This window comes from Acetobacterium malicum subsp. dehalogenans DSM 11527 (genome assembly GCF_000472665.1).
In the GTDB taxonomy this organism is placed as follows: domain Bacteria; phylum Bacillota; class Clostridia; order Eubacteriales; family Eubacteriaceae; genus Acetobacterium; species Acetobacterium malicum.
Genome location: NZ_AXAC01000004.1, coordinates 57672 through 115342, shown reverse-complemented (window position 1 = coordinate 115342; position 57671 = coordinate 57672). Strand labels below are relative to the sequence as shown.

Here is a 57671-nt window from a genome sequence, read left to right as displayed (position 1 = left end):
TCAGACTCCTCCAGTTCGGGCGGAACATCTTCCGGTTCTGACTCAAGTTCGGGGTCAACTGATTCTGGAACTGGCTCTGACTCCAGTTCTGGAAGTGATTCCGGCGCAACTGATTCTGGTTCCAGCGGAGATAGCAGTTCTGGCGATGGCACTTCCTCGGAAACTGTTAATTGATACTTAATCAATGACTTAACGACTACCACAAAAAAGGCGTTATCCCAATTCACGGGATAACGCCTTTTATTTATTTGTTTCTTTATTCTTTCGACACCATTTCTTAATGCGCACCGCTCAGATTAAATCCGTTACCTGCTTTTTCAGCAATTCTTTTTTTGCTGTGGCTTGTTCCTGGGTTTTTCCGGTTACCGAGAAATAAATCTTCAGCTTGGGTTCTGTCCCCGAAGGTCGCAAGGCAAACCAGGAATAATCATCAAAAACAAATTTTAAGACATTTGATCGGGGCAGATCAATTTCTGATTTTGCTCCTGAAACCATATCCGTGCTGATACCTGATTCATAATCATTGAAGCAAATCAGTTTGGCATCGGCAAAACCCGGGAAGTTGACCGTTCTGAACTTTTCCATGATGGCGGTAATTTTGGTTTTTCCCTCAATGCCTTCAAGAGTCAAGGCTACCACATCTTCAATAAAATAGCCATATTTTTCATACAGGCTTAACAGCGCTTCATAAAGACTCAACCCTTGTTTTTTATAATAATCGGTCATCTCACAAACCAGGGCTGACGCCACCACAGCATCCTTATCCCGGGCGTAATTACCCGCTAGATAACCATAACTTTCTTCGTAGCCAAAAGCAAAAGTATAATCGCCGGTGTTCTCAAAATCAGTCATGCATTCGCCAATGTATTTAAAACCAGTCAGCACATCTAACACTGCCGCACCATGGGATTTTGCCACAATTCCGCCCAGTTCACTAGTGACGATTGTTTTGATAACCACCTTATTATCCGGCAGATCGGTTCGGGTCTTCAGGTAATAGTCAACCAGCAGGGCGCCGGTTTGATTGCCGGTAAAGACTTCAAACTCACCCTTTTGATTGCGGCCAACCACCCCAACCCGATCGCAATCGGGATCGGTGCCAATAATAATATCTGCTCCGCATTCATCGGCCAGGGCCATGGCTAGAGTAAAGACTGACCGATCTTCCGGGTTGGGATAGGGCGCTGTGGTAAAATCACCGTCCGGCAATTCCTGTTCCGGGACCACGGTCACCTGCTGGTAACCCAATTCGGCCAGGACCCGGCGAACCGGTTGATTGCCCGACCCATGAAGCGGCGTATAAACCACTTTCAAATCACTGTCGGGATTAGGAATGCAAATCGATGTTACGGCGTCAGTAAAGGCATTATCCATTTTTTCACCGACCATCTTAATGATTTTTTGATTAAGGCCTTCTGTCAATGTCATAATCGGGATATCAAAAACATCCTCGATTTTGGCAATTTCGGCAATCAAAGCATCGGCTGAGGCCGTCACCATCTGGCCGCCATCTGGCCCATAGACCTTGTAGCCGTTGTATTCTTTGGGGTTATGGGATGCCGTAATGACAATCCCGCCGGCGGCTTTCAGCTCCCGTACTGCAAAAGACAGTTCCGGGGTTGGCCGTAGCTCTTCAAACAGATAAGCTGTAACCCCCATTTTGCCCAACACCCCAGCTGCCGTTTCAGCAAATTTTCTGGAGTTATGGCGGGAATCATAGGCAATCACGACGCCCTTCTCCCAGTTCTGAATGTCCTGCCGCAACAGGTATTTTCCCAAGCCATAAGTTACCTTGGCCACGGTATAAATATTCATCCGGTTGTTGCCGGCACCCATTTTCCCCCGCATTCCCCCGGTGCCAAATTCCAGATCGGTGTAAAAGCGATCTTCAATTTCTTTTTCATCACTGATAGCTTCCAGCTCCCGCCGCAGTTCAACATCCAAGTCCGGCTGATTTAACCAATTTTGATAAGCCTTTTTATAATCCATTGTGTTCCTTTCTCCAATCCTTTCGGGGTAATCGCGGGGACGTCAGTCCCTTGCTCAAGCCAGTCGGATTTAACTATTTATCATTCAATAAGGTTTCTAAATATCGTTTAAAATCGGCACCCAGTTTCCCATCTCTCAAGCCATATTCCACGGTCGCCTGAAGAAAGCCCAGCTTGTCGCCAACATCATAACGTTTGCCGATAAAATCATAGGCAAACATCTTCTCCATGGTAGCCAGGGTTTTTAGTCCGTCCGTGAGTTGAATTTCACCGCCGGCACCTTTGCCAGTCCGCTCAAGTACCTCAAATATTCCCGGGGTGATGATATAGCGTCCTAAAATAGCCATGGTTGAAGGAGCGGTGCCGACGGCCGGCTTTTCGACCAGATCATTGACCTGATACACCCGTTCGCCAACAGCATCCCCGGAAACGATACCATACTTATTGACCTGATCTGGGGCGACCTGCTGAACTCCGATTACCGAAGCCCCGTAAGCATTATAGACGTCCACCATTTGTTTCAGGGCCGGATTTTCATCATTATAAACAATATCATCCCCGAGCACCACCGCAAAGGGTTCGTCACCGACAAATTCTTTGGCACAAAGCACGGCATGCCCCAGACCCTTGGCTTCTTTCTGCCGCACCGAAAAGATTTTTGCCATGTTTGTGATGGCTTCCACTTGCTCCAGCGCCTCAGTTTTGCCGCCGGCTTTTAACAGGGCTTCCAGTTCTGGGACCTTGTCAAAGTGATTGATGATACTTTCTTTATTACGGCCATTGATAATCAATATTTCTTCGATACCCGAAGCGACAATTTCTTCAATAATATATTGGATCGTCGGTTTATCAACGATGGGAAGCATTTCTTTCGGTGTCGACTTGGTGATTGGTAAAAATCGGGTGCCCAGTCCTGCCGCTGGAATAACCGCTTTGCGAACTTTTTTCATTTTATTTTATCTCCTTTTCTGGAATCCCCAGGCCTGAATAAATAAAGCCTTTTGGTGGTTCATCGCCAAACAGATTTCTAAAATCAAAGAAAAAGCGATCCTTCATGGCTGCCCGAACGCGCTCCTGATCCATTCCCTTGAATTCCCGCCAACTGGTAATCAGCACCAGGGCATCGGCATTCTGAGCCGCCTCATAGACGTCATTACAGTAGCTAATCTCATCTTTTTCGTTGTGCAAGCGCCATTTGGCTTCCAGATTTCCTTCCGGACAGTAAATCTGGATCTTGGCCCCATCGCCAACCAGACCTTTGACAATATTGATCGAAGGCGCTTCCCGCATATCCGTGGTTTCCGGTTTGTAGGACAGACCTAAAACGGCAATAGTTTTTCCTTCCAGATTACCCATAATCCGTTTAATTTTTTCGACCATTTTGTTTTTCTGTTTCTCATTGGCCTGAATAGCCCCTTTGAGCACCATAAAATCCTCGCCATAGGCTTTAGCAATCTCCACCAGGGCCTTGGAATCCTTAGGCAGGTCACTGCCGCCATAACCCGGACCGGCTTCCAGATAGCCAGGGCCAATCCGTTCATCCCGGCCCATGCCATTGGAAACATCGAGAATGTTGGCATTGGCATTTTCACAAAGTAAAGCCATCTCATTAATAAAGGAAAGCTTCGTTGCCAGAAAAGCATTTACCCCATATTTAATCATTTCGGCACTCTGGGGATCGGTGATCACATAGTTTTCTTCCCGGACATGAAGGCTATCATAGACACTTTTTAAGCGCTCCACCGCCGTCGGCGAATCCGATCCAATCACGACCATATCCGGCACCAGACAGTCCTTGATCATTGAACCTTTGCGGGCAAAATCCGGATTACTGATAACATCAAAGGGGATATCCACCTCCCGCTCATCGAGCGTCTTTTGGATCGTTTGTCTTATAATCTGACAGGTGCCCGGCGGCACCGTTGATTTAATCACCACCGTTACATAGGCTTCCATATGATTGCCGATGCTTTGGGCGATCGGTTTCATAAACCGAAGATCCGGAAAATCATGATCATTAGTCGGTACCTCACAGGTTATAAAAATAATTTCGCTTTTCTTAATGGCACTTTGAATATTTGAACTAAAGTACAACCGACCAGTTGATACCGAAGTCGAAACCAACGCCTTTAATCCTGGCTCGTAAATAGGCAGATCACCCTCTGTGAGCATGTTGATTGTTTCTTCGTCAGTGTCGACACAGATGACATTCACATCCGAATCTGACAAAATGGAACCATAGGTAATCCCTAAAATACCCAGTCCGATAATACAAATATTCATTCCTTATCCTCCCGTTTGTAATGGTTTTTTGCGTCAACTAACCATCACATCGCTGTTTACTCTCAATTTTATCATTCATCGATTGACACACAATGCCCCTAACTTTCAACCTAAATTATAGCACAGAAAAAGGGTCTTTAAAACACTTGCCCCAAAAAAGCGTAATAAAAAAGAAAGCCAGCTTCTCAAGGAAACCCTGGCTTTCTTTTATTTGATTATAAATCTTTGAATTATAAACCTTCTTTTGAATTGATACGAGCAATTGCTCTTTCCAAAGCTGCCTGAGCTCGAGCTGCGTCGTACTTGTCGTCTTTAAGACGTTGTAAGGCTCGCTCTTTCGCTTCCTGAGCCCGTTTAAGATCAATTTCTTCCGGCCATTCAGCTGCATCGGTTAAAATAATGGTCTCTCTGGGATTAATGGTGGCAACGCCTCCTAAAAGGGTGCCGCATTTACTTTTTTTATCGCCAAAAATTATATTAAAGGTACCAATGGCTACTGTGGTGGTCAGCGGTGTATGCTCAGCAAGTACCGCAAACTCTCCTTCTGTTCCCCGGATAACAATGCGCTCAATATCTTCATCAAAAAAGATGCCGGTTGGAGCAATGATTTTTAATCTGAAAGTTTCAGCCATTAAAACTCACCTCAACTAACCTTTTATTTTTTTTGCTTTAGCAACTGCGTCTTCGATCGTTCCGACCATCAGGAAGGCACTCTCTGGTAAATCATCATGTTTTCCTTCAAGGATTTCTTTGAAGCCCTTGATGGTTTCGCCAATAGTTACATAAACCCCAGCCGTTCCGGTAAATTGTTCCGCAACGTTGAATGGTTGGGAAAGAAAACGTTCGATTTTACGGGCTCGGGATACCGTAATTTTATCGGCATCAGACAATTCGTCCATCCCTAAAATTGCGATAATATCCTGTAATTCTTTGTAACGCTGTAAAATCTCCTGTACTTCACGGGCTGTTTCGTAGTGTTCTTGTCCAACAATTTTAGGATCAAGAATACGAGAGGTTGAATCCAGTGGATCTACCGCAGGATAGATACCTTTTTCTGTGATGGCACGGTTAAGTACTGTAGTGGCATCCAGATGGGCAAAGGTAGTCGCCGGAGCAGGGTCAGTTAAGTCATCGGCAGGTACGTAAACAGCCTGAACCGATGTAATTGAACCCTTGCTGGTGGATGTGATACGTTCCTGCAGGGCACCCATTTCGGTTGCCAGGGTTGGCTGGTAACCAACCGCACTCGGCATCCGACCCAGCAGCGCTGAAACTTCTGAACCAGCCTGGGTGAATCGGAAAATATTATCAATGAAAAGAAGTACGTCCTGGCCTTCCTGATCACGGAAATATTCAGCCATGGTCAGTCCAGTCAGCGCAATCCGCATTCTGGCTCCTGGGGGTTCATTCATCTGACCGAAGCAGAGGGATGTTTTATCAATAACCCCAGACTCCATCATTTCGTAGTAAAGGTCATTTCCTTCACGAGTACGTTCACCAACGCCGGCAAAAACGGATAAACCACCATGCTGGGTTGCGATATTGTTAATTAATTCCTGGATTAGTACGGTTTTACCAACACCGGCACCACCGAACAGACCAATTTTACCACCTCGAACGTAAGGACAGATCAAGTCAACAACCTTGATTCCAGTTTCAAACATTTCTGGTTGGGTTTGTTGTTCTTCAAAAGATGGTGGATGACGATGGATCGGGTGCATAACTACCCCGGTTGTATCAAAGGGTTTTCCATCGATGGGTTCACCCAAAACGTTAAACATTCTGCCAAGGGTTGCTTTCCCTACCGGCACTTGAATCGATGCTCCTGTATCCACAGCTTCCTGATTTCTTACCAGACCGTCTGTGGAGTCCATAGCAATACATCTGACAATGTCATCCCCTAGTTGTTGAGCTACCTCAATTACCAGGGTGTGTCCATTGAGTTCAATATTTACAGCATTGTTCAATTTTGGCAGTTGGTCTTTTTGAAACTTAACATCGACTACTGGTCCAATAACCTGAACAACCTTCCCTATATTTTGGGCCATTCCCTATAACCTCCTTGTGCAAATTAATTTGCACTCATTATTTATCATTATTCTGTCCTGGCCGGCTAAGCCGCCAGTTGCTGCATGTTTATTTTAGTGCTTCAGCACCGCTGACAATTTCCGAAATCTCTTGGGTAATTGCCGCTTGACGGACTCGGTTGAACTTAAGTGTTAACGCATCGATCATTTCATTGGCATTCGTCGTTGCCGATTCCATGGCGGTACGACGTGCCCCTTGTTCACTGGCGGCACTTTCAATCATCGAGCCATATACGGTGCTGCTGACAAAGTTTGGAATCAGGTACGTTAACAGTTCTTCTGGTTCTGGCTCATAGAGCATGACCGTCAGATCTTTACTTTTTCCTTCATTTTCCACTACTTCAGCTTTTTTAACCGGTTTGAGATCTTCCACACTCAGTGGTAGCAGCTTCATTAAGCTGGCATGTTGAGAAATGGTGGAAATAAATTTGGTATAGGCAATATAAACTTCATCATATTCCCCATTTTTAAATCCTTCCATTACCACCGCAGTCACTTCTCTGGCATTAAAAAAGTTTGGTCGTTCTGAAATACCGAGATATTCACCCTGGATAGTGTAGTCGCGATTTCTGAAATGATCCCGACCACGAGACCCAACGGCGTAAATAACAGCATCTTCTTTATTCGCTACGTGATCCTCAACCAGTTTAGCAACATTCACATTGTAGCCCCCAGCCAATCCTTTATCACCAGTTATGACGATATAGGCAACTTTTTTGACTTCACGCTGGTTCATGAAAACATTTCGAGTGCTTCCACTTTTTTCAACAATGCGTCCCATACTTTCAATCATGGCCTCAAAATAAGGGCGACGACCTTCGGCCAGCTCGCGACTTTTTCGCAGCTTAGCCGAAGCCACCAGTTCCATGGCATGGGTGATTTGCTTTGTACTGTTTACACTTTTTATCCGACGTTTAATATCTTGTACATTTTCTGCCACTCAGAATCACCTCCGCTGACAATCTATACAGATTTACTGAAAACTTTTTTATAAGCCTCAATACATTCAGCAAAAGCTGCGACAACCTCATCTGAAAGGCCGTCCTTCCCTTTAACCTTGATCATGATTTCAGGGTAATTCTTTTGAGCATACTTCATTAGGCCTTTTTCAAATTCACGGATGTTTTTTACTTCAATGTCAAGCAGGAAGCCGTTTGTTGCCGCAAAAAGAATCAGAACCTGTTCTTCAACCTTCATTGGGTCATACTGATCCTGTTTCAGGATTTCAACGATCCGTTCCCCTTTAGCCAACTGCGCTTTGGTCGCATCATCAAGATCTGATCCAAACTGAGCAAAAGATGCCAACTCACGATACTGAGCGTACTCAATACGAAGTGGTCCGGCTACTTTTTTCATCGATTTGATCTGGGCGGAGCCCCCAACTCGAGATACAGAGATCCCGGGGTTAACCGCTGGACGAATACCGGAACGGAAAAGTTCGGCTTCAAGGAAGATCTGACCATCTGTGATCGAAATTACATTGGTTGGGATATACGCCGAAACGTCACCAGCCTGAGTTTCAATGATTGGCAGAGCCGTGATCGATCCACCCGCTTTAAGCTTGGCAGCACGTTCCAGTAACCGTGAATGCAGGTAGAAAACATCCCCTGGGTAAGCTTCACGTCCTGGCGGACGACGAAGAATCAGGGACATGGCTCGGTAAGCCACCGCATGTTTTGATAAATCATCATAAATGATTAATACATCTTTTTGTTGTTCATTCATGAAATATTCAGCCATTGTAACCCCAGCATATGGTGCCAGGTATTGGAGTGGTGCCAATTGGGCCGCCCCAGCTGAAAGGATAATGGTATAGTCCATGGCATTGTTTTCTTCCAACTGTCCAACGATCTGGGCAACGGTTGATTCTTTCTGGCCAATGGCGACGTAGATACAGATAACATCTTCACCTTTTTGGTTGATGATGGTATCAATTGCTAATGCAGTTTTCCCGGTTTGTCTGTCACCAATGATTAACTCACGTTGACCACGTCCAATCGGGATCATCGAATCGATGGCTTTATAACCAGTTTGAATTGGTTGATTAACCGATTCACGTTCGATAACACCAGGCGCTTTAACTTCAACTGGGCGACGGTGATCCGTAACAATTGGGCCTTTTCCATCAATTGGGAAACCCAAAGCATTTACAACACGGCCAATCATGGCTTCGCCAACTGGCACTTCAACAATACGACCGGTACAACGAACGATATCACCTTCAACGATGTTATCATCATAACCTAAAAGAACACAACCGACGTTATCTTCTTCAAGGTTCAATACCATCCCGTAAACCTCGTTAGGGAAAGCTAAAAGCTCGCCTGCCATAGCATTTTCAAGACCATGAACACGGGCAACCCCGTCTCCAACTTGAATGACCGTACCGACATCGACGACTTCAAGCTTATCTTCATAACGCTCTATTTCATTTTTAATAATTTGACTTATTTCCTCTGGTCGGAGATTCAACTTTACTCACCTCTTTTTAATGTAGTCTTAAACTGTTCATTTGTGTTTTCATTTGATTTAACTGATTTTTGATGCTCCCATCAATAACCTGATCCCCTACATAAACCACGGCACCGCCAAGAATTGACTCATCGATGACGTTTTCAAGAATTACCTTTTTATCAAAACGCTTGGCCAGGTTTGCTTCCAAAGCAACCCGCAGGGCTTCGTCCAGGGGCACCACGGTTAATACCCGGGCTTCCACAGTGTTTTTGTAGGGCAACACCAATTGTTTGAATGTATCATGAATTTCGACAAGAAATTCAAAACGATTTTTATCCAAAAGAATGTTTAAAAAATTTCTCAAGTACTGATTATATGAGTCTCCAAAAACCCGGCCAAGAACACCCTTCTTTTCAGAAGTGTTCATTGAAGGGGTTAACATCAGATTCATTAATCCGGCTTCAGACTTGAAAAGATCAATGACCGAAGAAAACTCATCGTACATTCCATCAACAAGATTGTTATCAACGGCTGTGTCGAATAAGGCCTGGGCATATCTTTTCGCTACTAAACTCATTTAGCATCCCCTACCTTATCGATAAAGTCTAAAATCATGGCTTCATGTTGTTTTTGATCCATGGATTTGTGAATAATTTTTTCAGCCGCAAAGAGTGACAGATCAACGATGTTAGATTTAACTTCGTTCATCGCTTTGCGTTTTTCGACTTCAATTTCAGCCATGGCTTTTTCCATAATCAGTTTTGCATCCGCATGAGCTTTTTCAACAATATCATGTTTTTGAGCCTGTGCTTCTACATTTGCATCTCGAATGATCTCACGTTCTTTGGAACGGATGTCAGCCAACATTGTTTCGTATTCCTGTTTCAGTTTAGCTGCTGCGGCATTTTTTTCAGTAGCACCTACTATTTCAGCCGAAACATCTTCTTGTCGTTTTGCAATAATATCTTTAACTTTGTCATAAAAGAAATGTCTTAATAACAAAAAGAAAATAATAAAGTTAACGATTGTTGCCAGTAAGAGTTTTAAGTCAATTCCAACTAAGCCTGCATATTCAAATATCAATGTTATAGCCCCCTTTCTAATTCATAAGCATAAACGTATTTCATTACAAAATCACCTATTAACCGAGAAAAGGATTAGCAAAGAGTAAAATCAGTGCAACAATCAAACCGTAGATACCAGTGGTTTCAGCAACCGCTGCACCTAAAAGCATGGTTCTGACGATGTCACTTTGTGCTTCTGGCTGACGTCCAACCGCTTCCGCACCTTTACCAGCTGCAAAACCCTGACCAATACCAGGTCCTACCCCAGCGATCATAGCAATACCGGCACCAATAGCTGAGCATGCTTTAATAAAATCTAAACCTTCCATTTGTGTATCTTCCTCCTAATTTCAACCGAAATTTATAATTAATTTTTAATTAACCAAGAAATGGGTTTGCAAATAATAAGATCAATGCAACAATCAACCCATAAATACCAGTGGTTTCAGCAACCGCTGCACCAAGAAGCATGGTTCTGACGATGTCACTTTGTGCTTCCGGTTGACGACCTACGGCTTCTGCCCCTTTACCGGCGGCAAAACCCTGACCAATACCAGGTCCTACCCCAGCGATCATCGCAATACCAGCACCAATGGCTGAACACGCTTTAATAAAATCTAAACCTTCCATAATTAAACGTTCCTCCTAAAAATTTCCTTCCCACTAAAAGGGATTCGTAGTGATTAAAATCAATACGACGATTAACCCATAAAGGGATTCGCAAAGAGTAGAATCAATGCGACGATGAGCCCATAAATACCAGTGGTTTCAGCAACTGCTGCACCCAGTAGCATTGTTCGAATAATATCACTTTGGGAATCGGGCCGAATTCCCACTGCTTCTGCGCCTTTACCGGCGGCAAATCCCTGACCGATACCAGGTCCTACCCCAGCGATCATGGCAGTCCCTGCACCAATGGCTGAAAATGCTTTAATCACATCAATGCCATCAAACTGACCGAGAAACTGCAATAAAAAATCTACAATATTCGCATCACCAATCATACCGTTTCCTCCCTTTCTCCCTCATTAATCCATAGCCCCAGAAATAAACACCATGGATAGCATTGTAAAGATAAAGCTTTGCAATAATCCTGAGAAGATATCAAAGTAGAAATGGAACGGAACAGGAATTACAATCGGAAAGAAATACAATCCTGCTAACGCCGAATACAGTAGTGCCATAATGATACCGCCTCCCAGCAGGTTTCCGAAAAGACGGAAAGACAGGGAAACCGGATTGGCGAATTCTCCAATTATATTAATTGGCAGCAAGAACGGCATTGGCTCAAGGAAACCCTTGAGGTAGCCTCCCAATCCCTTTGATTTTAAACCAAAGAACTGGGTCATAAAGAATGTCATCAAAGCCAGGCCAACTGTACAGTTTAGATCGGCTGTTGGAGATCTCAGACCATAGATTCCAGCAGTGTTTGCAAACGCAAGAAACATAATCAGAGCAAGCATCCAAGGAGCAAACTTCATCTTATCTTTTCCCATCGTTTGTCCGACTAAACCATCCATAACCGTGACAATGGTTTCAGCAATGACTTGGGCTTTTCCTGGACGCTTTTGCATATTTTTTGTCAAAATAGCACACACAACCAGAATCATCACCATGATGATCCAGGTGTTCACAAGAGTTTGTGTGATTGGCATTCCGAAGAGATACCCGTAAATTTTTGGGCCTTCCATTGTTTTTTCACCTCATTGTCCAGGCGTTTTAAATTTTTAAAGCGCCTATTGTGTTTTTGGATTTTTACGCCTCATTTATCAAGACGTTTTTTTTTGATACTGTTGTATTGATTAAAACTGAAATTTTTACAGCAACCAACCCAAGCAAAACACCAATGATGTTTACCCAGGGATTAATAATTGCCACATATATAACAACACCGGTTATTAAGTATCTCAAAAAATATCTGGTCTGAACATATTTTTGAGCCCTCGCCGATGGCATTTTCATTGCTTTGTCAAAGGTTAATTGCATTAATCTGAAATTGAGAATGCTGTAAGCGCCACCAAAGAGAACGCCCAGCGCAAACGCCAGTGGATCTTCTGCTAAGAAACTGAACAGCATCAAACCCAGGCTGACCAACCCGCCATAAATGATTATTTTTGTTTCCAAAGATAACTTGTCAAAAATCTGTATCGTTTTCATGATCCTCATCTTCCTTTTTTATCTGATCTCGATATTCTTGCGCACGTTTTTTTTCAGCCGCCCGATCTTCATCAGTTTTATTTGTTTCGTTTATTTTCTGGGCCTGTTCATTCAGCCGCAGGGGAATTACATACATATTTCGCAAACCAGCCATAACCCCCAGCACAGCCAAAATAATCACCACCATGTTGCCGGTATGAAAATAGAAGTCCAGAACTTTGCCAATGAAAATCATAATCCCTACCGGTACGAGCACCGAAATCCCAATCTGCGAGATCATTGCCAGGTACTTATAAGGCTTCTCCTTTTCGCTTTTCATCCAATACTCCATTTTTCAAATAATTTTTTGTTGTAAATCGATACTTTTTTGTCATTCAATTTGTTAATTATTCTACAACCTAAACGAAAAAACTAATATTTATCTTTTCTCGTGAAATCTTTTACATATAGTATCACAATTCTATAGACTTGTATATACAGCAATTCTGTTTTTTTTGCTATTTTGAATATTTTTTTTCGATGGCCGTAATCCCATCAATACGCCGTTGGTGGCGGTCTCCGCCAAACTCAGTTTCCAGCCAGATTTTGACAATCCGCATCGCCAAACCCTCGCCTAACACTCGGGCGCCCAACACCAGAACATTCGCATCATTGTGCTCTCTTGACATTTCAGCCATAAACTCATTGGTGCACAAAGCCCCCCGGATACCCGGAACCTTGTTAACCGCCATCGAAATCCCCAACCCAGTTCCGCAAATCGCGATCCCCCGGTCACAGTCTCCAAAGCTGACTGCTTCCCCAACCCGTTGCCCATAAATGGGATAGTCGCAGGAATCAGTTGTAGCGGTTCCGAAGTCAACGACCTCGTGACCTTGTTCTATTAAAAACGGTTTAATGACTTCTTTTAAAGCCAGTCCGCCATGATCTGAACCAATTGCAATTTTCATTTTTTATTTTCCTTCCTATTTATATAAAGGCATAACCGGCGGCTTTATAGAGCCGGTTGATTAAGGCCAAGGTTTCATTATTCAGTGGAATATCTTCCGCGTATATTCTTTCAACCCCAAGTTCATCAAAGGTCCGGAGCCGGGAAAAGAGATTTTTTGACATTTCCTTGGGATCATTCCGACTGCCCAGTGAAAGGATAAAACCTTCTCGATAAAAGTCCATCGTTTCATCACTTGCCAATACCCCAATTGTCATTGGTTTACCTTTGTGATGAGACAGGGCTCTGGTGATTTTTTCGCGGATCTCTTCCGGCGCGCCCTTAACCACGACCAGTTCACCCTTGGGTGAATAATGGGTGTATTTCATCCCGGGAGACGAAACCTTCTCAGGCACCACGTTCTGGGTCACATTAGAGGAGACCTCCACGTCACCCAAAACCTCCCGCAGTTCGGCCAGGGTGATATCTCCCGGCCTCAGCACCACCGGTGGTTCGACCGTCATATCAATCACTGTCGATTCCAGACCCAGTTCGGCGTCTGACGATAAAATCATCCCGTCGACCCGCCCATCCAGATCCTCAAGGACATGTTTTCCCTGGGTGGGACTGGGCCGGCCTGATCGATTGGCACTGGGTGCGGCAATTGGGCATCCCGCCATTTTGATAAACGCCTGGGCAATGGGATGATCCGGAAAGCGAACCCCCACCGTATTCAACCCACCGGTTACCTCAGCTGGAATGGTGACCGCTTTTTCCATAATAATTGTCAAAGGTCCTGGCCAAAATACTTTCATTAGTATCTCAGCCTTTGCTGGAATATTGGCAACCAATGGCTTCACCTCATCCAAACCGGCGATGTGGACAATCAACGGATTATCATCCGGTCTGCCCTTGGCCGCAAATATCTTTTTAATCGCCTGGGGATTCATCGCATCGGCTCCCAGACCATAAACCGTTTCGGTGGGAAACACAACTGTTCCCCCGGCTCTAATCAGACTGGCAGCGGCTTCTAAGTCACTTAACGCTACCTCATCAAGAACTTCTATATTAACTATTTTTGTCTTCATTTTTGTTTCCATTTTTCTTAATCAGTTATAACCCACTATATCTTCATTCAGCCTCACTTAATAACTGTTGTTTCAAAGCCCACAAGTTTTCAGATAAATCGACATGATAAACATGGGGATTGACCATTCGCTTAAACGCTGGCCATAAGCTGTCTTTTTCGTCTCTTAAGTGTTGCTGAATTTCTGAGATGGTCGGTGCTTGATAAACGCATTTCCCATCAATAAAAATCGGCACCAGCAGTTCACGGATATAATAATCAGTAATGATCCGTTTTTTCCAGGTATGAACTGGATGAAAAATGGTCAGTGGTTCGGTTTCATTAATCATTTCTTCTTCCAGCGTAATTAAATCCGCCAGAGCCATCCCGTTGCTTTTGCCATAGATGCGAAAGATTTTCTTGTATCCGGGGTTGGTGATCTTTTCCGGGTCGTTAGATACCTTCAGCTTCGATTTGCCGGAGATCACCGACAGTTTATAAACCCCACCCAAAGCTGGGCAATCATAGGCCGTGATCAGCTTGGTCCCAACCCCCCAGGAATTGATTTTAGCCCCCTGACTCTTTAAATCCTTAATCAGATGTTCATCGAGATCCGAGGATGCTACAATCCCGGCTTCCTGCAAACCCGCCTCATCCAGCATTTTTCTGGCCTCAATACTAAAATAAGCCAGATCTCCCGAATCGATCCGAATCCCATAGCGACCGGTAATCGCACCTTCGGCCAGGGCTTTTTTAAAAACCTTAATGGCGTTGGGGACACCCTTTTCCAGGGTGTTATAGGTATCCACTAAAAGGGTGGCATTATCCGGATTGTATTTTACATATTTTTCAAAAGCTTCCAACTCGGTATCATAACTGAGAATAAAACTATGACTCATGGTTCCCATGGCCGGCCGATCCAGCATTGCTTCGGTTTCCACCACACTGGTTCCGGCACAACCGCCGATAACCGCGGCCCGGGCGCCATAAAATCCGGCTTCTGTGCCGTGAGCGCGGCGCAAACCAAACTCCATGACCACATCCCCACGGGCTTCTTCAATGATCCGGGATGCCTTGGTGGCGATCAGCGTCTGATGATTAACAATACTCAGAATGGTGGTTTCCACTATCTGGGCTTGAATCAGTGGTGCTTTGACTCGAATAATCGGTTCCATCGGAAAAATAATGCTTCCTTCCGGAATGGCAAAAATTTCCCCTTCGAATTTGAAGTTCTCCAGATAAGCTAAAAAAGCAGGTGAAAATTCAGGATGATTCTTTTTCAGTAAGGCCGTATCTTCCTTGGTAAAGCGGATGCCATTGACATATTCAATAACCTGCTCTAACCCGGCAACAACGGTGTAGCCTCCCTCAAAAGGGTTATTTCTAATAAAAACATCAAACACAGCTTCTTCATTTTCCTTACCATCTTGGACGTATACATTTCCCATGGTAAATTGATATAAATCCGTTGCTAGTTGAAGCTTTCGGTCAAATTGCATACTAAATTCTCCTTCTTTTCACATTGCATATTATTCTACCACTTTATTAGAGTAAAATACAAACTTTTTCAATATAAATATTTGTATGCGGTTCCCGGTTTTTCCCGGTATTTTACACTCTTTTTCGTGAAATCCTTTGCTAATATTCTCCTTGTTAATAATTATACAATTGCGATAATAAATTCTTGTGGTAATTTCTGGCAAAAAAAAGAAATGCTCTCGCATTTCATATTTTTTTACGAATAATTTTACCTGATTAGCCGCAGCTATTGCAATCACCGGTACAATCATCGTCATCACAGTCGTTATCTTTAACGTCGTCACTAAAACCAAATAAAACCGTTTTATCCCGTTTTTCCCGTTCCGCATAGATCTCCAGATCGCCCCAGGGCAGTCCTGCCCATTTGGCCAAGGCAAAATCACTCGGATACTTTTCCATCATCTCGATCTTTCCATCCACAATAGTCAGCGGCAGACAATCGATGCCTTTGGTGGCAATGGCTTCTTTTACCACAAAACTATCCATAAAGGCTGGCATATCGTCCATCACGTTATACCGGGTCACCGAAACGCCCCGTTCTCTTAAATCCTGTACCATTCGTTCAATCCGGATTAAATCAGCCTCGATCATCGGATCGCAGACTCCACCAGCGCAACCGGCCGGTTCATATATTTCTACTTTTTTCATTATTGCCTCCTACAATTATTTTCAGACAGTCACATTCTTTGTCATCATTATAATTGATACTCCTTTAAAATGCTATTAAATTTGATGCCGATGTACGTGAGCTGTCTGTCGTTACTCTAACGGCATGCTGATTATTACTCATGTTAAAAAAGATGAACTAGCCTTCTCGGAAGAATACTTGCAGATTTAATTGGTCAAGGCTACTCTGGAGAAAACATACTTTCCGAGTCTTAAAAAACGACTCTTCCGGTTCGGCCGGGGTAAAACCCTTTTTCACCATTTACCTCCTTTTAAAACCAGGTTTTCAATCATTTTAGGTATTTTCTACCAAATCACTATTTGATTCAAGTCAGACTTCTAAAATATTAAGGGATCGCAAATGTAACAACAAGATATCTCGGCAACTCTTGATTTAAATTGCCATTCACAAATTTATCATGTTTAAAGCCCGGATTATTAAAATTATTTAAAACTATCCCGCCACTCAAAATTGACATTGAACTATTTTTAGGAATCAATTTATAAGACATTGTGTCACCAACTATTACCAATTGAATATCTTTGACTTGATCTGAAACGTATCCCCCAGGATCAACGTTACATCCACCTGTTTCATTGAAACCGATACTATAATCACCACCTGATGTTTGAGATACACTGATTTCTATTGCTTTAGCTAGTGAATTTTGTAATTCAGTCTCCACATTTGTGATGCTCTTTTGCTTATACGAAATTCCCTCGCCTTGAATATAAAGCTTTTGAGACATCAGAAAAACCGACATCACCGTAAATATCAATATTCCCGAGATAAGCAATGACACAAGTAATTCCACCAGGGTAAAACCATTTTCACCACGGGATTTGAACTGATTTTTCATACAAAATCACCGCCATCTGAGAACGGTTTATCTTTATTCTTATTATTATAAAATTTAGCTAGTGCAGCAAGATCAACATAAGACTCACCATTATTATAATACACCCGTATACTGATATCATAAACTATCTTTTCAGCTATTGTGTTACTATTTACAGTGATATCGACATCATGTCCTTCGATTGAATCTGGATAACTTCCGGGCGTTTCTCCCGCTTCGAACGCTGCAATCATTTTATCAACCTGATCTTGCCCGATTGCCGCCGCATTGTTTTTACTGTCTGTAAAGACAATCATTTTTTGTCCATACAGCAAAGCACCAACAATTGAAACTAGAATTATCATAATAATCGCAGTTGACACAACTGTTTCGATCAGGGTAATTCCATCATTGTTTTTTAAAATCTTATTCATGATGCCTCCCCTTTAATAATATTTCTCAGTTCCCTGTTTATTTTTCCCTGATGGATCATCAGGGTCAACCGGGTCATCTGGATCATCTGAAGACCACGCAATGGAAACACTTGGTTCTGTTGGATTTAATAATGTTACCGCCAAGGGGAGCCATTCTGGTGAATTATTATATGTTAATGGTTCAAGTGGAAGATCTTCCAATTTATTACCTGTAACGGCTTGATATTTCCCCGGCTTGATTGTACGATCGGTCTCCCAGTCTTTAAATATTAACTGATCGGGATAGAAATAAAAATCCGTACCAGTTCCATCGGTTTTTCCCGAGTATTTTAATTGAGTTTTCTTTTTAATATCTCCTCCGCTATTAGATAAATAAATGCTATCTGACTTCACATTGAGCGTCAAAGTTGGCGGATTATCATATTTTAAAATCACCGGACTACCTAAAATAATTTTTTCGGCACCGGTCATATTAACTGTTGAATTATACTGTTCATAGCCATTAAATCTGGCTTTCAGTGTTCCATTGCCACTAATATTCATCGATGAATTATCTGCGTAAGTCTTACCAGCAACATCAAGATATTGGGTGTTGATATTCAAGGTTCCGGTCCTATTAACTGTCAAGTTACCTTTTATAACAACATTCTGAGCGTCTAATTCTAATATTGAATTTTGTTTTAAGCCAAAATCACCATTACTCTGAAAGAGTTCAAAGTTTTTAATTTTAACATTATAAGCAATCGATTCTAGCGGAATGATGCCTTCCACAAAAACCTGATTTTTTGAGTTTTGTCTCCCTGTTATTGATATTTGACAATTGTTGGATAAATTAATCTTTCCAGAATAAAAATAAACAATATTCTTAAATTCCTGGTAAGAACCCGATGTGATAGTCGTCATATCACCATGCAACCAGAAGTTTTCACAATCCCAAATAATTCTTGTCGCATTTTTAACCGTTACTGCACTGGGCTTTGTTGTTCTACCAATAGAAATATTTTTCGCTATTAATTTATTAACGGGGTCTGCTGAATTTGTCAAAAAATCAATGTTTCCCCGCACCCAGATATTCCCGCTACAAGTCCAGTTTATTTTAGAACGATCCCCTATTTTGATATCGCCTTTTACATTATCTGTGTAATCACCAACAATAATATTATTGGCACTAATATTAAGCGTTGAATTCGTTCCTCCTAAAGCATTAATTAAAATGTCACCTTTAACCCAAAGTGTATCACATTCGATATTTAAGTTCGTGTTATCATTTATCGTCAGATTCTTATCGAAAATAATTGTTTTCGCTTTAAATGTGTTCGTCTTTCCTGAGCCGTTATTCTGGACATAATTTTGTTTAAACCAAATTGTTTCTGTTTTATTCCTGTCACCTAGATTAAATTCTGCCTGCCATACCCCAGTTGTTGGCATTGGCGCTGTAACGTAAATATTCTTTGCTTTTAAATCAAGTGTTTTTCCATTCTCCCATTGAAATTTGCTGTTATTATCTTTATCCCTGCCGATATCCAGGCTCAAATCGAATCGCTCAACACTGAGCAACCCACCGGAGTCCTCTTTTTCATTTCCTTCACCCTGAATATTGATCTTCACCTTATTCCCGGTAGTATGAATATTTGTATTCTTAGCTCCGGGGTCCTCAATTGGCGGCCCTGAACCGCCTCCAATTCCCGAATCAGCTTGAATTGGAATATCAACTTTATAATTAAGCTCCCGGCGAAGACCTTGAACATCGATATTAAATGTATACACTCGAGAAGCACCTTCACCACTCGCTGTTAGATCACACTTTCCTAGCATTACTTTGACAGTCTCTACTGAAGTATCACTGTTGGTTTTTACAACAAACGACTCCAAATCAGCATTTTCTGTAACACTATTTTTAGTTCCAAAGATCTTCTTGGGATATTCGTTTTCTTTTTCACTAATGAGATTTTCCAACTCTGAGATACGACTTTGCAACGATACAATCAATGACTGATCAGCTGGATTTGCAGGATCAAGTGCATTTTTTTGATTTAGTTTATCAATTTTTTCCAATTGATAACTATTTAATTCTGACATATCATTATTTATAAAAATCTTTCCAAACTCGATCACAGACTTGGCATCCATATACGCCTGTCGACTCTCTACAGTTTTTTGGGTAAAGATAAAATCACTGTTTGCCACAGCCATAAGGGAAAGCACCATAATCATAATAATCACACCAATAATTAGAACAAATGCCAGCGAACTGCCTTTATTATTTTTCGATATTTCTTTTATTCTAATATTCATGGTAATCCTCCACTTAATCCCGTATATTCCTAATAGAGTCCGATTATGTTTTGCTTTTACCTACTTTAATCAATGTCAGTTTAACCTAAAGTGAATCTTCTCGCAATTGCTTTATTTCTCCATCATATAAACCTCAAAGGTCACATTAATCGCCACCTTACCCCCGTCAAGTTTTGTGATTCCGCCGGTGCTGGAGCTGGATGAGTTGGATGAACTGGACGTACTGGTTGAACCTGTTGTAGCGGTTTCTGGGGTAATCTTAAAGGCGGTAATAATCATATCCGGTCTTGCCGCCACGGCATCTAGCAGGCGGTAAAAGTTCGCCTGGGTGCCGGTGAGTTCCATATTTACCACCCCGATCAAGGTGTTGGCGCCTTCGGCACTCGTTACAGAGTCAGGTATTGTCGTGTCTGTGGTTTCTTCCGTATCAGTCGTCTCTGTAGCGGTCGTGTCGGTGATGTCATTATTATTGGTAGTCGTTGTGGTTTCCGCTGTTGTTGTGGTTGTATCGGTCGTGATATTTTCTGTCCCCACGTCCGCCGAGGTCGGTTCATCTGATGTGTAGGGAATAAAGGTCAGCACGCTGCCGATGCCATTACTGGCTACTGATAATACCTTTGGGGCTAAACTGTAATCCAGACACAACTGGGTCAACAGCATATCCAACCCTTCATTAGGCAGCTTCTGGGGGAAAATGGCTTTCATACTAGCCAATGTCACCGTCGCCTCATCCCTGGCTTCCATGGTGGACGGGATGGCGTCAATCGCCATTACCATGGATTCCTGGGTGAACTGCGCCTCCGCGGCCTGATCATTAACCACCTGAAAGCTGCTGTAGCTTGGTAAGATCACAAAATAGATGCCGAAAAAACCAATCACAAAGCACCCTAAAATATAAATTAATAATTTCTCCCGCGTAGTCAATTTTTTCATTGGCTGGCACCTGCTTTCAGGTAAGCATCAGCCGCAAAACTGTAACCCAGTGTGGTGGTTGACGTACTGGTGCTGGTTCCGGTTGTCCCGGTGGATGAGGTACTGGTTGAGGTAGTTGTTTGGGTTGCCGTTACCTGGGAATAGCCGGTATAGTCTACCTGGGTAAAATACCCGGTGGTTTTTAAGCGTTCAATGTAGCGGGCGGCCTCTTTTTCATTGTTTGCGGTTGCCACAATGTGAATAGCCCCATCTATGCCATCATATTCCAGAGAATTTAATGCAATCGCCCCATTTCCCTGGGTAGCGATGGCATTCAACATCACCGACACCAGATCGGGATTACTATTAATCGCCATATTAATGGTCTCAATATTTGATATTTCCGTTTGGATGGCGCTGACCTCCTCCGTCAATTCCTTGGCTTGCATATATTCGGCCTGATTATTGGTATCGCCGATATAGGCATTCATCTCTTCAAGACGTTTTTGAGCACTGTATTTCAGACCAAAGAAAATGCCAAAAATAATCAGACAAACCAGGATCATCGCCCCGGGTATAATCAACGCCTTATATTCAAAAGGCAGATCTTTTTTAACGGCCTTACTTCTTCTGAACGCATCAAAAAGGTTGATCGGCTTCGTTCCAGCAAAAAAGCCAGCAATGGGATAAATAAAATTCCCAAAGTCAAAAGCTTCGTCCATGACAAAACCATTTTTTACATTCGGGGTCTGGGGCATCATAAACAGATTGAGCTCAGGGTCAAAGTTCAGAGCTTTCAAGGCTTCCAGCTCAAACTCATCCAGGCCAGCGTAAAGACTCATGTTAAGCGAGTGTTCCGATTTTTGGGACTTACTGAACTGAATCAGCGACGACAGTTTTCCCGAAAGTTCATCGGCCAGGGCAGCTGTGCCTCTTTCTGATAACAAACGCGAGCGGGTTGAGAAAATATAAATACCGTTTTCAAATAATAGCGAGACCAGATTTTTCCCATCCACAATATTCAGGGCAAAGGTCATGCCTTTGAAATCCCGGGTTGCTGAAACGTATTGAATTAGCGTGTTGAGTCCCACATCGATGCTTTGAATCTGAATTTTCAGGCTGGCAAAAAGTGTGATATAAGACTCTAAAACCCGTTTTTCCACTCCGCAGCAAAAAATATTATGGCCCATAAACCCGGGCATATTGGCATAATCCACCACCAGCTCATCATAGTTTCCGGCATTATCTTCAAATTCCACCGCGGCCAGAGCTGCCAGCTCCCTGGGTTTCAGCTTGGGAACCTCGATGGTTTTGGTGGCAATCAAACTGCTGTCGATGACCAGTTTCATGTTTTTAAAAAGCTTGGGGTTTTCTTTCAATGCCCCGGCAACGGCTTCTTTTACCACCTCTTCGTTGGTAATAACCCCGTTGATCAGTGCCCCGGTTTCCACCGGCAGGGTTTTAAAATTTGATATATTAAGATGACCTTTCTTAATGATCCCCTGAAGGACCTGAATGCCATCATTTGAAAAATAGACGAGTGTCTGCATATAAAGCCTTCCTATCCGATATTTTGGTACAAGGTCATAATGGGGAGCATTACCGATAACATGATGCCACCGACAATCGTCGCCATAATAATAATCATAATCGGTTCAATAAAAGTGACCAGTCGGGTAGTCGCCATTTCGGCTTCGTAGTCAAAGGAATCCGCCACTGATTCCAGCATACTATCGAGATTCCCGGATTCTTCACCAATATAAATGGTTGATACCAGCTTGGCATCAAATCCCTGAATAGTTTGGATCGAAGCTGAAAGGGGTTCGCCGTTGCGCACCTGGTCAATGGCATGGGGAAACTGGGACTGTAGATAGGTATTGCCGATGGTAGAACCACTGATCGTCAAAGCGTTGATCATCGCCAGACCGCTGGAATAAAGCGAGCTTAAGGTTCTGGCAAAACGGGCCGTATAAATAATCTTCATCAGCTTGCCAATTTTTGGTATTTTCAGTTTGAAATGATCCAGCCCCTTTTTAACACTGGGGATTGCAATCAGAAAGCCCCCCAAAACGACCAAAATCAGTGATCCAATAATATAGATATACCAGTAGGTGGTCATCGAATTACTGATATTGATCATAAACTGAGTAATCGCCGGCAGTTCGATCCCTTCAAACAGGGTAAAAAACTGCGGCAGGATCAGGGTGAAAATCAACACCACCACAGCAATAGTGATAAAAAACAGGATCACCGGATAGGTCATCGCACTTTTTATTTTACCGCGAAGCTTGTGCTCCTTTTCGTAGTGATCGGCCATTTTTCGGGCCGTACCCTCCATCTGACCGCTGGCCTCACCGGATTTATACATATTAATCAACAGCTCGGGAAAGGAGCCACCGGTTGATTCCATGGCATAGGACAAGGTGTTACCGCGCTGGATTTCCTGATAGAGAATACCATAAACCTTTTTGATCGCCGGTTTAACATCCCGTTCTTCCATGATTTTAATGGCCCGGATCATCGTGATGCCCGAGGACAGCATACTGGCAATCTGCCGGGAGAAATCGGATAGCTCCATCGGTTTCAGCTTATAGGCCCTATGATGCTCCTGAACCTCGTGGATTTGCAGAGCGAATTCATTATTTTGCCGCAGGGTTCGTCGGACTGTGTCCGCTGATGCCGCCTCCATGGTGCCCTTTATCATTTGCGACTGTAAATTTTTAGCTGTATATTTATAAACCGGCATATGGCCTCCATAATTGACTTTAACTTAACGGTATTATAACCCAAACAGATTAAAATACCACTGTATTATTATATCACCAAACAATAATGCTGTCATGATTCCGATACATAAATAGGGGCCGAAAGCCATGTGTTTATCCTTTGTTTTTTGTACCAGCAGGTAAACTGCCACCGCTCCGCCGAGCAGCAGGCCAATAAAGGCAGCCAACAGGGCATTGCCCCAGCCCAGCATAAACCCGGCTACCGCTATCAGCTTGATATCGCCGCCACCAAAGGCCTCAGGGATAAACAGCGTTAGGATCAACATCGGCAGACTGATGACAAAAATGCCAATCACCCGGGACAGGATCCCGACCTCGGGGAATAAGAAAAAGCTGAGCAAGGCCGGTGCCATCAGGGCAATAACCAAACCGTTGGGAATGATCATAGTGTCAAAATCGATCATCGTGATGCAGATTAAAATGGTGCCGGCTGAGAAGACCACCAGCCACTGAAACGAAAAGCCATACACCGCAAAAATTAAGATCGCGATCAGCCCGGTAAACAATTCAACCAACGGATAGCGGATGGCGATGGGCTTGCCGCAGTCGGCGCATTTCCCCCGCAGCCAGAAATAACTGAACACCGGAATATTGTGATAGCCTTTGATCGGGGCCTGGCAATGAGGACAGAAGGAACGGCCTTTAGTAAAAGAAATTCCCTGGGGCACCCGGTAGATGATCACGTTGAGAAAACTGCCGATGACGATGCCCACAACAAAAACATAAAGGTAGAGGATAAATTGAATCAGTTCGACCATATAAAAGGTTACCTTTCCCAAAACGATTATCAGTGTTGTTTTATTTTTGTTTTAACTTTTATCGCTTATCGCTGGTGACTGTCATCGCTCCCGGAGCATAGCTGGTCACCAAACCATTACGCTGATAGACAATATAATCAATGGTGGCATCGCGGTTTTCGTCGACGACGGTGATGATGGCATCCTGATTTGCTTCTGTTCCGATCAGCTCAAGCAGATCAGCCTGAACCGGCACCCGGTAATCGGCGGCCGCAAATTCAAGGGCTTTGGCCTGAGCGGCCAGATAAACCAGTTTGGCATTGGCGGCATCGGTGGTTTTCCAAAAGCTGGCCACCAGGCCGCCGATGATAATTATTACAATGGCCAGAATAATAATAACGGCTAAAGAAAAACCGCGATCAAAGGTGGCCGGTTCGTTGTTTTCGGGAGGAAACTGGTATTGGCTGATTGGGTTCAAGGGTAACCTCCAGGGGTTTGGGAAGATGTTTGGCTTTGTAATTGATAAAAATGCGTGCTGAAATAAAACAAAATTATTCTATCACTTAATTAAAAGGATTAGCTTAAATCGGTGTAAAAAGTTGGATGTTAAGATTTGTTGTTTGGGAAAACTGCGATGCTGGTTTGTGACATGGTTGAAATAGCTACCGCAACAAAGTTTCTGAACGCAACGAACCCCTGAAATAAAAAATCTCCCCATCCCCGCAAACCCAGTGACGGGTTTGCGCCTGGGAGGGGGAGAAGAACCCTATGGCGCATAGGGTACAGTTAGGTATTTTATGTAGTAGCTTTAGGCAATTTTTCGACTGTGGCATTTCCACTCTCAATAGTTACTTTGTAGCCATCTCTAACATACTCCACTTTCAAAACTTTTCCAGTTGATAAATTAGCGACCGTTGCCAAATCCTCTTGAACAAGTACTGTCCATGCTGCTTCTGAACTTGGCGATCCTGTTTTTGGAACTGTTGTTGGTACTGCCGCTGTACTAATTGTAAAATCTCCGCCTTCTTTTTCACTCAAATATTTGTACATTTGATAGCTTGCTTTAGTATGTCCTGTAGTACCTGCTGTTGTTTGAACTCCAACTTTTGGCGAACTTAAATCTGAAGATAACTCAGCGTCAGTCAATTTAAATGTTGCATTAAATTCAGTAGCAGCCGATTGTGCGGCAACATAAACAGTTCTAGCTTCAGCAACATAAGCTTTTCCTCTAGCATCATTCACAAACCCTAACATCGCCGGTATCGTAAACGCCGCCAGTATCGCCAAGATAACCAACACCACAATAATTTCTACCAGGGTAAACCCTTTTCTGCTTTTCCGTATCCTGTTAATTAATTCCATTTTTCGCTCCTTATTGTTTTTATTTTTAAGCTCTATATGATCATCCGCGCCTGAAGATGATTTATAAATTAAATTTATTATTAAGACGGTTCTATTTTCTCATAGCAGCCATTATTTCATCTTAATAATTTTGTTTTCACAACTTTTGGGGTCAAAAAAAGCCACACTGTTTCGTGTGGCAACTGGCTGTCTTATCGGGCTGGAATTGCTAACCCAATCCGCTGATGTAGACCCTGTAGTTTTGCGTCACAGGGTTTCCCCTGCTTTGCCTTTAATTTTCACATTTCTATATTATCTTAGGTGAAGCGATCTAAAAAGTCAAGTAAATATTTACATTTTACAATGATTTCCTTTACATTTTGTTGACAAGACTTTGTGGTCAACATTAATATCGGCAGTTTTGGTTTTCACTTTAGTCTTTTTCGTCTTTAAACTATCGCCCAAAATACTGATTAAACTCCTGCTTATCACTCGCCCATTCGAGGCCGACCTCGTAGGTGATTTTCTGGTCCCGGACCAGCATCGCCAGATCAGCATTCAGAGTTTTCATGCCATCGCGGCCACCGGTTTGCATCACTGAGGCCAGTTGGTGGGTTTTGTTTTCGCGGATCAGATTCAGCACCGCATCGGTGCCGATCAGTACCTCCAGGGCGGCCATCCGGCCACCGCCGCTGGCTAGCGGCACCAGCTGCTGGGTGACGACCCCTTTTAAAATGCTGGACAGCTGGGTGCGGATCTGCTGCTGGCTGTGGGGCGGAAAGACGTCAATGATTCGGTCAATCGTATTGGCCGCGCCGATGGTATGAAGGGTGGATAAGACCAGATGGCCGGTTTCAGCGGCGGTGACGGCGGCGGAAACGGTTTCGTAGTCCCGCATTTCGCCGACCAGAATGACGTCCGGATCCTCCCGCAATGAAGACCGCAGGGCTGAGGCAAAGGAGCTGGCGTCGACCCCGATTTCGCGCTGATGGACAATGCTGTGCTTGTGTTCGTGCTTGTACTCCACCGGGTCTTCAATGGTTAAAATATGGACCGCCCGATTGGTGTTGATGTAGTCAATCATCGAGGCCAGAGTGGTGGATTTCCCGCTGCCGGTGGGGCCGGTGATCAGAATCAGGCCCCGGGGCTCCGACGCCAGCTTGCGGATAATCGGTGGCAGTTTCAGATCTTCAAAGCTGGGGATGGTATCATTAAGTAGCCGGATCGCGGCGGCATAGCTGCCCTGCTGTTTATAGACGTTGACCCGCTGCCGCAGGCCTTCTGGGGTAACATGGCAAAAATCCAGATCGGTGCCGGACACCAGCAATTTCTGTTCATCGGGGGTCAGCAAGCTGAAAATCAGGTTTTCAATAATCTGCGGATTGTGTTCAAAATCACTTTGATAAAGCTTGCCGTTTTTGCGAAAAACCGGCGGCAGCTCCCGGGATAAATGAATATCCGAACAATCGTTGCGGCGGCCGTAGTTGACCAGATCTAAAAAACTTGTCATAATCCTTCTCCCTATTCCACATAATATGATAATTTAAGAAATTCTTCCATCGAGGTGATCCCCTGGATGGTCAGATTGGAAACGCTTTTTCGCAGTGGAATCAGCTTACCGGTTTCTTCCACATAGCTGTAAATGTCCTCGATCGGTTCCTTGCGGGAAATCAGGGTTCGGATGGTTTTGTCGATGGCCAGAATTTCATGGATGGCGGTTCGGCCTTTGTAACCGGTATTATTGCAGATATGACAGCCACGGCCCCGATACAGGGTCGTCAGCCGGGGTTCCCCCAGCAGCTCTTTCTCAATTTCAGATGCCGCATAGGCTTCCCGGCAATTGGGACAGATTTTTTTAACCAGTCGCTGGGCCACCACCCCGGTCAGGGAGTTGGCCACCATATAGGGTTCGACGCCCATATCCTGGAGCCGGACCACTGCTGAAACAGCATCATTGGTATGCAGGGTGGACAGCACCAGATGGCCGGTGATGGCCGAACGAACGGCAATCGAGGCAGTTTCTGAGTCCCGGGTTTCACCAACCATGATAATATCCGGATCCTGCCGCAGGATCGAACGGAGTCCCACATCAAAGGTCAGTCCGGCCAGAATATTCACCTGGGTCTGGTTGATTTTGGGCAAATTCCGTTCCACCGGGTCTTCGATGGTGGCGATATTAACATTTCGCTGACTGAGCATTTCCAGAATCATATACAGGGTGGTGGTTTTGCCACTACCGGTGGGGCCGGTAATATAAACCACGCCATGGGGACTTTGGAGCATCTGGAGGATTTTTTTATAATCCTCATCATTCATCCCGAATTGACCGGCGTGATCCAGGGGCACGTTCATACTTAAAAAACGCATCACCATTTTTTCGCCGTAAACGGTGGGAATACTGGAACTTCGGACATTCATTTCAACGCCATCAATACGGATTCGGAAATGACCATCCTGGGGTACCCGCCGTTCGGCAATATCCAGATTTGACAGGATCTTAATCCGGGCGATCAGGGACTGATGGAGATTATTGGCCAGGGTCAGATAATCGACAATCAGGCCATCGACTCGGAGCCGGATAATGGTTTCTTTTTCAAAGGGCTCAATATGAATATCACTGGCCCCGGCATTATGGCCTTTCAACAAGACTGAATTGACCAGATTGACAATCGGAGCATCCCCCTCGTTGGTGAGAATATCCTCAACAAACGATAAGCTGCTGCCGATGACGGTCTTGTTGGCGGCCGAGGCGGCCTTTCGGGCTTCGATTTCGGTGTAAGATTTCCGGATCGTTTCCAGAATCACTTCCCGGGGCGCCAACACCACATCGATACTCATATTGGTAATCAGCCGCAAATCTTCGATGGCGTAAAAATCCAGGGGATCATTCATCGCCACCACCAGATGATTGTTTTCTTCAGCAATCGGAATCAGGGTGTATTTGAAGGCAATATTCTGGGGGATTTTCCCCGCCGCTTCCAAATCGATGACGGTATCTTCCAAATCCAGCACCAGCACATTCAACCGTTTGGACAGGGCCTCCAGCAATTGGGTTTCCGTTACATAACCATAGTCAACCAGAATAGCCCCCAGCCGTTTGCTTTTATCGACCTTCTGGTAGGCCAGCGCTTCCTGGAGCTGTTCCTCTTTAATAAACCCGGCGTTGATGAGAATGTCGCCGATGCGAATATTTTTAGTTTCCATTATTTTCCTCTTCCCCAAAGATCACTTGTTTTTAAAAATCTGCTGTTCGAATTCATCAACCGTCATCGGCTTGCCAAAATAGTAACCCTGAATGATATCGCAGCCTAAGGCCCTTAACATTTCCACCTCGGCTTCGGTTTCGATGCCTTCCGCCACCACCGTCATCCCCAGTTTTTTGATCATATTAATGGTGGACTCCACGACAATATGATTCTGTTCGCGATTGAGGCGGCTGTTAAAAAAGCCCTGATCCATCTTAATGACATCCAGCGGGAGATTTCCCAATAGATTGATGGATGAATAACCTGATCCAAAATCGTCCATTGACATTTTAAAACCATATTTACGAAAGGCCTGACCAATTTCAATCATCCGATCGACATCTTCAAAAATACTCGATTCGGTGAGCTCTATTTCCAGATTGCCCCGATTAATCCGATATTTATTGGTAATGTTTAAAACACTTTCGATAAACCCGGTCTGTTTAAGGTTCTTTCGGGAGATGTTTACCGAAACCGACAGTTCCGGGTATTTTTTTTCTTCCCAGGTTTTTAAAATTATACAAGCCGTTTCCAGCATAAACATATCCAGCTTTTTAATGAACCCGGTTTGTTCAAAAATGGGAATAAATTCCCCCGGAGAGATCAAGCCTTTATGGGGATGCCGCCAACGCACCAGTGCCTCGCAGCCACAATAGGCATTGCGATGAAGATTATACTTGGGCTGGAGATACATTTCGAACTCACTATTTTCCAGGGCATCTTCCATCTGGTCCATAATTTCTTTTTCATCACCGATTTTTTTACGGAAGGCATCCGAATAGAAAAACCAGCGTTGGTTATCCGCAGTTTTGGCGGCAATTCGGGCCATATTGGCCTTTTCCCGGATTTTTTCGAGGTTTCCTTTTTTATCTTCAATGATATAAATCCCGAAGTGACAGGAAAGTCGTTCCTTGATGCCGATGGCCTCCCGCTGTTCATTCAAAACCCGGATAAATTCTTTAATCCGCCGGGTTATTTTGTCCCGATCATCACAGACGCAGAGGATCGCAAAATGATCCCCGGATACCCGGGCATAGGTTTCCTGTTTACCCATCCGGTTTTCCAGAATCCCCACAACCATCTTAAGAACCTGATCGCCCTTTTCATGCCCGTACTCTTCATTAATAAAGCGGAACCGGTCAATATCAAAGGTCAACAGGGCACATTGACTGATATTTTTTGATTCCAGAATCTCACTTGCTTCCAGTTTGAATTTCTGCCAGTTATTGCCGCTGGTTACTTCATCAATATAGGCAATCCGTTCCAGTCTTTTTTTTGAACGATCCTGATAAAACAGGATAATCACAAACAATAAGGTCATGGCCAGCAGAGCGGCGGCGATCAGCATCAAGGAATACCAGCTGATCTGACTGGTCTGCGTACTCACCACCTGGGTCGGTACCACCGTCATCATGTACCAGTCATTGATGGCCAGCGGTTTATAAATGGTATGACGCTCCATGCCTGCATAAAAGCTGGTATAACTGCCGCTATTTCCAGTCGCCATATTTTCGTTAATCGTTTTTAAATTGTCACCCTCTCTTAAATCGGCCTTACTAAGCAGTTCTAAGATATTCTCAAACGAACCCGGGCTGTTGGCATGAGCTGAGGTGACTACGGCATCCCCATTGGCTTTGACAATATAGGAATAACCCTGGTTGGAAAAACTCTCGACTTCCAGATATTTTTTTAAATCCTCCGTAGTCACTGAAGCCAGAACCAGGGCAACCACTTGATTATCATGAAAAATGGGAACCGCATAAACATTGATCGGCTTGTCATCGGTGTAATCGTTGATGGTGTCTGACACGGTTGCTTTGCCTTTAATGGCCTCCTGAAAATAAGGCCGATTGGCGACGTTGTAGGCCAGACCATCCGTAGTGATAACATCACCATTGGGTAGGGCAATCCCCATGCGTTTATAATTACCCTCCGCAACCTGCAGTTTGATCAGGGTCAGCATGGTGTTGTGATCATAATCACCATGGGCTTCAATCAGTTGGGCAGTGGTTTCCAGATTTTCCAACTCATTGATTACCTTGCTTTCAACCAAGTCCGCACCCCGACTGCCAACTTCCGAAAGATATAAAAAGGTCTGCGCTCGCAAGGCCTGATTAATGAGGGCTACATAATACCAGCTCAAGGCAAAAAAAAGAATAACAGTGATAACTGCAACAACACTGGCTTTAATCTTTTTAGACTTTGTGATCATCTGTCATCCTTTCTTTTTGTTATTTTCTAAAGTTCTTTCCATTCTACCAAATAAAAAGAACTTATTCAACGCAATTGAATAAGTTCTTTTGTTAAAAACAGCTCTATTTATCGGATATCTTTGATATCCACCAGTTCTATTTCGGCCATCGTGCGGTTGGATTTTAAACAATCCAACAGCGCCTGAGCAGTATCCAGTGAGGTCAGCAGGGCGATCGAGGTTTCCACACATTTTCGTCGCATCCGGACATCATCATGATGCGGCATCCGACCCTTGCTGGAGGTGGAAATAACATAGTTCAGCTTGCCGCTTTCGATCAGATCACCGATATTCGGTTTACTTTCCGCCAGTCGGCGAACCACCTTGGTGGGGATATTGTTCTCGTTGAGAATCAGCGCCGTTCCCACGGTGCCGTAGATAACAAAGCCCATTTCATGGAATTGGCGACCGATTTCGACAATCGCCTCTTTATCCCGATCCTTAACGGTGAGCAGGACCCCGCCGGAGCGTTCCATACTACGACCGGAAGCGACCAGGCCTTTGTACAGGGCATCGGCAAAGGTTTTGGCCACGCCTAAAACTTCTCCGGTGGATTTCATTTCTGGTCCCAACTGGGTATCGACGTCCTGCAGCTTGGAGAAACTGAACACCGGCACCTTAACCGCTACATAGTCGCCTTCCGGATAAAGACCTGGCGCATAGCCGAGATCTGCCAGCTTGTCGCCCAGCATCATCTTGGTAGCAATGTTGACCATCGGAATATCGGTGACCTTGGAAATATAAGGCACCGTCCGCGAAGATCGGGGATTGACCTCAATCACGTAGACTTCATCTTCATAGATAACATATTGAATGTTGACCATTCCGACAATATCCAGCGCCTTGACCAGCCGGCCGGTGTAGTCGATGATGGTATCCTTGGTGCGCTGATCCAGGGTTTGCGGCGGATAAACAGAAATCGAATCGCCGGAATGAACCCCAGCCCGTTCGATATGTTCCATGATTCCGGGAATCAGATAGCTTTCGCCATCGCTGATGGCATCGACTTCCACTTCTTTACCCATTAGATATTTATCGATCAGAACCGGGTTTTCCAGTTCCACGGCGGTGATAATATCCATATATTCGACCACGTCTTCCCGCTCGTAGGCGATAATCATGTTCTGTCCACCCAATACATAAGAAGGTCGCAGCAATACCGGGAAGCCTAACCGTTCGGCTACTTCCACCGCTTCGGTGGTGGTATAGACGGTTTCGCCCTGAGGCCGGCGGATATTGCAGGTTTCCAGCAGCTGATCAAACACTTCCCGATCTTCAGCGGCATCGATATTGGCCGGTGAGGTGCCCAAAACCGGAACGCCCATTTCTTCCAGATAGCGGGTCAGCTTAATGGCGGTTTGGCCACCAAACTGAACAATGGCCCCGATCGGTTTTTCGGTTTCTACCACGGAACGGACGTCTTCTTTGGTCAGCGGTTCAAAATAAAGGCGGTCCGAGGTATCAAAGTCAGTGGACACCGTTTCCGGGTTGTTGTTGATGAAAATAGCTTCATAGCCTTTTTCCCGCAGCGCCCAGGCACAGTGCACCGAACAGTAGTCAAACTCAATGCCCTGGCCGATCCGGATCGGGCCGGAACCAAGAACCAGAATCCGTTCTTTGCCGGAGGGATGTTCTTCGATAAATAAGGCCGCTTCATTTTCTTTATCCCGGGTTGAATAAAAATAGGGGGTCTGAGCCGCAAATTCGCCGGCGCAGGTATCAACCATTTTAAAAGAAGCATAGGTTTTGGGATCTTCCTGGATTTTTTCGCCGGATAATTCTTCGATGGTTTTATCCAAAAAGCCGATTTCCCGAGCGACCCGGATCCGTTCTTCGGTTAGACCCAGGGTTGCCAGGTCTTTTTCCATAACCGCCAGATGGCGCAGCTTATCTAAAAACCACTTATCGATTTTGGTAATGGCAAAGATGGTGTCCAGCGCAACACCCCGCTTGATGGCTTCATAAACCACAAAAGAACGTTCATCATCCGAATCCGCCAGCATTTTCATGATGTCTTCATCACTGGCTTCCACCAACTTTTCAACGGTTAATGTTTCCATCCCCAATTCAATCGAGCGGATCGCCTTCATCATGGCATGTTCAAAGCTGGAACCAATCGACATGATTTCGCCGGTGGCCTTCATCTGGGTGCCTAAGGTTCGTTTGGCATAGACAAATTTATCAAAGGGCCAACGCGGAAACTTCACGACAATATAATCCAGCGCCGGTTCAAAACAGGCGGTGGTGGTACCGGTGACCTCATTGATGATTTCATCCAGCGAAAAGCCAATCGCAATCTGGCTGGCAACCTTGGCGATCGGATAACCAGTCGCTTTTGAAGCCAGCGCCGAGGAACGGGAAACTCGGGGATTAACCTCAATTACCGCATAGTTGAAGTTTTCCGGATTCAGAGCAAACTGACAATTACAGCCGCCTTCAACCTTCAGGGCGGAAATGATTTTCAGGGCCGAGGTTCGCAACATCTGGAATTCTTTATCACTCAGGGTCTGACAGGGTGCCACGACAATCGAATCGCCGGTGTGAATCCCGACCGGATCAAAGTTTTCCATACTACAAACGGTGATGACATTGCCCTTGGCATCCCGCATGACTTCAAATTCGATTTCTTTCCAGCCGGCAATCCCTTTTTCAACCAGAATCTGGCTGATCGGTGATAAGCGAATACCATGAGTGGCAATTTCTTCCAGCTCCTGCTGGTTGGCGGCGATCCCGCCGCCGGTGCCGCCCAGAGTAAAGGCCGGACGGACAATCACCGGATAACCGATGGTGGCGGCAAAACGGACCGCGTCTTCGACTGTCACGACAACTTCGGAGGGAATACAGGGTTCGCCAATTTCCCGCATCATATCTTTAAAGGCCTGACGGTCTTCAGCTTTTTCAATGGTTTCCAGGTTGGCGCCCAACAATTTAACGCCATGAGCATCCAAGAACCCTTCTTTGGCCAGTTGCATCGACAGGGTCAGCCCGGTTTGGCCGCCCAGGGTCGACAGAATACTATCCGGTTTTTCCATCAGGATGATCCGTCTGATTACTTCCAGGGTCAGGGGTTCAATGTAAATTTTATCCGCCATGGCTTTATCAGTCATAATCGTCGCCGGGTTGGAGTTAATTAGGATGACTTCCAGACCATAGTTTTTTAAGGCTTTACAGGCCTGGGTGCCGGCATAATCAAATTCAGCCGCCTGTCCGATGACAATAGGGCCGGAGCCGATTACCAGGACTCGTTTAATATCGCTTCTTAAAGGCATCCTTGTTGCCCCCTTTCCATAAGATCAGTAAATTGTTCAAATAAATAGCCGGTATCGTTGGGGCCGGCGCTGGCTTCGGGATGAAACTGTACCGTAAAGGCGTGGATGTCCGGATATTCAACCCCTTCACAGGTGCCGTCGTTTAAATTGAAATGGGTCACTTTTCCCACTTCAGCGGGAATGCTTTCCGGTACCACCGCATAGCCATGGTTCTGGCTGGTAATAAAAACTCGGTCTCTGGTAACATCTTTAACTGGTTGATTCATACCCCGATGGCCGTATTTAAGCTTAAAGGTTTCGCCGCCCATGGCCAGTGCCAGTAACTGATGGCCCAGACAGATGCCAAAAATAGGCTTGCCATATTTAACAAAATCTTTGAGGTTTTCAATAATTTCAATATTTTCGGCCGGATCGCCCGGTCCGTTGGACAGCATGATCCCATCGGGATTAAGCATCCGAATTTCTTCAATCGTGGTATTGGCCGGCATCACGGTCACATTGCAGCCTAAACGCAGCAGCATCCGCAAAATATTATGTTTATACCCATAATCAATCAAAGCCACGTGGTTCGCCCGGTTGACCTGGCTGTAATACCAGCCCTTGTTTTTGCGGGTCACGGCCTGAACCGGATTGACCACTTTAAAAGCGTGGATTTTTTCCATCAGCGCTTCTTTGGTCGTTTCAATATCTTCGGTGGTAATGGCACCGTTCATGGTACCATGTTCCCGGATTACCCGGGTAATGGCCCGGGTGTCCACATCCCAGATCCCGATTTTATCCTGTTCGATCATAAACTCGTTAATATTGTGCGTATTTCTGAAATTCGACGGTTCTTCACACCATTCTTTGGTAATATAACCGTTGATCCAGCTTCGTTCCGATTCCATATCGTCGCTATTGATTCCATAGTTTCCGATTAAAGGATAGGTTTGCAGCACAATCTGTCCATAATAAGACGGATCCGTCAACACTTCCTGGTAACCGGTCATCCCTGTGGTAAAGACGATTTCGCCAATGGTGGTGCCTTCGCACCCAAAATTATAGCCTTCAAAAACACTGCCATCCGACAGCACCAGCCAGGCCCGCTTATCTCGTTTGTAATAAGACATTGTCTACCTCCGTATTAGTTATTTCCAAAAAATACCTGATTGCACGCAACCAGGTATTTCAATTTAGCACATTTATCGAATTGCTAAGTCCTCTCGATTCGGGCCAACGCCGACATAGGCAATGGTCGTTCCAACCAAGTCTTCAATTGTTTTAATGTATTTTTTTGCATTCTCTGGTAAATCTTTCAATCGGCGGATTTTTGTGGTATCACTCATCCAACCGGGAAGGGTAATGTAAACCGGTTCGACCCGTTCCAGGTCTTCGGTGTTGGGAAAACTGGTTACCAATTCTCCATCTAATTTATAATCAACACAGATTTTAATCTCCGGCAGATCATCCAATTTATCAATTTTACATAAAGCCAGTTCATCATATCCGTTGATGGCATGGGTGTATTTAAGGACCGGAATATCGATCCAGCCCAGCCGACGGGATCGGCCCGTTCTGGCGCCAAACTCATCATCTGGCTTTTCGCCGGTACCCCTCAGGATATCGATGGTGCCGCCAAATTCTTCAGTCGGAAAGGGACCAGCGCCGACAGCACTGGAAAAGGCTTTTGCCACCCCAATGACCTTATCAATTTTCTTGGCCGGAAAGCCACCACTGACTGCTGCATAAGCGGCAATCGGATTGGATGAGGTAACATAGGGGAAAATCCCTAAATCAATATCTTTCATGGCTCCCAATTGGCCCTCGAAAAGAATACTCTTATCGGCGTCAATCATGTCATGTAAGAAACCAACCGGATTGACAATCATATGACCAAAGGTTTCAGCCCAGAACTGGCATTTGGCAAACAGGGCTTCTACCGTGTAGGGTTCTATCTTATAGGAAGCCATTTGGTCATTGACCACTGGTACAATGGTTTCCAGTTTCTTTTTGGCATTGTCAAGATTCAGCAAATCTTCAAATCGTAAACTTTTTCGCATCGCTTTGTAGGCATAGGCCTGACCGATACCTCGCTTGGTCGTACCAATACCGCCGCTGGCTTCCATCAGTTCATCCAGTTTTTGATGATAGGGCATGAGGATATGAGCTTTTGCCGATATTTTAAGTCCTTCCAGGCTTACCTTTGCTTCGATAATCTGTTGCATTTCTTCAAGTAAAACATCCGGATTAACAACCACGCCGGTTCCGATTAAACATTGACAATCTTCGTCGAAAACACCACAGGGAATTAAATGAAGTTTGAAAATACCATAATCATTAATAACAGTATGACCTGCGTTGTCGCCCCCTTGAAACCGAACAATTAAATCAGACTGTTTGGCGAAATAATCCACCATTTTGCCTTTGCCTTCATCGCCCCACTGGGCGCCAACTAATACAGAAATCGACATCTATTCTCATTCCTTCCATCAACCTCAGACCTGCAGCACCTCGGTAACCTGAATTTACATCCATTTTAGCAGAGGGCCTTGATCGAACACCACTTATTAGCATCTTTAATTATTTTAAACTAGAAAATTTATGGGATCATTTTTTCCCACAGTATTATAACATAAAGCCATCGGATTTGTTCCACAATTTTTATATTTTTTCAATGATATTGTTTACATTTTTGCTTTTTACCGTTTAAGTTGGCGTACTCTTAAAAACAATGATCTGTCTTTAAAGCTTATCATGTAAAAAGCTTCATAACAAGGCTTTATCTCGTCATGAAGCTCAATTCGATGATTTTTATATTTATCTATGTGGCTATTTTTTATCATAGGTTTTAATAATCTGTTCTGCTACCTTGCGGGGTGATGTCCGCATATCCATGGCCTTCTTTTGAATATAGCGGTGGGCCTGATCTTCGGTCATGTCCAGATGCCCCATCAGGAAGAGTTTTCCCCGATAAACAACCCCGAGGTCGTCAATTTTTGCTTTCAAGGCCTGGTTCTGACTTTGCAGCTTTTGGATTTTTTCCCGGGACTGACAGACGAAACGGACATTTTGAACCAACAGCTGACGGTTCAGAGGTTTAGGGACCACGAAAGCCGCTGTATCGGTCAGTTTTTCTTCAACATGATCGACCAGTTCGCTTTTGACAATCAGGATCACACCGACCATGAATTTTTCCAGAATATCAACAGCAAAATCCACACCGAATTCATCACCTAGAGGGGTGTTCACGATCACCAGATCATATTCAATTTCCTGAAGTCGCCGCCGGCCTTCGGCTGCCGAATTAGCCGAGTCAATTAATTGAAAATTCATCGGGCGTAGAATATCGGCCAGCCCGCGGATAACGTCATCTTGCTTACATACCAATAATACGCTGCTCATCCCCTTCACCTCCTGCCGCAATATATTTTCTGTTTAATAAGTTAAGAGGTAGCGATCAATTTCCCAGGGGTGAACCGTTTTGATATAGTCCATCCATTCGGCGGTTTTCAGTTCAATGTATTTTTCGGCCAGACTTTCCCCCAGCACGGTTTTAATTAAGGGGTCAGCATCCATCTCAGTCAGGGCATCCATTAAGGTGATTGGCAACTCCTGAATGTTCTTAACTGCCATCGGATCTCTGGTTATTTCATCTTCATCCAGTTTTAATTCGTCCATTAACACCAGTTTTTTTTCAATCCCTTCAAGACCGGCCGCCAGAATAATGGCAAAGGTCAAATAGGGATTACAGGTGGGATCTGGCCCGCGCAGTTCAAAGCGATAATACTCATCAGACTCCATCGGAATCCGGATCAGCGGGGAGCGGTTGCCAAAGCCCCAACCAATATGCCGGGGGGCTTCCTTACCACCGGTTAAGCGTTTATAACTGTTAACCAGGGGATTGGCAATGGCCGTCATGCCTTTAACATGAGCCAGTACACCAGCCATAAATTGCCGGGCTTCTTCACCCAGAATACCGTCCTTGTTTTCAAAGATATCCTGTCCGTCTTTTAGCAGCGACACATGAATATGCATCCCGCTGCCCGGTTCTTCCATCAGCGGTTTTGGTAAAAATGACGCATGCACCCCATTTCGCTGCGCCACGGTTTTAACCACGGTTTTAAAGGTCATAATCTTATCTGCTGCCGACAGGGCATCATCATATTTAAAATCAATTTCGTGCTGGCCGCGACCGGCTTCATGACGGGAACTTTCGATTTCAAAACCCATATCTTCCAGAGTCAGACAAATCTCCCGGCGGGTGTTTTCACCCCGATCATAAGGCGCCAAATCAAAATAGCCGGCCTGATCAGTCGGAATCGTGGTTGGATCACCGTTTTCGTCCTGTTTAAAAAGATAAAACTCGCATTCTGCGCTGGTGTTAAATTCATACCCCAGGGCTTTGGCCCGGTTGATGGTTTCCTTTAAGATATAGCGGCTGTCTGCTTCAAAAATATCGCCATTGGGGTATTTGATATCACAGAGAATTCTGGCTACCTTCCCTTGCTGGGGCCGCCAGGGCAAGAGCTGAATGGTACTGATATCGGGATATAAGACCAGATCTGTATACCGGGATTCTGAAAATCCCACCACTAATGAGGCATCAAAAGGAATCCCGCTGGCCAACGCACGTTCCATCTGCATTGCCGTAATGGCAATATTTCGATTTTGTCCAAAGAGATCACAAAACTGAAGGCGAATAAATTTCACATCATTCGCTTCAATAAATTTCATCGCTTCTATTATATTTTTCGCTAAGCTCATTCTAAACCTCCACTTATTTTAATCAGAAACAGCATTGATTTTTTCTTTCTGTATAACGCTATTTGTACTGCTTCTTTAAATTAATCCTGTTATCCTTTTATAAAGTTGTCATTTCATTAAATCGTATTTATTTAGCCGACCCACATCAGTTTTTAGGCAATTTTCTATTTTGTACCCATTTGCCCCATGAATCCACACATTTTTACGCCATTGCCTGTTATAAACAAAAAAAGAACATGCTAAATGAGCCCCTCTGCAATCCAAAAATTTCAGGAGGATCGAACGCCATTGTTCTTTAGTAACTGCTCTTATTCTATTTTTGTATACAATGTACTTACTGCGTTAGTGCTATCATTAAAACATATTTCCGCTAAGGTTTCAATTTTTTTTTGTTTTATTTTGCCTGACAAGGTTTTCAATTTCATTTTGCCGCTTAAAACCCTTTAAACTTTCCGCCTAAAGGGTTTTAATTCAGCAAATTTACAGGTTTTTGCTTATTGGATCGGGCCTTTTTCCATTTGAGCCATAACAATCTGTCTCAGCATCTCCATCGAACCGGCAAATTCCTCCAGGGTTAATCCCGGCACGCGTTCAGCCACCAGTTGATAGCCGGACTCGAAGTCTTCCGCTGCATTTAAAGCCATCATCAAATCTGCATCTCCCAATAAGGCATCCAGTACTTTAATATGTTTTTCTTCATTCATTTCAAAATTAATACTCATTATCGTTTTCCTTTCGATATTAATACTCAAAATTAATCGTCCAACCTAATTTTCAGCAATTATATCCTAGTTTTTCTTCATATTATATAGCAGGCCTGGTTTTTTGTAAATCATTCCAACTAAACTTAAGAAATTGATAACCATTACATGTAATTTCTTGTAAATTTTACTTTACAACAGACTTTGCATCGTCTATAATAAGGATAAATTTAAATAGTGATAACTGCCACGAGAGTGACGATAGCAATGGTGCTTTGAGAGTGTAATGAACGCTTTCCAAGGCGCTTTTTTTTTAATCACTTTCAGGCTCCCCCTGTGGGTTCAGCAAAGTAGTTATCGATCTTTTCAGATTCATCATCTGAAAATTAATACCTTGTCAGAACGAAGGTATTCAATCTGAATTAGTAAAAGACCTTCGATTTGATTTTACTTAGCTTTTATTGTAACATATCTGACAATGGTGACAGTTATGTTATAATTATACAAATTATATTTTAGGAGGACACACACGTGCCAATTAATGAAAATGTATCTGATCTTTTCGGATCAAAGGTTTTTAACTCTGGAGTGATGCGCAAGCGCTTACCAAAGCATATTTACGCTTCCCTGTTAAAAACAATGAAAGAGGATCTCCCTCTGGAAGAAAACGTCGCTGAAGTCGTGGCAAATGCCATGAAAGATTGGGCTTTAGAACTGGGTGCGACCCATTACACCCATTGGTTCCAGCCAATGACCGGCATCACTGCTGAAAAACATGATGCATTTATCAACCCAACTGAAGACGGCAAAGTTATTATGGAATTCTCCGGTAAAGAACTGATCAAGGGCGAACCGGATGCTTCATCTTTCCCATCCGGTGGTTTACGGGCAACCTTTGAAGCACGTGGCTATACTGCCTGGGATCCAACATCCTATGCTTTTATTAAAGGAACAACCCTTTATATTCCCACCATTTTCTGTTCTTACTCTGGTGAAGTGCTTGATAAAAAAACACCACTGTTACGATCCATGCAGGCGCTTAATACCCATGCCGTTCGTATTTTAAAATTGTTTGGTAAAGATGATGTCAAAAAAGTAACCTCCACTATTGGTGCTGAACAGGAATATTTCCTGATCGAACGGGAAATGTATAAACAACGTAAGGATCTGATCCTGTCCGGCCGTACTTTGTTTGGTGCAAAACCACCTAAAGGCCAGGAAATGGAAACACATTATTTCGGTAAAATCCGCGGCCGTGTTGCCGCTTATATGGCTGACCTCGATCAGGAACTATGGAGTCTGGGAATTGCCTCAAAAACACGACACAATGAAGTTGCTCCAGCGCAACATGAGTTAGCACCAATTTTTGCAAACACCAATATCGCTACTGACAATAATCAATTAATTATGGAATTCATGCAACGGGTTGCTTACCGTCACGACCTGGCTTGTCTGTTACATGAAAAACCATTTGATTTTGTCAATGGTTCAGGAAAACACAATAACTTCTCGATGTCTACCAACACCGGTGAAAACTTATTGGAGCCTGGCAAAAATCCGGTCGAAAACAAACAATTCCTGCTGTTCCTTTGTGCTGTTATTGAAGCTGTTTATAAATACAGCGAAATGCTGCGAATTACCGTAGCCAGTGCCGGCAATGACCACCGTCTGGGTGCCAACGAAGCACCACCAGCGATTGTTTCCGTTTTCCTGGGTGAGCAATTAACTGCTGCTTTAAAATCCATCGAAACTGGCAAACCAGTATCTGAAGCAAAAGATCTGGTCATGGAACTTGGCGTTAACAGCTTACCAAAATTCATCATTGATGCAACCGACCGAAATAGAACCTCTCCATTTGCCTTTACCGGTAACAAATTCGAATTCAGAATGCTGGGATCAAACCAGTCGATTTCCGGCCCCAATATTACCATCAATACCATTGTCGCTGATGTCTTGAAAGACTATGCTGACATTCTGGAAAAGGCCGATAATTTTGATACTGCTTTGGATACATTGTTACAAAATTCTGTTAAAGCGTGTAAAAATGTTGTCTTTAATGGTAACAACTACTCTGATGAGTGGGTTGAAGAAGCAGCCCGACGCGGTCTGCCAAACTTAAAAACCACACCAGAAGCTTTAGCTGAATTTACTTCTGAAAAGAATGTCAAACTTTTTGAACGGCACAATATCTTTACTCCAGCCGAAATGGATTCTCGTTATGAAATTCATTTAGAAGAGTACATTAAAACCATCAACATCGAAGCCTTGACCATGCTTAACCTGGCTAAACGCGAAATCTCGCCGGCGGTTGTTACTTATACAAAAGAAGTTGTTGATACCCTGATTGCTAAAAAAGCCTGTGGCGATGCCATCGACATTTCTGCCGAAGCAACTCTGGTCGAAAGATTGTCCAAACTTTCCGGCGACCTGATCAAAGCCATTGATGCGCTTGAAACCACGCTTGCTGGTGTAAAAGACTGCGACTCAGCTCAGGCTGAAGCCAACTATTCCTGTGAAAAAGTTATTCCCGCTATGGAAACCCTGCGGGTAGTTGCCGATGCACTTGAAGAAATTGTAGCTGAAAAATACTGGCCATTCCCAACCTACGAAGATATCTTATTCTACGTATAGATTGAAAAACCGGGGCGGGGTTTTACCCCACCCCCTTTTATTACATTTCATCTTAAACTATAAGGAGGTTCATATGAAAAAGCTTGAAATAGTCATTAAACCTGAAAGACTCGAAGACCTGAAAGAAATCCTCAACACCTGTGACGTTCAGGGGATGATGATTACCAATATTATGGGATACGGAAACCAGAAAGGTTATCAGAAATCCTATCGTGGAACAGCCTACACCGTTAATTTTCTTCCTAAAATCAAGGTCGAAACAGTCACCGATGCCGAAACGGCGGGAATCATCATTAAGATCATCAAAGACCGTCTGGCCGCTGATGACGAAATTGGTGGTGGTAAAATTTTCGTGTATGATGTCGAAGATGTCGTTCGTATCCGTACCGGAGATCATGGCGTTGATGCAATATAATATGAATAGCGAAAGTAATCTACACTATCAAAGGAGATAGGTTTTAATGAGAAATTAAAGCTGTCTTCTTTTTTTATACCGTTATTGGTTACTTTAATTCTATTTATATGATTTAATTTAATGAGAGAGGTTATTATTATGGAATTATTATGGAATTATTAGAATTAACACAATATATCGATATTGTTTGGGTCTTCCTGGCTTCAGTACTGGTCTTCTTTATGCAGGCTGGCTTTGCGATGGTTGAAACCGGCTTTACCCGGGCTAAAAATGCCGGGAACATCATCATGAAAAACTTTGTGGATTTTATGATTGGCTCAATCCTATTCTTCTGTTTTGGTTTTGCTTTTATGTTCGGTCCCGATGTGGGCGGACTCATCGGCATGGGCGGATTTTTCAATCCCGAAAACCTGACCAATGTTTCGGCTTTTGAAGCGGTCACACCGGAACTGTTTATCTTTTTCCAGACAGTCTTTTGTGCTACTGCTGCTACCATTGTCTCTGGGGCTGTGGCCGGACGAACTAAATTCTCCGTTTATTGTCTGATCTCTGCCTTTGTCAGCCTGATTATTTATCCGGTTGTTGGACACTGGGCCTGGGGCGGTGGATTCCTTGGCGCGATGGGGTTCATTGACTTTGCCGGTTCTACCGTTGTTCACTCGGTTGGTGGTTGGACTGCCTTAATGGGCGCCATCATGGTTGGTCCGCGGATTGGTAAATATAACAAAGATGGCAAAGCTAACGCCATTCCCGGCCACAGTTTGACCTTAGGTGCGCTTGGGGTCTTCATTCTCTGGTTTGCATGGTTCGGATTTAACTGTGGTAGTACCCTGGCTGTCAACTTAGATATTGGCCATATTGCTATGACCACCAACCTGGCTGCCGCCGCTGGCGGATTAACGGTTATGTTCCTGACCTGGGCCCGTTACAAAAAACCAGATATTTCAATGACCCTTAACGGTGTGCTGGGCGGATTGGTTGCGATCACTGCCGGATGTCTGGTTGTTACCCTCTGGGGTGCCATTATCATCGGAGTTATCGCCGGTGTAATCATTACTTTCGGAATTCCTTTCATCGATCAAACGCTGAAAATTGATGATCCAGTTGGCGCCATTGGTGTTCACTGTATGAATGGTGTTGCGGGAACCTTACTGGTTGGTTTATTTGCCAACTACCTGCCAGGGACTGAAGATGCAATTCTTGGTTTATTATATGGCGGCGGCTTTGCTCAACTTGGCGTCCAATTTGTTGGTGTCCTGGCGGTTGCAGCATGGACCTTAGGAAGCTCTTTCGTTCTCTTCTTTGTCCTTAAGAAAACCATGGGTCTGCGAGTTGAAAAAGTTGTTGAAATTGAAGGTCTTGACGTTCACGAACATGGAATTGAAGCTTACTCTGATTTTGTCAGCCGCATGAACTAAAAACCTGATTTACTATTTTACAATTAAGAAACATATGGCATCGCCAGGGCGGATTAGAAGCACCCCCCTTGTTTATAATTCGCCCTGGTTTGATAAAATGCAAGAATCACCTGATGTTGTGACAAAAAAAGCCCTGGAAGTTTTTGCTTCCAGGGCTTTGATCATTTATTTTGATTTAATGCTATAAATTTTTAAAACTCGGCAAAGGCCTTGCCAAACTCGACACAGCGGTGGCGCCCCTCTTTATCAGGTTCTCCTAAGATAGTCAGACCTTTATCAAAGAGAATGGCTCCCAGACCTTTTACCTGGTTCTCCCAACCCTGCATCCACTCGCCATCGCCCCAGCCATGGGATCCAAAAAGAGCGACCTTTTTACCTTTTAAATGCGTGGAAATCGCCTTAAAAAACGGTTCAAATTCACTTTTTTCCAGGGCTTCCCCGGCCATCGCCGGACAACCGAGGGCAATTTTGTAATAGCTGTCAATACTGTCAATATCAAAGTCAACCACGTTGACTAAAATCGCTTTAGCGCCGGCTTCATCAATACCGTTTGATATTTTTTCGGCCATAATCTCAGTACTTTCTTTATAACTCCAATAGATCACGCCAATTTTATCTACCAATTCCATTTCTGTCTCTCCTTCTTATGTTTGAATTTACAGTTGTCTATTTATATACCCCAAAACCAGCTGCTTATTCTTCAATCTCAAATCCTGAATTTATTTTTTTTAAATCCTGGGACAAGATCGCGACGCAGACTTGCAGATGGTCTTCGAGCAAGGCCTTATTGTGTCGCAGGCCTTCCCGATAATAGGCCCGGGTTTTTTCCTGAATAGCAAATTTACCCAGCAGTCCCACCACCGGTATCGCTAGTAAAACCGCCCCGGCAATTGAGGTTCCAATTTTATCGCTTTTTTTAATCTGAAAATGGGTAATCTGAGGAATTCGTTGTTGATCCGTCACTTCCACCAGGGTATTGCCCAAAAATTGGCTGCTGAAGGCTCCATAGAATTCATAGGCTTCGTTAAAAAGCGCATCCGATTCCCGGCCAATCGCATCAAAAATGTCCTGGGCGTAGCTATCAAAAAATTCATTGCGGCTAACTTCCTTTTTACCGGAGGTCGGGTTTAAAAAACTGACATGCTTCTGGACCACTTCCTGACAATCTTTAAACCAACTATTTATTTTCTCCTGGCCGATGGCTGCCAATATCTGCGGCATTTTTCCGGAAATGGAGTCGAGCAGATTGACCTTGATCCGATGGATGATTTTTTCTTTGCCAAAGACCTGAGTGGTCTTGCCGCTAAGCAGTGTTTTGGCGTGACTGGATACCTCAACAATATCCTGATTCCGTACTCCCGTTTTTGTTGTGATCTCTGTTCGCATCGCTGCAATAGCGGTTTCCACATTCATCACATCACAATGAGTTAATACCACCAGCACCGGGTTGCCAGCCATACCCAGGGCTGTGATCATTTCCAGATCAAAGTCTTCCACCCGGGCTGATTTGGCCGACAGGCAATAAATAATGGTGTGGAACCAGTCCTTGATTTCCCGGACATCATGCTGATCCAGCACCTCCTGGATCAGAGCTTTCCAACTTTCTGATTTATCCACTTCCAGGCCCCAGGAGTCATAAAGATGAAGAACCAGCTCAGGGCTCAACGGAATCGTTTCGGCAAAGATCCCCATCCCGGTCACTGGCCGGCCGGCTCCGGTTTTCATTAGATCAGTACCAAAAATGTAATTAAACAGGGATGTTTTTCCGACCCCGGTTTTCCCTAATATTAGCACATTGGTTTCACAACGTTTAGCCATGCCGGGAAACCTTGAACCATTCGGCCATTAAGCCGGCTATGTTCTCACCATTAAAATAGTCGGTCCAGACAATTTCTTTACCTTCTTCAAACACCGCAGTGGCGCAGCGAAAACAGATCTCCGAAATGGCATAACCCATGGCGGCGGTAAAGCTGGAGGCCACCACGGTGTTAACGGTGGTGCCGATCGCCGTTCCGACCCCGGGAATCAATTTAAAGAGATTGGCACTGAGGGTCTGGGCCAATAACCGGCCGGATTCAGAAACCACCACCGAACCCACCAGTGACGACAGATTCCCCAGTTTCTGGTCCAGTCCATAGGTTTTCATAATATGCAGCGACATCTTAATCTGAATCGGCACCAGCAGCGCCGCATCCGAAAAAGGGATTGGCGTTAAAGCCACGCCGGCGGCACCGCTAGTATACAGAGGGATAATCTTATGATTGATCAGTCTTTTTTTAGCTCCAAGATTTCCTTTGAGGGCGCTGATAAACCCTTCCCGCAAAGACTCATCCAGATGATCAATGGCCCACCTGATCAGATCCTCCCATTGCAGATAGTCCTGCAATGCTGCTGTCACTGCCGGATCAGTGGCCACACTGGTGCGAAAAAATTCCACCTGGCAATCATTTCTGATCGCCGCTTCCATGGCCACGAGTTCTTCGGCATCGAGGTTATCGATTTGGGTCAGCACCACTGTCACCGGCAGCTTTTTTGCTTTAAGCATCTGAATCACATCGATGTCCATATCGGTTACCCGTTTATTTCCGGCCGAGATGCAATACCAGACCTCATGGATCTGGTTGATCAAATCATGGCTGGTCTCGTCTTTTTTAGACGGGTTATTGTCTGCATTGCTGCGTTCATTTACCCAGCCTTCGACATTGGCTTTGTACTTTGATATTTTTTCGGTGCCGATTTCATAACCTTCGGTGTCATAAAGGACCACCCCGGCATCGGCTCGCTGATATTTGGTAATTCCCCGGGTTACCGGAATGCCATGACCGATTTGAGCCACCGCGGCGCCAAAAACATAATTCACCACCGAACTTTTTCCGGCACCAGTGGCACCACAGACTAAAATATTTGGTTTCTTGATCTCTGCACTGATTTCGCCAAGGGTTTTATTAAAATCAAAATCATCGGGCCGATAGTCTTTCATTTTGTTTCCTCTTTCTTTGTTACTGCCTGGTTGTTAACATTTGGTTGCCACTTTTTATACCCATTTTAGCAGAGAATTGTTAATTTCATTTTAATTAAAATCTTCACCTAATTATCACAAAATAATCAAGATCCGACCACAGATCCGCGTTAAACTAAGAACAGTAATCCATCACAACTATCTTTTGCATGGGTTTACACCAAGGGACTATCCCTCAATAATCCCTTGGTTTAACATAGATTTTCTTTTCATGAACTCCTTTCTCACAAAAAAGAATCCTCTTCTCCAGAGGATTCTTTTTTGATGTCGTTCCGATTTGTTAATTCACTATTCCAAATCACTCTGATTTTCATTATTCTTATACGGGACCCGGGCCGAAGGCACGAATTCCGCCGTCGCATCGGTGTGGATAGCCTGATCGTCAAAGTAGATATGGGCCCCAAAGGCCTTAAGGACCTCCTGTTTGCTCATCCCGCCCAGAAAAAAGGCTTCATCGATCCGCACATCCCAGGCTCGCAGAGTCCGGATCACCCGTTCATGAGCTGGAGCATTTCTGGCCGTGACCAGTGCCGTGCGAATCGGCGCCCGGTTTTTATCAAACTCCTTCTGTATCGCAGACAGGGTTTTCAGAAACTTGGCAAAGGGCCCTTCCGGCAACGGTTTTCGGGCATTTTTTGTTTCATTAGCCTGAAAGGCTTCGATGCCCTGACTTTTATAGATCTGCTCCGATTCGTCGGAGAAAAGCACCGCATCGCCATCAAAGGCGATCCGGATCTGGTCGATTTCGTTTACTTCGTCGTAGGCCAGATGCTGGGTATAAATGATCCCCGCCGCGACCCCGGCGTTAATAGCTTCCTGGACATCTTCCTCATTGGCCGAAAGAAAAAGATCCGTGTTAAAAGCCTCCAGATAGGGGGAAAGTAACGCCCCGCTGACCAGGGCGGCCCGGGTGATATCTAAATTATAATGCTTGATGGAGTTAAAAATCCGCAGACTGCTGTCGGCATTATTTCGGGACATTACAATGATTTCGGTTTTCCGTTCCTCCGAACCGATTTCGTTGAGCTTCAGCAAGGCCTTGATCAAGGCAAAACCGGTCCCTGGTTTTAATAGATCATTCTCGTGTTCAATTTGATAGTTGGTATATGCCTCCACCCCTTCTTCATTAAAAATCTGATTTTCTTCTTCCAGATCAAAAAGAGCCCGAGACGAGATGCCGACAACCAAACAGTTTTCAAATTTATGCATGTTATTCCTCTTATCTTCTATCTTATAATGATTTTTTAATCTCAACGCCTCTGTTGAAAGATCGACACTTATCCACAATTGTGTTGACTTTATCGACATTTGTGGATAAGTTTGCCAGTGTTAATTTTTCTCAGCCAGATCATCTTATCAACATGCCAAAAGAACCTTTATCAACGATAAAGGTTCTTGCAATTAAATTTTTATGTTCATATCATATCACCTGAATGGTTGATAGTAAAGGGAATCCTGCCTGATATTTAATTAAGCAAAATGATCCGTTTCTGTCAGCGTTATTTTAATAATGCGGAGGTTCGAAATCTGTTCCTTTTGTTCCTGCAGTTCATTTTTCAGCGCTTTCAACATTGCCAGTTCGGATTCCGGATAAACGCTGGCTTTGTTGATGCCAACCAACGCAAATTCCTTATTTTCAGCCATTTTGAGATACCCATCCGCTGATTTTAAGGCATACAGAATCATCTTATTTCATGACCTTTTCTTCCAGATCATATAAGGTCGAGAGTCCCTTAAGCCGATCCCGATTCTGATATTTAACCCAGCTTTTCAGTTTTTCCCAGGCTTCGCCGTTGTGAATAAGTTCCAGTGCCATTTCATAGCCTGCCCGTATGCTTGGTGCCTTGTCTCTTAAATAAAGAATCAACCCGGCGTTTAACGCAACAATATCTTCCCGGGTTTTGGTTTCTTTCCCTTTTAAAAGTCGGACAATACACAGTGCCGACGCTTCGACTGAGTCAAATGTTCGAATTTCATCCACAATTCCCGGAGTTATCAACATGTCTTGTGGATTAAATGAGTAGTTTTCCACAGTACCATCTTCTTTCAACTCAGCAATGTAGGTGGTTCCGATGGTAGACGCTTCATCAATCGATTGCTCCCCAACTTCTCCATAAACAACAATAGCCCGTTTATAACCAATCTCGGCCATGATCTGGGGAACAAAGCCCAGCATTTCTTTCGAGTAGACACCTCTTACCCCATACTGCGGCAGTGCCGGATTAGCCAGCGACGCTGAAATATTCAGCACGCTACCAAAAGAAATCTGCGATAAAACCCGGCCCAACGCAACAGGGTGGACTTCCGGGCTCATCCCGTTGAAGATGCCAATGCCGGCTTTTTCAATACTTTCTTTGACCAACTCCACACGAGAATCCATATCAATGCCCAATGCTTCCAGCACATCGATGGTTCCGCAAACTGAGGTCAACGCCCGGGAACCGTGTTTAGCCATGGGAATTCCCGCTGCTGCCGCGATAATCGATGCTGCGGTGCTGATGTTAAAGGTTTTAAAACTATCCATCCCGGTGCCGCAATTATCCACAATCGGAAATTCGGTGACAGGTTCCACCTTAAAGGTATCCACCTCATAAATAGCCTCAAAGCTCCCGGCGACTTCCTCCGGGGTCGCTCCTTTGGCGCTGAGCGCCGCTAAAAAAGCTCCCTGTTGCATGGCGGTTTGTTTATCACTTAAAATTTCCATAAACATTTCTTTGGAATCATCTTTTGACAGGTTTTCTTTGTTGATCAGCTGGGTAATCACCTGACCATAATCTTTCATACTGATTGTTTTTTCCATTTGATTTCTCCTTGAATTTTACTTTTCTTTTTACTATTTGTGATTATTTTATGAATCCAAAACTGCTGAAGTGTCACTTTCACATAAGCCGACTAGTTCATCACAACAATGGTTGAATAGCCATCGCCGTTTTTTATATAATCCATTCCCCGGGCCAGTTCTTCCAGTTTGACCCGATGGGAAATAAGGGGCCGCACATTAACCTTTTTTGATTCCAGCAGGGTTTTTGCCCTCCGACTATGCTTAGCACTACAGCCATAGGACCCCACCACTGAAATTTCCTTATAGTGAATCAGATTGATGTCCGGGTAAAACGCATCATCCCGGCTAATCCCACTAAAATACCCCAGAGTGCCTTTTTTGCGTAAAATCTGTAAAGCCAGATCCAGGGCTTCTGGTCCCGGGCAACAGGGAATGACCACATCCACCCCTTTATTATTAGTAGTCATTTGCAGCTGTTTTAGAAGATCCGGCTCACTGCCGTTAAAAACAGCATCAAAGCCAAGCACCTTGCCACGGTTGCGGCGCTCCTCATTTTCTTCAATGAGGATGACGTTTTTAATGCCTTCTGCCTTTGCCACAAATAAGTTCAATAAACCCAGACGCCCCCCACCAATAATCACCAGCACTGATTCTCGGTCCATTTTAAGACGATCCTGAATGTTCACACAACAGGCCAGTGGCTCAATAAAGGATATTTCTTCATAAGCCAAATTTTCATTATTGATCTGATTGACGACTCTGGAACGCAACGCTTGTTGATCAATTTTGATCACTTCCTGAAAACCACCATCAAAATTAAAGCCCATAATCTTAATCTGATCACAGAGATTATCCTGACCTTTTTTACAATATTCGCACACCCCGCAGGAAATTCCGGGATGAATATAAACCCGTTGGCCGACCTTATAGCCGATTACATTTTTACCTTTTGCCATGATCTCGCCAGCAATTTCATGGCCCAAGATTCTGGGATAAACAAGATCCCGTTGCCCTACGGTAGCGCATTTTAAATCGGTTCGGCAAATATTGCAGGCTCTGACCCGCACCAGAATCTCGCCGACACCGCAGACCGGCATGTCCCGATCATGCAACACCAATTCGCCCGGTTTTTCCAAAACAACTGCTTTCATATCTTTATCCACCCTTATTGTCTAAATCTCTGATAACCGTGTCCCCAAAACGATCCTTTTCGATCTTAATCAAAAAAAAGCTACGCTAATAAAGCGCAGACTCTCCACATCTCTCAACATCTAATTCTCAGGCAGGTCTTCTGACTCATGATCATCACCTCTGTCGCCTTCCCATTTATTAAACAGTGGCATACTGACAGAAATTCCCAATTTACAGCGGCGGGCCCGTATAAGCTTCTCACTTATTTTCCTATTCTCCCCAAGGGGCACCTGAAAACGATTATTTAATTTTGAACTATTATATCATAACTCCAATCCTGAATAAAACACATTTTCGGCAACTTCAATTGGTGATTCTGCATGATAATTGGTTTCTTTTATTCGCTTTCTTGGTTCGATGCAACCCCTTCGTCTAAACATATTTCCATCCCGGCTTCGCTACTGGCGCTTTCAAATATAACATCCCCGTGATTGTTTGTTAAACGCACCCACACTTTGGCGGTGATACTCTCCACAATTTCCCGATCCATTAGTCCATCAACCGGCGCCCGAAGCCGTCCGCCACTAGCCATCTGGGCAGTAAAAGTCAGTGCCCCGTTTGGACCTTCCAGCTCCCCGGCACAGGTCCCCTTCTCAGTATCAACTTCCCATTTTTTTAGCCGGGAAAAATTGTAGGTGGCAAAACGCTGGGTGATCCCGTTAAAATCAGTGAAGTAGGCAAAAAAACCGGGAAATTCTATTCCTAAAAAGGGAATATTTGCCCGGGAAAAGACAAAAGAAGCATTTCTCGTTTCAAAATGGCTGGCCTGAAGCCAGAGATAGGTTTTTGGAAATGACCGGCCATAGTCCTTTTCGATATAACCGACACCACCATTAAAATCAAGAATTTCCCCATCCAGCTCAATATCACCCTTTATTTCATGGTACAGATGAATGATGGCGTGATAGCATTCCATAAACGGCAGCAAACCGAAAGGTCCCATAATTCCGGGATGCCCGGGACCAGTGGGGAAGGGATGAATCGTATTAAAGGTCAGTCGTCCTTTGATACACCCTTCAGCGGTATCCACGTTTAATGATAACCCCTGGGCATTAAAGCTATTGTTTTCAATTTCTACATCAAACTCATCTGATCGGGCATTAAACTCGGAGTAAGGAAAATGATGATACCAGGTTTTTCCGTTGACGGCATTGATTACTTGAATAAAGGCATGCTTTTTCCCCTGGGGATCAATGGCCATTCCCGGAATAATAGCAATGGCGTGTTTTCGATCGACACTGATACACTTAAAATACCAGCCTTCAAAATACCGCCGCTTTTTGTTTTTTCCTTGAAAATATGCCTGCTTGATCATCGTCTTTTTCCTTTCATGTCGTGGAAACAGTGGTTCTTTACCAAATGTCCATTGTTTTATTGGAGCTCAACAAAAACCAGAACCAGTATGGCGGCCAACAACGAACTGGCAAAATTAACAAAATCATTGTTCACAAAGGTTATCCCGCTATATAACTGGTTGGGTTTATTATTGTGGTCCGGCTTCTCGGTCAACTCGCCGGTTTCATGGCTGATATACTTGGCCTGGATAGCCGCACCCATTAAGCTGTCCAGAATTGACCCCAACACGCCACCTAAAGTAATGATACCAATTTGCATCCATAACAGCTCACCGCTGTTTCCGGCGGCTAGCTGATACAAACCATAGGTCAATGCCACCACCACCGAACCGCCCAGCGAAGCCATCAACCCCAGCGGACTGACCCCGCCGGAAAGCCCGGGACTGACCGGTTTAAAGGTGATCAGCGAAACCGGTGCCTTGCGGCTGAGAATGCCGATTTCCGAAGCCCAAGTATCAGCGTTGCAAGCCGCAAATGATGCTGCCACCGCCACCAAATAGGCCGGATTCTGAGATATGGCAAAAGGCACTGCCATAATCAGAGCGGCACCCCCATTAGCACCAACCTGGACAATATCCCGGGGACCCGATTTGGCGTGAATTCTGGCCTCAACCGGATCTTTAATGCTGGCTTTGAAATGGGATAAAAAGGTCGAGCTTAAAAAGAAGACCATCAGTAAAACAAAGAATAAGGGCCCTCCGGCCAGATATAAGGCAGTTCCCAAAAAAAAGGCTCCCAGGGCGGCCGAAAAGGTTAATGATTTTCGACGGTATGCAAAAGTTGCCCCGAGCAAAGACAGGCAAATGTATACCACATGTTCCAGTATCGTTCCGGTTTGAGCAGCTACACTATAGTCGATTAAATTTTCCATTCTGCTTCTCCTATATGACAAATATAAAATAATAGGCCCCGGCACTGACCAGGGGCACGGTTAGATTGTCCAGCCCAAGGGGCGTTATGGCTTCAAGCGCAGTTGCCAGCACCGCCAGGGTTATCGCCGGAATCAGTACCTCGGCCGAGCCGGTGGCCGCCAGTAAAATCAGGGTCACCAGGAAGCTCGCCACCAGCATGGTAAGACTGCCGGACAGGGTTTTTTCTGAACCCAATAGTTTATATGGTTGCTTCGGCCACCGTGTTCCTACAACTGCTGCTAAACCATCGCCATATCCCATAATCATAATCCCCACCCCGCCAACCACCGGGTTCTCCAGCGGTCCAAAGCTAATCAGCGCTAACACCAGCAGCGAAATGGCATAATAAACGGTGCCCAGATCGCCTTTTCCGGCCCCGCGTTCCATCGATGAAAAAAGCTGAAACCGGTATGACAGATAATTCAAAAAGACAAAACAGGCTGGTACCACAGCAGCCCAAATGGGGCTGTCAAAAAAGACCATCGCCAGCAGCCACCAGTTGCACACCAGAATGTGGACTGCCTTACGGCTGGTTTCTTTGCCGAAGCGCTCTAAAAACCTGGCGAAAAAAATAACGCCGAATACATAAATAAACGAAACAATTATTCCCAGTAAATTATGATAAGTCCCGATGTTTTCCATCAGATGCCTCCATTCTCCGCCGCTTATCGCCACAATGATGTTAATAACAGCTGTCTGTTCGCCGTAATAAAGAGCATCAGCTTTTCCCATTTAGGAACATAGATCCGTCGATCCAACAACCGATACCGGGCTTTCCGGCAACGTTTTATTATCTTACTATAATAAAGCAGTGCCAATAATACCGGCAATCGAGCGTTTTTGTCAAATACATCCAGATTCGCTGTAATTCTATTATAGCGGCTTTCAGCTTCAGCCGCAATATGCTCCCACAGTCTGATCAGTTCCGGGGTCGGCTCTGGTCCCGCCAGATTCTCGGGACTGACCCCCAGGGCAATCATTAAATCCTCCGGCAGGTAGATGCGATTAAGCCGATAGTCCGTGCCCACATCTCGTAAAATATTGGTAAGCTGCATGGCAATGCCCAGTTCCACCGATAATTTTTCGGTTTCAATGGTTACCGGTTTTGCCAACAGCGGACAAAGCATCAGGCCCACCGTTCCAGCCACCAGATAGCAATAGTCCAATAAATGATTAAAGCTTTCCGGCTGTTTAAAGTCAACATCCTGAAGCTGACCGATCAGCATTTCCTGAAACGGCCGAATTTTTAGGGGAAAGGTGTCAAACGCCCATCGCAGCGCCCGCCACATCGGTTCATCTGGGGTTTCTCCCGCTTTGAAAGCATCCAGTTTGACAACCATCTCTTTGACCATTTCCGGGTTGTTATCAACATCGATGGCATCATCGGCAATCCGGCAGAAGGCATAGATCGCAAACACTGCCTGGGCCTGTTCTTGCGGTAATTTTCGGAAAGCCCGATAAAAACTGCTAGAATTATTCTGAATCAGGGTTTCGCACCAGTTTAAATCTTTTTGGATTGCTTCAGTGATCATTGGAAATCCCTCATCACTTCCGCTACGGTAATCTTGGCTGATGTTAACACGATCGGAACGCCGGCCCCGGGATGGGCGCTGGATCCGGTAAAATACAAATTTTGATAGCCCATCGCCTTGGGTTGGGGCCGCCAGTAATTGCTCTGCAACAAGGTCGGGCGCAAACCAAAGGTAGCTCCGAACAGAGCATTGAAGTCGTCCCTGAAATCAACGGGATTATAGGATTTTTCGAAAATAATGTGCTGTTCAAAATCTTTTAGTGGCAGAATCTGGCTGATCTTTTCCAGTGCCTGGCGGCGATAGCCGGCCATTGCCGCCTCATCTTCCCAGGGCAAGGATCCATCTTTTAAGTTGGGCACCGGTACTAATACGTAAAGGCCCAATTGCCCCGCGGGGGCCAGGCTTTCATCCAGCAGTGCCGGAGCATAAACATAAATGGATGGATCTGCCGGAAAACGCCCGGCGAAAATATCGTCCAGATTGCCCTTGAAATCTTTAGAAAAGACCAGGTTGTGGACATTCAAACCGGGAAAATCCCGTTTATCCAGACCCAAGTAGAGCATGTAGGCCGAACAGGAATAGTCCAGTTCAGCGACCTTGGCCGGTTGATATTTTTTGTGTTTAAAATCATCGGGCAACAACGCTTTCATGGCATAGGGAAAATCCGCCGAACAGACGACCCCATCTGCGGTTTTCTCTTCTCCATTAACCGTGACACCACGAACCATTTTTCCATCAATGTTAATGCGTTCCACCGCTGTATCAAGAAATAATTTGCCGCCCATTTCCAGAAACAGTTTCTCCATAGCCAGGGCCATCGCCCGCATCCCGCCCTTCAAAAACCAGACCCCATAGGTCAGTTCGATCATGGGGATAATCGTGTAAATTGATGGCCCATTAAAGGGCGAGATACCAATATAAAGGGTCTGAAAACTCAGCAGTTCCTTGAGCTTTTCATCCTTGACAAATTTGCCGACCGAGTCAAAGGCATTGTCAAAGGTTCGTAACCGCAGCCCTGCCAACAGGGTTTTCGGATTATAAAAATCGGTGGCCTTTCGGAACGAACGATCAATAAAGTGTTCCTTGGCCACCAGATACCGTTTATAGACATCGGCCAGATAGGCCAGATAACCCTGAGTTTCTGTTTCACCAACCGATTCCAAGGTCTTAATCAGACTGCTCAGCTCAGACGATGCCTCGTGGGTGGACCCATCGCCAAAATACACCTTATAGATAGGATCCAATCGCTCCATCTCGAGATAATCTGCCGGGTTTCGGCCGCAATTGCTAAAAACCTCTTCATAAATCTGGGGCATCATCAGAATCGTGGGACCCAGATCAAAGGTAAAGCCGTTGCCGCTGATGACACCCATGCGCCCCCCGACCTGACGGTTCTTCTCATAAAGCTCAACCTCGAAGCCCTCATTTAATAATCGTACTGCACTGGCTAGGCCGCTGACCCCTGCCCCGATGACGATGATTTTCTTTCTGCTCATGCTTTTATATATCCCTTCATTTCAAGTATGTTTGTTTTTATACCCCAAACGATTCAAAAAACACCCTGGTTACCCAGGGTATCGAGACTACCGATAAATTTGCAGAACATTTGACCGGGCCGGCGTATTTCGGTTGCTCTGAATAAAAAATCTGCTGCCCTATTTCATTTTTCCCAGCACTTCTTCCACATCCGGCAAGGTGTGAATTTCATATTTCTTGACCCAGATCACCATCCCTGCTTCATTAATCAGGATATTGGCTCTTTTTGATGCGCCATGTTCTTCACTGAAAATGCCGTAGTCTCTCGCCACCGTACCCAATGGCACAAAATCTGATAAAATTTTGAAATGTTTTATTGACAGGGCCCGGGCCCACACCGATTTACTGGGCTGGGGATCAACACTGAGGCCTAATAACACCGTGTTTTTTTGTGCAAAGCGATCCGCATTCCGATCCAGAGACCGCATCTGGTCGGTGCATACTGATGTCCAGGCCAGGGGATGCCAGGACAGCAGCACCTTTTTCCCTTGATATTGACTCAGGGTAATCATCTCGCCATTTTGATCCGGCAATGCAAAATCCGGAGCCATTGCCCCTAATTGAATTATCTCTGTCATCACGTTTCCTCCTCTTATTTTTCGATATTTTAGTTTCTTTGGTTATCCATAAATACTGAAATTTCCAACCGTACCGGCAAGCCTTCGTCTTCAATCATTTTAAGAAAAGCACTGGCGATTTCCGGATCAAATTGAGTGCCGGAACAGGCTTTCAATTCACTGATGGCATAAGATAAATCGCTGGCTTTTTTATAACTGCGACTGTGGGTCATCACATCAAAGGAATCCACCACGTTGATGATCCGGCCCAGGTAGGGAATTTCCTTACCTTTAAGCCCATTAGGATAGCCGGTTCCATCAAATTTTTCATGGTGCGCCAGAATATACTCGGCAATATGTTCCAAGACCGGTGTTGATTTGGCAATTCGGTAACCAATCTCCGGATGGGTTTTGATAATCTCCCACTCCTCATTATTGAGTTTAGCTGGTTTATTCAGAATATATTCCGGTATTCCGATTTTGCCAATATCATGGAGCAGCGACAACAACTCCAATTCATCCAACTGATCTTTGCGCAGCTT

At 44.5% G+C, this 57671-nt stretch carries 55 protein-coding genes and 2 riboswitches (2 of these 57 cut by a window edge); of the genes, 4 read left to right on the top strand and 51 right to left on the bottom strand.

The features are described 5' to 3' along the window. Nucleotides 1–174, top strand: the final stretch of a protein-coding gene (locus tag A3KS_RS22235; protein WP_051355590.1) for an LCP family protein. It extends 1338 nt beyond the left edge of the window; the window shows 174 of its 1512 coding nt (coding positions 1339–1512); its start codon lies beyond the left edge, outside the window; its stop codon occupies nucleotides 172–174. Nucleotides 175–291: 117 nt separating this feature from the next. On the opposite strand, the gene A3KS_RS0101700 is transcribed toward A3KS_RS22235, so the two are convergent. The 37 genes from A3KS_RS0101700 to A3KS_RS0101515 form a co-directional block, all read right to left on the bottom strand. Next, on the bottom strand, nucleotides 292–1989 hold the full coding sequence (locus A3KS_RS0101700; RefSeq protein ID WP_026393421.1) for a phospho-sugar mutase: 1698 nt from the start codon (nucleotides 1987–1989) through the stop codon (nucleotides 292–294). 73 nt (nucleotides 1990–2062) lie between these two features. After that, entirely contained in the window at nucleotides 2063–2938 is an 876-nt protein-coding gene (galU, locus tag A3KS_RS0101695) for a UTP--glucose-1-phosphate uridylyltransferase GalU (protein WP_026393420.1), read from the bottom strand. A 1-nt stretch (nucleotide 2939) separates the two neighbouring features. Continuing rightward, nucleotides 2940–4271: a UDP-glucose dehydrogenase family protein gene (locus A3KS_RS0101690; RefSeq protein WP_026393419.1), complete on the bottom strand. Its 1332-nt coding sequence runs from the start codon at nucleotides 4269–4271 to the stop codon at nucleotides 2940–2942. 230 nt (nucleotides 4272–4501) lie between these two features. Continuing rightward, nucleotides 4502–4903: an ATP synthase F1 subunit epsilon gene (gene atpC / locus A3KS_RS0101685; protein ID WP_026393418.1), complete on the bottom strand. Its 402-nt coding sequence runs from the start codon at nucleotides 4901–4903 to the stop codon at nucleotides 4502–4504. Nucleotides 4904–4918: 15 nt separating this feature from the next. After that, nucleotides 4919–6319, bottom strand: coding sequence for a F0F1 ATP synthase subunit beta (atpD, locus tag A3KS_RS0101680; RefSeq protein WP_026393417.1), 1401 nt, complete (start codon nucleotides 6317–6319; stop codon nucleotides 4919–4921). Between the two features lie 88 nt (nucleotides 6320–6407). Beyond that, nucleotides 6408–7298, bottom strand: coding sequence for an ATP synthase F1 subunit gamma (atpG, locus tag A3KS_RS0101675; protein ID WP_026393416.1), 891 nt, complete (start codon nucleotides 7296–7298; stop codon nucleotides 6408–6410). Between the two features lie 23 nt (nucleotides 7299–7321). Beyond that, nucleotides 7322–8830, bottom strand: coding sequence for a F0F1 ATP synthase subunit alpha (gene atpA / locus A3KS_RS0101670; protein ID WP_026393415.1), 1509 nt, complete (start codon nucleotides 8828–8830; stop codon nucleotides 7322–7324). A gap of 16 nt (nucleotides 8831–8846) precedes the next feature. Then, nucleotides 8847–9389, bottom strand: coding sequence for a F0F1 ATP synthase subunit delta (locus tag A3KS_RS0101665; protein WP_026393414.1), 543 nt, complete (start codon nucleotides 9387–9389; stop codon nucleotides 8847–8849). Then, nucleotides 9386–9895, bottom strand: a complete 510-nt coding sequence (atpF, locus tag A3KS_RS0101660) for a F0F1 ATP synthase subunit B (RefSeq protein WP_035354895.1) — start codon at nucleotides 9893–9895, stop codon at nucleotides 9386–9388. The genes A3KS_RS0101665 and atpF overlap by 4 nt, the downstream gene beginning before the upstream one ends. 58 nt (nucleotides 9896–9953) lie before the next feature. Continuing rightward, complete coding sequence (gene atpE, locus A3KS_RS0101655) at nucleotides 9954–10205, bottom strand: ATP synthase F0 subunit C (protein ID WP_026393412.1); 252 nt, start codon at nucleotides 10203–10205, stop codon at nucleotides 9954–9956. Nucleotides 10206–10254: 49 nt separating this feature from the next. Then, nucleotides 10255–10506, bottom strand: coding sequence for an ATP synthase F0 subunit C (gene atpE, locus A3KS_RS0101650; protein WP_026393412.1), 252 nt, complete (start codon nucleotides 10504–10506; stop codon nucleotides 10255–10257). 71 nt (nucleotides 10507–10577) lie between these two features. Continuing rightward, nucleotides 10578–10880, bottom strand: coding sequence for an ATP synthase F0 subunit C (gene atpE / locus A3KS_RS19720; RefSeq protein WP_026393411.1), 303 nt, complete (start codon nucleotides 10878–10880; stop codon nucleotides 10578–10580). A gap of 24 nt (nucleotides 10881–10904) precedes the next feature. Further along, complete coding sequence (atpB, locus tag A3KS_RS0101640; RefSeq protein ID WP_026393410.1) at nucleotides 10905–11567, bottom strand: F0F1 ATP synthase subunit A; 663 nt, start codon at nucleotides 11565–11567, stop codon at nucleotides 10905–10907. Between the two features lie 64 nt (nucleotides 11568–11631). Continuing rightward, nucleotides 11632–12033, bottom strand: a complete 402-nt coding sequence (locus tag A3KS_RS22230; protein ID WP_051355589.1) for an ATP synthase subunit I — start codon at nucleotides 12031–12033, stop codon at nucleotides 11632–11634. Further along, the gene (locus A3KS_RS22225; protein WP_051355588.1) at nucleotides 12011–12352 is read right to left on the bottom strand and encodes an AtpZ/AtpI family protein; all 342 of its coding nucleotides are present in this window, start codon (nucleotides 12350–12352) and stop codon (nucleotides 12011–12013) included. Before A3KS_RS22225 ends, A3KS_RS22230 begins: the two co-directional genes overlap by 23 nt. A gap of 178 nt (nucleotides 12353–12530) precedes the next feature. Then, complete coding sequence (gene rpiB, locus A3KS_RS0101625; RefSeq protein WP_026393409.1) at nucleotides 12531–12980, bottom strand: ribose 5-phosphate isomerase B; 450 nt, start codon at nucleotides 12978–12980, stop codon at nucleotides 12531–12533. A 19-nt stretch (nucleotides 12981–12999) separates the two neighbouring features. Next, on the bottom strand, nucleotides 13000–14046 hold the full coding sequence (locus tag A3KS_RS0101620) for an L-threonylcarbamoyladenylate synthase (protein ID WP_026393408.1): 1047 nt from the start codon (nucleotides 14044–14046) through the stop codon (nucleotides 13000–13002). Between the two features lie 43 nt (nucleotides 14047–14089). Beyond that, complete coding sequence (locus A3KS_RS0101615) at nucleotides 14090–15523, bottom strand: nicotinate phosphoribosyltransferase (RefSeq protein ID WP_026393407.1); 1434 nt, start codon at nucleotides 15521–15523, stop codon at nucleotides 14090–14092. A 256-nt stretch (nucleotides 15524–15779) separates the two neighbouring features. After that, nucleotides 15780–16211 (bottom strand): arsenic metallochaperone ArsD family protein, encoded by a 432-nt coding sequence (locus tag A3KS_RS19705; protein WP_051355587.1) that lies wholly within the window; start codon nucleotides 16209–16211, stop codon nucleotides 15780–15782. A 365-nt stretch (nucleotides 16212–16576) separates the two neighbouring features. Then, on the bottom strand, nucleotides 16577–17089 hold the full coding sequence (locus A3KS_RS0101600) for a PilW family protein (protein ID WP_026393406.1): 513 nt from the start codon (nucleotides 17087–17089) through the stop codon (nucleotides 16577–16579). Beyond that, on the bottom strand, nucleotides 17086–17502 hold the full coding sequence (locus A3KS_RS0101595) for a type IV pilus modification PilV family protein (protein ID WP_026393405.1): 417 nt from the start codon (nucleotides 17500–17502) through the stop codon (nucleotides 17086–17088). The genes A3KS_RS0101600 and A3KS_RS0101595 overlap by 4 nt, the downstream gene beginning before the upstream one ends. 12 nt (nucleotides 17503–17514) lie before the next feature. After that, nucleotides 17515–19797 (bottom strand): hypothetical protein, encoded by a 2283-nt coding sequence (locus A3KS_RS0101590; RefSeq protein ID WP_026393404.1) that lies wholly within the window; start codon nucleotides 19795–19797, stop codon nucleotides 17515–17517. Between the two features lie 111 nt (nucleotides 19798–19908). Next, the gene (locus A3KS_RS0101585) at nucleotides 19909–20730 is read right to left on the bottom strand and encodes a hypothetical protein (protein WP_026393403.1); all 822 of its coding nucleotides are present in this window, start codon (nucleotides 20728–20730) and stop codon (nucleotides 19909–19911) included. Then, a complete protein-coding gene (gene pilM, locus A3KS_RS0101580) occupies nucleotides 20727–22259 on the bottom strand; it encodes a type IV pilus biogenesis protein PilM (protein WP_026393402.1) in 1533 nt (510 codons plus the stop codon). The genes A3KS_RS0101585 and pilM overlap by 4 nt, the downstream gene beginning before the upstream one ends. 11 nt (nucleotides 22260–22270) lie before the next feature. Beyond that, on the bottom strand, nucleotides 22271–23455 hold the full coding sequence (locus A3KS_RS0101575) for a type II secretion system F family protein (protein WP_026393401.1): 1185 nt from the start codon (nucleotides 23453–23455) through the stop codon (nucleotides 22271–22273). Between the two features lie 33 nt (nucleotides 23456–23488). Further along, entirely contained in the window at nucleotides 23489–24253 is a 765-nt protein-coding gene (locus A3KS_RS0101570) for a prepilin peptidase (protein ID WP_035354893.1), read from the bottom strand. Nucleotides 24254–24311: 58 nt separating this feature from the next. Next, a complete protein-coding gene (locus A3KS_RS0101565; RefSeq protein ID WP_026393399.1) occupies nucleotides 24312–24710 on the bottom strand; it encodes a hypothetical protein in 399 nt (132 codons plus the stop codon). A gap of 317 nt (nucleotides 24711–25027) precedes the next feature. Then, nucleotides 25028–25594: a type II secretion system protein gene (locus A3KS_RS22220; protein WP_051355586.1), complete on the bottom strand. Its 567-nt coding sequence runs from the start codon at nucleotides 25592–25594 to the stop codon at nucleotides 25028–25030. Between the two features lie 174 nt (nucleotides 25595–25768). Continuing rightward, a riboswitch (cyclic di-GMP riboswitch) is annotated at nucleotides 25769–25874 on the bottom strand. Nucleotides 25875–26027: 153 nt separating this feature from the next. Continuing rightward, entirely contained in the window at nucleotides 26028–27083 is a 1056-nt protein-coding gene (locus A3KS_RS0101555; RefSeq protein WP_026393398.1) for a type IV pilus twitching motility protein PilT, read from the bottom strand. Between the two features lie 11 nt (nucleotides 27084–27094). Then, nucleotides 27095–28777, bottom strand: coding sequence for a GspE/PulE family protein (locus A3KS_RS0101550; RefSeq protein ID WP_026393397.1), 1683 nt, complete (start codon nucleotides 28775–28777; stop codon nucleotides 27095–27097). Between the two features lie 21 nt (nucleotides 28778–28798). Further along, a complete protein-coding gene (locus A3KS_RS0101545; protein ID WP_026393396.1) occupies nucleotides 28799–31030 on the bottom strand; it encodes a bifunctional diguanylate cyclase/phosphodiesterase in 2232 nt (743 codons plus the stop codon). 107 nt (nucleotides 31031–31137) lie between these two features. Then, on the bottom strand, nucleotides 31138–34338 hold the full coding sequence (gene carB, locus A3KS_RS0101540) for a carbamoyl-phosphate synthase large subunit (protein ID WP_026393395.1): 3201 nt from the start codon (nucleotides 34336–34338) through the stop codon (nucleotides 31138–31140). After that, nucleotides 34329–35447 carry a glutamine-hydrolyzing carbamoyl-phosphate synthase small subunit gene (carA, locus tag A3KS_RS0101535; protein WP_026393394.1) on the bottom strand — a complete coding sequence of 373 codons (1119 nt, stop codon included), beginning with the start codon at nucleotides 35445–35447 and terminating at the stop codon, nucleotides 34329–34331. The genes carB and carA overlap by 10 nt, the downstream gene beginning before the upstream one ends. Before the next feature lie 72 nt (nucleotides 35448–35519). Next, on the bottom strand, nucleotides 35520–36788 hold the full coding sequence (locus tag A3KS_RS0101530; protein ID WP_026393393.1) for an adenylosuccinate synthase: 1269 nt from the start codon (nucleotides 36786–36788) through the stop codon (nucleotides 35520–35522). A 358-nt stretch (nucleotides 36789–37146) separates the two neighbouring features. Then, nucleotides 37147–37719 carry an ANTAR domain-containing response regulator gene (locus tag A3KS_RS0101525; RefSeq protein WP_026393392.1) on the bottom strand — a complete coding sequence of 191 codons (573 nt, stop codon included), beginning with the start codon at nucleotides 37717–37719 and terminating at the stop codon, nucleotides 37147–37149. A gap of 33 nt (nucleotides 37720–37752) precedes the next feature. Continuing rightward, entirely contained in the window at nucleotides 37753–39081 is a 1329-nt protein-coding gene (glnA, locus tag A3KS_RS0101520) for a type I glutamate--ammonia ligase (protein WP_026393391.1), read from the bottom strand. Between the two features lie 494 nt (nucleotides 39082–39575). Next, nucleotides 39576–39803 carry a hypothetical protein gene (locus A3KS_RS0101515; protein ID WP_026393390.1) on the bottom strand — a complete coding sequence of 76 codons (228 nt, stop codon included), beginning with the start codon at nucleotides 39801–39803 and terminating at the stop codon, nucleotides 39576–39578. 570 nt (nucleotides 39804–40373) lie between these two features. Between A3KS_RS0101515 and A3KS_RS0101510 the strand changes: the two genes are divergently transcribed. From A3KS_RS0101510 to A3KS_RS0101500, 3 genes are all read left to right on the top strand, one after another. Continuing rightward, complete coding sequence (locus A3KS_RS0101510) at nucleotides 40374–42413, top strand: glutamine synthetase III family protein (protein WP_051355595.1); 2040 nt, start codon at nucleotides 40374–40376, stop codon at nucleotides 42411–42413. 73 nt (nucleotides 42414–42486) lie between these two features. Continuing rightward, on the top strand, nucleotides 42487–42828 hold the full coding sequence (locus tag A3KS_RS0101505) for a P-II family nitrogen regulator (protein ID WP_026393388.1): 342 nt from the start codon (nucleotides 42487–42489) through the stop codon (nucleotides 42826–42828). Between the two features lie 149 nt (nucleotides 42829–42977). Then, a complete protein-coding gene (locus tag A3KS_RS0101500) occupies nucleotides 42978–44246 on the top strand; it encodes an ammonium transporter (protein ID WP_026393387.1) in 1269 nt (422 codons plus the stop codon). 191 nt (nucleotides 44247–44437) lie between these two features. On the opposite strand, the gene A3KS_RS0101490 is transcribed toward A3KS_RS0101500, so the two are convergent. From A3KS_RS0101490 to A3KS_RS19685, 14 genes are all read right to left on the bottom strand, one after another. Then, complete coding sequence (locus A3KS_RS0101490; RefSeq protein WP_035354890.1) at nucleotides 44438–44875, bottom strand: flavodoxin domain-containing protein; 438 nt, start codon at nucleotides 44873–44875, stop codon at nucleotides 44438–44440. Nucleotides 44876–44939: 64 nt separating this feature from the next. Next, the gene (locus A3KS_RS22215) at nucleotides 44940–46064 is read right to left on the bottom strand and encodes a GTPase (protein WP_026393385.1); all 1125 of its coding nucleotides are present in this window, start codon (nucleotides 46062–46064) and stop codon (nucleotides 44940–44942) included. Beyond that, nucleotides 46057–47226 (bottom strand): YcjF family protein, encoded by a 1170-nt coding sequence (locus tag A3KS_RS0101480; protein WP_026393384.1) that lies wholly within the window; start codon nucleotides 47224–47226, stop codon nucleotides 46057–46059. Before A3KS_RS0101480 ends, A3KS_RS22215 begins: the two co-directional genes overlap by 8 nt. 327 nt (nucleotides 47227–47553) lie before the next feature. Beyond that, nucleotides 47554–48474 (bottom strand): 5'-nucleotidase, encoded by a 921-nt coding sequence (locus A3KS_RS0101475; protein ID WP_026393383.1) that lies wholly within the window; start codon nucleotides 48472–48474, stop codon nucleotides 47554–47556. A 261-nt stretch (nucleotides 48475–48735) separates the two neighbouring features. Continuing rightward, nucleotides 48736–48909 (bottom strand): hypothetical protein, encoded by a 174-nt coding sequence (locus A3KS_RS0101470; protein WP_156913179.1) that lies wholly within the window; start codon nucleotides 48907–48909, stop codon nucleotides 48736–48738. 43 nt (nucleotides 48910–48952) lie between these two features. Continuing rightward, complete coding sequence (trpD, locus tag A3KS_RS0101465) at nucleotides 48953–50065, bottom strand: anthranilate phosphoribosyltransferase (protein ID WP_026393381.1); 1113 nt, start codon at nucleotides 50063–50065, stop codon at nucleotides 48953–48955. Nucleotides 50066–50157: 92 nt separating this feature from the next. Then, nucleotides 50158–51198: an alcohol dehydrogenase catalytic domain-containing protein gene (locus A3KS_RS19690; protein WP_051355585.1), complete on the bottom strand. Its 1041-nt coding sequence runs from the start codon at nucleotides 51196–51198 to the stop codon at nucleotides 50158–50160. Between the two features lie 113 nt (nucleotides 51199–51311). Next, nucleotides 51312–51487, bottom strand: a riboswitch (cobalamin riboswitch). Between the two features lie 88 nt (nucleotides 51488–51575). Continuing rightward, a complete protein-coding gene (locus A3KS_RS0101455) occupies nucleotides 51576–52553 on the bottom strand; it encodes a tocopherol cyclase family protein (protein ID WP_026393380.1) in 978 nt (325 codons plus the stop codon). Nucleotides 52554–52609: 56 nt separating this feature from the next. Beyond that, nucleotides 52610–53464 carry a DUF92 domain-containing protein gene (locus A3KS_RS0101450; RefSeq protein ID WP_026393379.1) on the bottom strand — a complete coding sequence of 285 codons (855 nt, stop codon included), beginning with the start codon at nucleotides 53462–53464 and terminating at the stop codon, nucleotides 52610–52612. 10 nt (nucleotides 53465–53474) lie between these two features. After that, nucleotides 53475–54146, bottom strand: a complete 672-nt coding sequence (locus A3KS_RS0101445) for a diacylglycerol/polyprenol kinase family protein (RefSeq protein WP_026393378.1) — start codon at nucleotides 54144–54146, stop codon at nucleotides 53475–53477. Nucleotides 54147–54169: 23 nt separating this feature from the next. Then, the gene (locus A3KS_RS0101440) at nucleotides 54170–55036 is read right to left on the bottom strand and encodes a phytoene/squalene synthase family protein (RefSeq protein WP_026393377.1); all 867 of its coding nucleotides are present in this window, start codon (nucleotides 55034–55036) and stop codon (nucleotides 54170–54172) included. After that, nucleotides 55033–56532 carry a phytoene desaturase family protein gene (locus tag A3KS_RS0101435; RefSeq protein ID WP_026393376.1) on the bottom strand — a complete coding sequence of 500 codons (1500 nt, stop codon included), beginning with the start codon at nucleotides 56530–56532 and terminating at the stop codon, nucleotides 55033–55035. The genes A3KS_RS0101440 and A3KS_RS0101435 overlap by 4 nt, the downstream gene beginning before the upstream one ends. A 159-nt stretch (nucleotides 56533–56691) precedes the next feature. Continuing rightward, nucleotides 56692–57150, bottom strand: coding sequence for a redoxin domain-containing protein (locus A3KS_RS0101430; RefSeq protein WP_026393375.1), 459 nt, complete (start codon nucleotides 57148–57150; stop codon nucleotides 56692–56694). Nucleotides 57151–57179: 29 nt separating this feature from the next. Beyond that, nucleotides 57180–57671, bottom strand: partial view of an HD domain-containing phosphohydrolase gene (locus tag A3KS_RS19685; protein WP_051355584.1) — the final stretch only. 1638 nt of this gene lie beyond the right edge of the window; 492 of the gene's 2130 nt are visible here — the last part of the coding sequence; its start codon lies beyond the right edge, outside the window — the gene reads right to left on this strand; it ends in the stop codon at nucleotides 57180–57182.

Bases quoted from the DNA above. Each gene is read 5' to 3' on its own strand.
- A3KS_RS0101700 (WP_026393421.1), bottom strand. From the start codon at position 1,989: ATGGATTATAAAAAGGCTTATCAAAATTGGTTAAATCAGCCGGACTTG.
- galU (WP_026393420.1), bottom strand. From the start codon at position 2,938: ATGAAAAAAGTTCGCAAAGCGGTTATTCCAGCGGCAGGACTGGGCACC.
- A3KS_RS0101690 (WP_026393419.1), bottom strand. From the start codon at position 4,271: ATGAATATTTGTATTATCGGACTGGGTATTTTAGGGATTACCTATGGT.
- atpC (WP_026393418.1), bottom strand. From the start codon at position 4,903: ATGGCTGAAACTTTCAGATTAAAAATCATTGCTCCAACCGGCATCTTT.
- atpD (WP_026393417.1), bottom strand. From the start codon at position 6,319: ATGGCCCAAAATATAGGGAAGGTTGTTCAGGTTATTGGACCAGTAGTC.
- A3KS_RS0101665 (WP_026393414.1), bottom strand. From the start codon at position 9,389: ATGAGTTTAGTAGCGAAAAGATATGCCCAGGCCTTATTCGACACAGCC.
- atpE (WP_026393412.1), bottom strand. From the start codon at position 10,205: ATGGAAGGTTTAGATTTTATTAAAGCATGCTCAGCTATTGGTGCCGGT.
- atpE (WP_026393412.1), bottom strand. From the start codon at position 10,506: ATGGAAGGTTTAGATTTTATTAAAGCGTGTTCAGCCATTGGTGCTGGT.
- atpE (WP_026393411.1), bottom strand. From the start codon at position 10,880: ATGATTGGTGATGCGAATATTGTAGATTTTTTATTGCAGTTTCTCGGT.
- atpB (WP_026393410.1), bottom strand. From the start codon at position 11,567: ATGGAAGGCCCAAAAATTTACGGGTATCTCTTCGGAATGCCAATCACA.
- A3KS_RS22230 (WP_051355589.1), bottom strand. From the start codon at position 12,033: ATGAAAACGATACAGATTTTTGACAAGTTATCTTTGGAAACAAAAATA.
- A3KS_RS22225 (WP_051355588.1), bottom strand. From the start codon at position 12,352: ATGAAAAGCGAAAAGGAGAAGCCTTATAAGTACCTGGCAATGATCTCG.
- rpiB (WP_026393409.1), bottom strand. From the start codon at position 12,980: ATGAAAATTGCAATTGGTTCAGATCATGGCGGACTGGCTTTAAAAGAA.
- A3KS_RS0101620 (WP_026393408.1), bottom strand. From the start codon at position 14,046: ATGAAGACAAAAATAGTTAATATAGAAGTTCTTGATGAGGTAGCGTTA.
- A3KS_RS0101615 (WP_026393407.1), bottom strand. From the start codon at position 15,523: ATGCAATTTGACCGAAAGCTTCAACTAGCAACGGATTTATATCAATTT.
- A3KS_RS19705 (WP_051355587.1), bottom strand. From the start codon at position 16,211: ATGAAAAAAGTAGAAATATATGAACCGGCCGGTTGCGCTGGTGGAGTC.
- A3KS_RS0101600 (WP_026393406.1), bottom strand. From the start codon at position 17,089: ATGAAAAATCAGTTCAAATCCCGTGGTGAAAATGGTTTTACCCTGGTG.
- A3KS_RS0101595 (WP_026393405.1), bottom strand. From the start codon at position 17,502: ATGAATAAGATTTTAAAAAACAATGATGGAATTACCCTGATCGAAACA.
- A3KS_RS0101590 (WP_026393404.1), bottom strand. From the start codon at position 19,797: ATGAATATTAGAATAAAAGAAATATCGAAAAATAATAAAGGCAGTTCG.
- A3KS_RS0101585 (WP_026393403.1), bottom strand. From the start codon at position 20,730: ATGAAAAAATTGACTACGCGGGAGAAATTATTAATTTATATTTTAGGG.
- pilM (WP_026393402.1), bottom strand. From the start codon at position 22,259: ATGCAGACACTCGTCTATTTTTCAAATGATGGCATTCAGGTCCTTCAG.
- A3KS_RS0101575 (WP_026393401.1), bottom strand. From the start codon at position 23,455: ATGCCGGTTTATAAATATACAGCTAAAAATTTACAGTCGCAAATGATA.
- A3KS_RS0101570 (WP_035354893.1), bottom strand. From the start codon at position 24,253: ATGGTCGAACTGATTCAATTTATCCTCTACCTTTATGTTTTTGTTGTG.
- A3KS_RS22220 (WP_051355586.1), bottom strand. From the start codon at position 25,594: ATGGAATTAATTAACAGGATACGGAAAAGCAGAAAAGGGTTTACCCTG.
- A3KS_RS0101555 (WP_026393398.1), bottom strand. From the start codon at position 27,083: ATGACAAGTTTTTTAGATCTGGTCAACTACGGCCGCCGCAACGATTGT.
- A3KS_RS0101550 (WP_026393397.1), bottom strand. From the start codon at position 28,777: ATGGAAACTAAAAATATTCGCATCGGCGACATTCTCATCAACGCCGGG.
- A3KS_RS0101545 (WP_026393396.1), bottom strand. From the start codon at position 31,030: ATGATCACAAAGTCTAAAAAGATTAAAGCCAGTGTTGTTGCAGTTATC.
- carB (WP_026393395.1), bottom strand. From the start codon at position 34,338: ATGCCTTTAAGAAGCGATATTAAACGAGTCCTGGTAATCGGCTCCGGC.
- carA (WP_026393394.1), bottom strand. From the start codon at position 35,447: ATGTCTTATTACAAACGAGATAAGCGGGCCTGGCTGGTGCTGTCGGAT.
- A3KS_RS0101530 (WP_026393393.1), bottom strand. From the start codon at position 36,788: ATGTCGATTTCTGTATTAGTTGGCGCCCAGTGGGGCGATGAAGGCAAA.
- A3KS_RS0101525 (WP_026393392.1), bottom strand. From the start codon at position 37,719: ATGAGCAGCGTATTATTGGTATGTAAGCAAGATGACGTTATCCGCGGG.
- glnA (WP_026393391.1), bottom strand. From the start codon at position 39,081: ATGAGCTTAGCGAAAAATATAATAGAAGCGATGAAATTTATTGAAGCG.
- A3KS_RS0101515 (WP_026393390.1), bottom strand. From the start codon at position 39,803: ATGAGTATTAATTTTGAAATGAATGAAGAAAAACATATTAAAGTACTG.
- A3KS_RS0101510 (WP_051355595.1), top strand. From the start codon at position 40,374: ATGCGCAAGCGCTTACCAAAGCATATTTACGCTTCCCTGTTAAAAACA.
- A3KS_RS0101505 (WP_026393388.1), top strand. From the start codon at position 42,487: ATGAAAAAGCTTGAAATAGTCATTAAACCTGAAAGACTCGAAGACCTG.
- A3KS_RS0101500 (WP_026393387.1), top strand. From the start codon at position 42,978: ATGGAATTATTAGAATTAACACAATATATCGATATTGTTTGGGTCTTC.
- A3KS_RS0101490 (WP_035354890.1), bottom strand. From the start codon at position 44,875: ATGGAATTGGTAGATAAAATTGGCGTGATCTATTGGAGTTATAAAGAA.
- A3KS_RS22215 (WP_026393385.1), bottom strand. From the start codon at position 46,064: ATGGCTAAACGTTGTGAAACCAATGTGCTAATATTAGGGAAAACCGGG.
- A3KS_RS0101480 (WP_026393384.1), bottom strand. From the start codon at position 47,226: ATGAAAGACTATCGGCCCGATGATTTTGATTTTAATAAAACCCTTGGC.
- A3KS_RS0101475 (WP_026393383.1), bottom strand. From the start codon at position 48,474: ATGCATAAATTTGAAAACTGTTTGGTTGTCGGCATCTCGTCTCGGGCT.
- A3KS_RS0101470 (WP_156913179.1), bottom strand. From the start codon at position 48,909: ATGGCTGAAAATAAGGAATTTGCGTTGGTTGGCATCAACAAAGCCAGC.
- trpD (WP_026393381.1), bottom strand. From the start codon at position 50,065: ATGGAAAAAACAATCAGTATGAAAGATTATGGTCAGGTGATTACCCAG.
- A3KS_RS19690 (WP_051355585.1), bottom strand. From the start codon at position 51,198: ATGAAAGCAGTTGTTTTGGAAAAACCGGGCGAATTGGTGTTGCATGAT.
- A3KS_RS0101455 (WP_026393380.1), bottom strand. From the start codon at position 52,553: ATGATCAAGCAGGCATATTTTCAAGGAAAAAACAAAAAGCGGCGGTAT.
- A3KS_RS0101450 (WP_026393379.1), bottom strand. From the start codon at position 53,464: ATGGAAAATTTAATCGACTATAGTGTAGCTGCTCAAACCGGAACGATA.
- A3KS_RS0101445 (WP_026393378.1), bottom strand. From the start codon at position 54,146: ATGGAAAACATCGGGACTTATCATAATTTACTGGGAATAATTGTTTCG.
- A3KS_RS0101440 (WP_026393377.1), bottom strand. From the start codon at position 55,036: ATGATCACTGAAGCAATCCAAAAAGATTTAAACTGGTGCGAAACCCTG.
- A3KS_RS0101435 (WP_026393376.1), bottom strand. From the start codon at position 56,532: ATGAGCAGAAAGAAAATCATCGTCATCGGGGCAGGGGTCAGCGGCCTA.
- A3KS_RS0101430 (WP_026393375.1), bottom strand. From the start codon at position 57,150: ATGACAGAGATAATTCAATTAGGGGCAATGGCTCCGGATTTTGCATTG.